Here is a 57671-nt window from a genome sequence, read left to right as displayed (position 1 = left end):
CCAGCATGATCAGCCGCGCCGCATCGCCGATGGCATGGGCGCCGGTCGAACAGGCGGTCACGACCGAATGGTTCGGGCCCTTGAAGCCGAAGCGGATCGACACCTGACCCGAGATCAGGTTGATCAGCGCGCCCGGGATGAAGAACGGCGACACCCGCCGCGGGCCCCGTTCGGCCAGCAGGAGCGAGGTCTGTTCGATGGACCCCAGACCGCCGATGCCGGACCCGATCATCACGCCGGTGCGCAGCAGGTCCTCTTCGGCCGTGGGCAGCCAGCCCGCATCCCTGCATGCCATCTCGGCCGCGGCCAGACCGTACAGGATGAAGTCGGCAACCTTGCGCCGTTCCTTCGGTTCCATCCAGTCGTCGGCGTTGAAGGTGCCGTCCGTGCCGTCGCCCAGGGGCACCTCGCACGCGTAAGTGGTGGTAAACCCGGTCGTGTCGAATCGAGTTATGGGACCGCCACCGGACTGGCCGGCCAGCAGACGTTCCCAGGTCTTTTCCACCCCGCTGGCGAGCGGTGTCACCAGCCCCAGCCCTGTCACGACAACTCTGCGCATGGCCTGCCCTCATGTTCTTGGCGTTTCAGCACCCGCTCTTACCCTGTGGGCGCGGGGGTGGGCAAGACCGCACCCTCGCCGCGCGTGCAAACCGCCGCCGGCCGGCACTTTCGTCTGCAGGATGTCACCGGTGGAACGGTCAGATGAACTCTGCGACACCGGCGCTGTCGACATGGGCCACGGCATGGGCGGCGGCCAGGTCGAAGGTGCCGCGGAGCAGCGGATCGCCCAGAAGCGCGGCCGCGATCCCCGGCACATAGGCCAGGCGCGACAGGTCATCCAGGCTGTTGACGATGCCATCGGCCTGGATCGGCGCCCAGGCGCCACGGGCCAGGTCGGCCACTTTGGCAATCCGCGCCTCGACGTCCTCGGTCGCCCCCAGCGCCGTCAGGGCTATACCGGCCAGCGGCACGGGGCGATAGAAGTCCATCAGTTCTTCCGGGGCGATGGCGCAGGTATAGGCCCGCCCATGCGTGACCACCTTCCCGTCGAAGAGGTCAAGCGCCACGACGATCTGGTCGGGATGCCACTTGGCCAGGGCCGCGACCAGCTCGGGTTCCCACACGGCCAGCGTGCCCACGATCACCCGGGCCGCGCCGCGGTCGATCCGGCGTTCGACCCGGGCACGGGACCGCAGTCCCCCGCCCACGTCGACCGGGATGCCGGCGCGGCGGATAATCTCGTCGATGACGGTATCGTCGGCATCTTCGCCTATGGCGGCGCCGCGGTCGGTCACCCGCAGCCGCTCCGCCCCTTCGGCGGCCCAGCGGCAGGCCATCTCGACCGGATCGACGGACCATGGCGTGGGTTCGACCGCGCTGCCGGCGGGACGCGACACGCAGCGGCCGCCCAGAAGTTCGATGACAGGAACGATCTGCATGGCTTCGCCCTCCACCGCCGGCCGGCGCAGCTTTGACGCAGCTTTTCAGACTGCCCGGCGACTCGGCATCGGGGACAAATCTAGCACAGCTTCACCGCACCGCCTATGACGGTGCGGTAAAGGCTATTTCTTCAGGTGCTTCCGCAGGCGGCTGGGCCCCGGCTTCTTGCGGTTCTTGTAGGGGTTCTTGTCCGCCTGGCTGCGCATCGTCAGCCGGATCGGTGTGCCGGGCATGTCGAACGCCTCGCGCAGACCGTTCACCAGATACCGCGAATAGGCATCCGGCAGCAGTTCCGGGGCCGAGCACATGGCGACAAAAGCAGGCGGCCGTGCCTTCACCTGGGTCATGTAGCGGATCTTGATCCGCCGCCCGCCCGGCGCGGGGGGCGGGTGCTGGGCCAGCATTTCCGCCAGCCAGCGGTTCAGCCGCGCGGTGGTGATGCGCGAATTCCAGACCTCGTGCGCCCGCATGATCGCGTTGTACAGGCGATCCATGCCCTGCCCCGTCTTGGCCGACACGGTCACCAGGGGCGCGCCCCGCAGCTGCGGCAGCAGACGTTCAAAGGATTCCTTCAGCGCCTTCAGCTTTTCCTGCTTCTCGTCCTCGACGTCCCACTTGTTGACGGCGACGACGACGGCCCGGCCTTCCCGTTCTGCCAGGTCGGCAATCCGCAGATCCTGACTTTCAAAGGGAATCGCGGCGTCCAGCAGGACCACGACGACCTCTGCAAAGCGCACCGCCCGCAGACCGTCGCCGACCGAAAGCTTCTCCAGCTTCTCCTGCACCTTCGCCTTCCGCCGCATGCCGGCGGTGTCGAAGATACGCATATGCGTGCCCTTCCACTCGGTCCGGACGGAAATGGCATCGCGGGTGATCCCGGCCTCGGGGCCTGTCAACAGGCGGTCCTCGCCCAGGATCTTGTTCACCAGCGTGGACTTGCCCGCGTTGGGCCGGCCGATGACGGCGATCTGCAGCGGGCGCGTGGCGGTGATCGGCCGGACCACCGGAGTATCGCTTTCCGCATCGAAGCTGCCGTCATCCTCGGGCAGGTCGACATCGGTCTCGGGCATGGCCTGCTCTGCCGCGGCGGCCAGTTCGTCGGCCACGGGCATCAGCAGCCTGTAAAGCTCCATCATGCCTTCGCCATGTTCGGCCGACAGGCGGACCGGTTCGCCCAGGCCCAGTTCCCAGGCCTCGATCACGCCGGCATCGGCGGCGGATCCTTCGGCCTTGTTCGCGGCCAGGATCACGTGGGCCGACCGTTTGCGCAGGATCTCGGCAAAGATCCGGTCGGCGGGCGTGACGCCCGCACGCGCGTCGATCAGGAACAGGCAGATGTCGGCCATGTCAACCGCACGCTCGGTCAGGCGGCGCATCCGCCCTTCCAGGCTTTCGTCGGTGGCCATTTCCAGCCCGGCGGTGTCGACGACGGTAAAGCGCAGGTCGGCCAGGCGCGCATCGCCCTCGCGCAGGTCGCGCGTGACGCCGGGCTGGTCGTCGACCAGCGCCAGCCGCTTGCCGACCAGGCGATTGAACAGCGTGGACTTGCCCACATTGGGCCGCCCCACGATGGCGAGGGTAAAGGACATCGGACGCTTTCCGGAGCTTCGGGATCAGGCGGGCTCCATACCGCATAAGATGCGCCACGGAAAGCACCCAAAACCATCGCCCCTTCCCACACCCGAAATGGTCCTCTTCGCGGAGCCGCCGTTGCGCTGCCGGAAAGGGCCGTCGAGGGGGGGAGCGTCAAGGGTGCGCAGCACCGCGCGGCCCGCGCGGCCTGCCCTTGATGCGCTCCCCCGGATGGCTCAGGCAGCAAAAGCGATGGCGGGTTCGTGAAGAGGACCCCTCTTCGTGGTGAGCAAGAGCCCCTCGACATCCGGCAATCCGAGCGGCAATCCGGGACCGGACCGCCCGACGCCCCCTTTCGCTTTACCGATAGGCGTGCAGCACGCCCTTGCGCGAGACGACATACATCGTCTGTCCCGCCACGACTGGCGCCGTGGCCGCCCCGCCCGGGATCTCGACCGTGCGGGTGATGGCGCCGCTGACCGGATCGACGAACCGGATCTGCCCGTCCGAGGACGAGGTGACGATCCGCCCGCCCGCCAGGATGGGCCCGTAATTTGCATAGATCTTGCCACGCCGGCGGGGCCGGTCCTTGACATAGCCCGGCAGTTCCGTGGCCCAGATCGGCGCCCCATCAGAGGCGTTCACCCGGATCAGCTGGTGACGGTCGGTCACCAGAAACAGCGATCCACCCACCGGCCAGACCGGTCCCAGCGCGCCTTCCTGCGCCGTCCACAGGCGGCTGCCGCTGGTGGCGTCGAAGGCCACCAGACGGCCGGAATGGTTGCCGGCGTAAACCTTGTTGCCATCCACCACCGGGCTGCCGGTCACGTCGGAAATCCGCGACACCGCGCGGCCCAGCCGCTGACCCGAAACCGAGGCCGACCAGCGCCGAAGCCCGCCCTGCCGGAACACGGCCACCAGGTCGCCCGATCCGAAGGCAAAGATCGCATAGCGTCCGGCGATGACCGGCGCGGGTCCGCCCAGGACATTCGCCACAGACGGCGCGCCCGCGAACTGCCAGGCGATCCGGCCCGTCTTCGTCTCGACCGCCCAGCCGGTGTCGTCCCCCGACACGAGATAGACCAGTCCGTCCGAAACCATCGGCGTTCCGTTGCCGGTACCGCCCAGCTTCTTTTGCCAGCGCGGCTGGCCCGACACGGCATCCAGCGCCGTCAGGTTGCCATAGCCGGAGGACACGTAGAGCGTCCCGTCGCTCAGGGCCAGGCCGCCGCCCGTGGCCGAGCCTTCGGATTCGCCCGCGGGAATCACGTCGCGGCTCCAGACCGTCTGCCCGGAGAGCGACGTCGCCGTCACCCGCGCGCCTGCATCCAGGGTGTAGATCATGCCGCCGCCCACGACCGGGGTCGCGGTGATCCGTTGCCGGCGGGTGTCGGCCTTGCCGATATTGGCCTGCCAGATCTGCTGCGGCGCTGCCCCCAGTGCCGCATTCGCCACGCGATTGACCGGCATGCCGAAGCTTTGCGCCCAGGACGCGTTCGTCACCTGACCGGGCAACGAGATCGGAAGGGCCTTGTTGGCGGCCTCGACCGCACCCATCTCGGGCGCCGGTGCGCCGCCACCGCCAACCACGGTACGGACGTCCTGCCGCTGTCCGGGAAGGATGACTTCCTTCTCCTCGCAGGCGGCCAGCACCATGAGCGCGGCGATCAGTCCCGCCATGGCGGTCCGCGAAAGCAAAGTCGGTCCTGTCATGTTCTGCCCGTTATCGTTCGCGTCTGCGCTGCGCCTGCGGCGATTTCCCGCCCCGTCGTCGCTGCCGGATTCCGTTTCGCGGTGGCGACCGACCCGTCAAGGCCCCTGCCATGCGGCTTGCCTGCGCCCCGTACCTCAAGCACCCGGCGTCAGCCCGCAAAGCCGGGCACGCCGTCCGGCGTCCCACCCAGGGCCACAATCACCTGCACGACGCGCTGTTGCAAGCGATCGGTAAGGTCCGCGTCCACCAGAATGGCCTGCAGGCGGTCGATTGCCACGTCGGGCTTGCCTTCGGCGATGTCCATCAGCGCCAGTTGTTCCTCGGCCAGAAGACGCAGCGGAGCGCCCGGCGTGGCCAGCGCCTCGAAACCGGCGCGCCGCTCGGCCGCATCCAGGCCCGATTCCGGCAGGATCAGCGCCTTGAACTGCGCGATCTGGCGATAGATCTCCGGCAGCGCACCAGAGGCTGCGACCGTGTCGAGCCCGGCCATCGCGGCGGCCGATGCCCCCGCCTCGGCCTCTGCCCCGGCCGCCATCATCCGCACGATGGCGGCGCCATCGGGATCCGAGGCCGCGAAATCGTCGGCCACCTGTGCCAGCGCGGTGGCGCGGCCGGCCGGCGTCTGTTCTTCCATCGCGGCCAGTGCCGCATCCCCCAGTGCCTGCGCAGAGGAAGCCGCCGCAGACTTGCGGTATTCGTTATAGGCAGCGGCAGCCACCAGCAGGACGACGGCCAGGATCGCGATCCAGCCATAGCGGCGCATCAGCGCGAACAGACGGTCGCGGCGAACCTCTTCGGTCACCTCGTCGATGAAACTGTCGGCGTCGCTCATCTGGGGCTGGGCCTCCCTGAATCTGGTCCCTGGCGCGCATCCGGAACCGGCCCGGTTCCGCGCATCTTCACAGGCAAGCCATTGACGATCCAAGTGCGGATCGGCCCAATGGCGCCCTGTTCCGGCCCTCATACTCTGCCATGCGGGCCAAGCCAAGGCGCCGAAATCGTCCCGTCCCGAATTGCTGCCGCGAAATGACCTTACGGCAATTGCAATCCGCACGGGAAATTTTCTTGATCTGAACTGTTCAGTTCAGCGTATTGGCCCCTATATGGCGACAAGAGCTTTCGGGCACGGCGGGCCTACCGCCGGTTGCGTCTGCCACGGACGATTTCAGAAGCCGGCAACAGGGTGATCTGACCATGCCTTCCGACGACGGGGCGATCCTGCTGCAGCGCAGCACCGACCGACCTCAACCCAGCGCACGCAAGGTCGCCCGGAAGGGCGGCGCGACGTCGCTGGAACCAACGGTTCGCCAACAGGCCCTGACGCCGCCCCGCCCCGGCCGATCCCCAGACATTTCGCCGCTACGCAGCATCGCGCGCGAGTCCGCTGTGGCATTTTGCACGTTTTCGTGGCAAGAACGTCCCGGGAACATGCGCCTGCCTGCCGTCACCGGGGCCATATGGGTCCGCGCCAGCCGAATGTCATCGGCCCGCGCCGACCTCTTGGCAATGCCGGGGCACCTCTTGGCAAAAGCGGCCGAACCGCACCAACGACATCTTCAGGACCATCGTATATGCGACTGATTCCCATCCTCACCGCCACTTTGGTGATGTTCGTGCTTTACGTGGGCGTGTTCCAGCGCGATGCGTTGATGGCCTTCGCCCGCGGAGAGCTGACCCTGGCCGAGGCCGCCGCCGACGCCAAGTCGGGTTCCGCGGGGGAAGATCCCGTACGGACAGCCGCCGTCGGGTCGCCGACCGTTACAGACGCGTCGCCAACCGCCACGGACGCGACACCGGCCGCGACTTCGCCCGCCGAGCCTTCGGGCCAGAATGCTGCAGGCACCCCCCGCGAAGGCGCGGTGGCCGTCGTCGCCCTGAAATCCCTTGCCCAGACCGTGGACAGCGCCGTTATCCTGCGCGGCCAGACCAAGGCCGCCCGCCAGGTCGAGGTCCGGGCCGAAATCGCGGCACCGGTGATTTCCGAACCCCTGCGCAAGGGCGCTTTCGTCAAGGCAGGCGACGTGCTGTGCCGGCTGGATCCGGGCTCTCGGGCCGAGGATCTGGTCCAGGCCAAGGCGGCCCTGACCCAGGCAATCAGTCAGGGACCCGAGGCGCTGGCCCGGATCGAGGAAGCCAAGGCACTGGCCGAACAGGCCGATATCGACCTGAACGCGGCCGAAAAGCTGTCGCAGGGCGGCTATGCCTCGACCAGCACGCTGGTGGCGCGGCGGGCGACGAAACGGTCGGCCGAAGCCCGGATCGCCGCGGCCGAAAGCGGCGTGGACGCCAACAAGGCCGCCATCGAGGCCGCGAAGGCCACGCTCGCCAAGGCCGAGCGCGAGATCGAGCGGCTGGAGATCGAGGCCCCCTTCGACGGGCTTCTGGAAACCGACGCGGCCGAACTGGGCAGCCTGCTGCAACCCGGATCGCTTTGCGCGACGGTGATCCAGCTGGATCCGATCAAGCTGGTGGGCTTCGTCCCCGAAACTGATATCGGCCGGGTCGAGATGGGCGCCCCTGCCCAGGCCCGCCTGATCAACGGCGACGTGGTCACCGGCCGGGTCAGCTTCATCGGCCGGTCGGCCGACCCGACGACCCGCACCTTCCTGACCGAGATCACGGTTCCCAACAAGGATCTGAAGATCCGCGACGGGCAGACCGCCGATATCGCGATTTCCGCGGCAGGCAGCCATGCCCACAAGCTGCCGCAATCAGCGCTGACGCTGAACAATGACGGCGCCCTGGGCGTCCGAACGGCCGAGGCCGACGGGCTGGCGGGCTTTCACAGGGTGAAGCTGATTCGCGACGAACCCGACGGCGTCTGGGTCACCGGTCTGCCGGACGAGATCGACGTGATCGTGGTGGGCCAGGACTTCGTGACCGCTGGTGTCCCCGTCACCGTAACCTATGACGACCAGATCCACGCCAACCACAAAGGCGGAGACCAGTCGGAGAGCAAGCCATGACCGGCATCGTCAGCTGGGCCGCGTCGCGGGCGCGGATGGTCATCGCCTTCATCGTACTGTCGATCGTGATCGGCGGCGCGGCCTATGTCAGCCTGCCGAAGGAGGGCGAGCCGGATATCGAGATCCCGGCGCTGTTCATCTCGGTCCAGTTTCCCGGCATCTCGGCCGAGGACAGTGAAAGCCTGCTCGTCAAACCGATGGAGACGGAGCTGGCCGACCTGGACGGGCTGGACAAGATGACCGCCACCGCGGCGGAAAACTATGCCGGCATCGCGCTGGAGTTCGAGTTCGGCTGGGACAAGACCGCCACCATGGCCGATGTCCGCGACGCAATGAACGCGGCCCAGGCCAAGTTCCCCGCCGGCGCGGAGCAGTACACGATCACCGAGATCAACTTTTCCGAATTCCCCATCGTCATCGTCAACCTGACCGGCCCGGTGCCGGAACGGACGATGACCCATGTCGCCAAGGACTTGCAGGACGAACTTGAATCTCTGGACGCCGTTCTGGAGGCGGGGCTGGCCGGCAACCGGGACGAGATGGTCGAGGTGGTGATCGATCCCCTGCGGCTGGAGGCCTACAATGTCACCGCGGCGGAACTGATCAACGTCGTCCAGAATAACAATCAGCTGATCGCCGCGGGCGAGGTCGAAAGCGACCAGGGCAAGTTTTCGGTCAAGATCCCGGCGTCGTTCAAGACTGCCAGCGACATCTACTCCCTGCCGGTAAAGACCAACGGCGACCGCGTCGTGACGCTGGGCGACCTGGCCGAGATCAACTTTACCTTCGAGGACCGGAAAGGCACCGCCCGTTTCAACGGCGAGAACACGGTCGCCCTGCAGGTGGTCAAACGCAAGGGCTACAACATCATCGACACGGTCGAGCTGATCAAGGCGACCATCGCCGAAGCCCGTACCGAATGGCCGCCCGAATTGCAGGCGGTGGTTGAGGTCGGCACCTCGAACGATCAAAGCCGGACGGTGGGATCGATGGTCAGCCAGCTGGAAGGGTCGGTGCTGACCGCCGTGGCGCTGGTGATGATCGTGATCCTGGGCGCGCTTGGGACACAGGCGGCGCTTCTGGTGGGATTCGCGATCCCGACCTCGTTCCTTCTGACCTTCGCGTTCCTGGCGGTGATGGGCGTGTCGATTTCCAACATCGTCATGTTCGGCCTGATCCTGGCGGTGGGCATGCTGGTCGACGGCGCCATCGTGGTCGTCGAATACGCGGACGCCAAGATCAAGGAAGGTGTCGGCCCCATGCACGCCTATGTCGAGGCGGCGCAGCGAATGTTCTGGCCCATCGTGTCGTCCACCGCGACGACGCTTTGCGCCTTCCTGCCGATGCTCTTCTGGCCCGGCGTCCCGGGCGAGTTCATGGGGATGCTGCCGGTCACGCTGATCTTCGTGCTGTCGGCCTCGCTGGTGGTGGCGCTGATCTACCTGCCGGTCATGGGCGGCGTGTCGGGCCGGCTGACGCGGGCCTTCGGCCGGGCCTCGGACGCGCTGCGCCATTCCCTGCCCTGGATCGTCCGTGCCGTTCTGGTGATCCCCTTCGCCTACGGCATCTTCATCGGCGCGATGCAGCTTCTGAACCCGTTCTACCTGCTGCCCGCGCCCGAAGGGCTGGACACCGCGTCGGGCCAGCCCGCGGGCGTGATCCTGGGGACGGTGGTCTTCCTGGCGTCGGCCTTCCTGACATCGATCTTCATGGGGTCGGTCAAGGTGGAACGGCAGGCGCGGAAGGTGCGCACGACGCACGGCTACACACCCTTCGGCTGGTTCATCAAGCTGATGGTCGGCAACCCGGTCATGCCGGTCTTGGCCGTGCTTATGGTGGCGTTTGGCGTCTATGTCACCTTCACCAGCTATCTGGAAAACCAGCTGGGCGTGGAATTCTTCGTCGAAAGCGAACCGGAACAGGCCACGGCCTATGTCCGGGCGCGGGGCAACCTGTCTCTGGCCGAAACCGACGCCATGGTGCGCGAGACCGAGGCCATCATTGCCGCCCACCCGGCCGTGATCAACGTCTTTGCCTTTGCGGGCGACGGCGGGCTGGACACCGACCGCTCCGGCAGCCAGACGCCCCCCGACACCGTGGGACAGGTCCAGTTCGAGATCATCCCGTGGGAAGACCGCCCGACCAGCAAGACCGACTATTTCGGTGGCCTCTTCACCAGCGAAGCGACGATCCCCGAATATGACGGCGATTTCGTGCTGGACGAATTGCGGGCGGATCTGGCGGACATCCACGGCTTCAAGGTCGAACTGAACCCGCTGGCGCAAGGTCCGGGCAGCGGCAAGCCGATCCACCTGCGCCTGAAGGGCAACGACTGGAACAACCTGACCGCAGCCACCAACCTCGCACGCGAGAAATTCGCCGAGACCCCGGGCCTGATCGATATCGAGGACAGCCTGCCCCTGCCCGGTATCGACTGGCAGATCAACGTCGACGTCGAAAAGGCCGGCCGCTTCGGCGCCGATGTGGCCATCGTGGGCGCCATGGTGCAGCTGGTGACCCGCGGCATCCTGCTGGACACGATGCGGGTCGACAGTTCGGACGAGGAAATCGACATCCGCGTCCGCCTGCCCGACCAGGACCGCGTGCTGTCGACGCTGGACACGCTGAAGGTCCGCACTGCCGACGGGCTGGTGCCGCTGTCGAACTTCATCACAAGGACGCCGGTCAAGAAGCTCGCCAAGATCAGCAGGATCGACCAGAAGCGGTTTTATGACGTGAAGGCCGACTTCATTCCCGGCCTGAACATCGTGCAGCTTGTGCCGCCGCCGACCGATGACGGCCCTGCCGGCCCCCCTCGGGACATCGGTTTCGGCAAGAAGCTGACGCCGGCAGAGGTCGCGAACGGCATCACCCCGACGGTCACAGGGCATGTGACGCTGAGCATCTTCCAGAAGGTCATGAACGCGATCGGCCTGTCGAACACGCCGGACACGATCTACTACCAGCTTGATCAGCTGGCGCCTTCCGTGGATCTGGCGCAGGTCCAGGAAGAGGCCAACGCAGGCGGGAAGTTGAGGATCGTTCCCGTGAACGCGAACGAACGGATCCAGGTGCTGACCAAGTGGCTGGAAGACAGTCCCCTGCCCGTGGGCATCGAATGGGAATGGACCGGCGACCAGGAGGAGCAGGAGGAAAGCGCCGCCTTTCTGGGCAAGGCCTTCGCGGGGGCGCTGGGGCTGATGTTCATCATCCTGCTGACCCAGTTCAACAGCTTCTACAACTCGGTGCTGGTGCTGCTGGCGGTGATCCTGTCGACACAGGGCGTGCTGATCGGGATGATGGTCATGCACCAGCCGTTCTCGATCATCATGACCGGGACCGGGATCGTGGCGCTGGCCGGGATCGTGGTGAACAACAACATCGTCCTGATCGACACGTACCAGGAATATTCCCAGTACATGCCGCGGATCGAAGCAATTATCCGCACCGCCGAGAGCCGCATCCGCCCGGTGCTGCTGACCACCATCACCACGATGGCGGGCCTGGCACCGATGATGTTCGGGCTGTCGCTCGACTTCATCAACGGCGGCTATTCCATCGACAGCCCGACGGCGCTGTGGTGGAAGCAGCTGGCGACCGCGGTGGTCTTCGGCCTGGGCGTGGCGACCGTACTGACGCTGATCGTCACGCCCTCGCTTCTGGCGCTGCGGGTCTGGGCCGGCACGATCCTGGCCTTCCTGGGCCGGCTTCTGGCGCGGATCACGCGCGGGGCCTCCAGCCGGATCGCCAATGACATGCGCCTCCGCCGCCGCGCTCGGAAGCTCGACGCGACCGAAATCGTCTGGGGCGAGGAAGTGACCGCCCCCGAACACGATCCGCGCCTGCGGCCGCTGGACACCAGCGACGACCGGAACCGCGGACATCATTCGCCGCTTCGTGCGGCCGAATAGGCCCCTTCTCCAGAGGGGCCGACCTTCAAGGCCAACCTCGGCCGGGTGCGTGCCGCAAGGCGCGCACCCGTTTGTCCGTTTGGGGCGCGCCCCGGACCAGCGCAAGGCCGGAACCGCGACGGGCCGGATGCGCCCGGACGCCAGCCGACAGGACCGACCCCCATCAGCAAAACCATGAGGCCGGCGCAGCGGCGTCACGACCGCAGCCCTTGCCCCTGTCCTTTGGGCGTCGCCGGTTTCCGACCGCTTCGTTCCTTCCGAAACGGGGCCTATCGCTGCCGGATCGCCACAGACCAGAGGCGCGACCTGAACCATGGTAAAGACCGAGGATCCCTGCCCGCCCGATCCGGTCGACCGACAGCCGGGGCGCAATCAGCAGGACTACGGTCCTTCAGGACGAAAGCTGCGCCGCAAAGGCCGCCGGCACAGGTGCCAACAGGAATCCCATGCCGGATCGCGGGACTGTGCGTCCACTTCGAAAAGGGCCCGATCCGGCCCGAAATCCTCTGGTTTCCCTTGTGCCGGGGACGCGACGCGCGGCCCGGTCAGGGCAGGTCAAGTCAGGCCGCCTCGTCCGCCTGCTGGCGCTGCCACAACATGGCATAGCGCCCCTCGCGGGCCAGCAGCGCCTCGTGCGTGCCCTGCTCGACGATCTCGCCCTGGTGCAGGACGACGATCCGGTCGGCCCCGGCCACCGTCGACAGGCGGTGCGCGATCACGATCACCGTGCGCCCCTGCCCGGCGCGGTCCAGCGCCTCCTGGATCTGGCGTTCGGTGGCTGTGTCCAGCGCGCTCGTCGCCTCGTCCAGGATCAGGACCGGCGGGTCCTTCAACAGGGTGCGGGCGATGCCCACGCGCTGCTTTTCACCGCCCGACAGTTTCAGCCCGCGTTCGCCCACCTGCGTGTCATAGCCTTCGGGCAACGACAGGATGAAGTCGTGGATCCGCGCGTCCCGGGCCACCCGTTCCACATCCTCCTGCGTGGCTGCATCCCGGCCATAGGCGATGTTGTAGCGGACCGTGTCGTTGAACAGGACCGTGTCCTGCGGGACCACACCGATGGCCCTGTGCAGGCTGTCCTGACGGACGCTGCGAATGTCCTGCCCGTCGATCTCGATCGCGCCGCCGGTGACGTCGTAGAAGCGGAACAGCAACCGCCCGATGGTCGACTTGCCCGACCCCGTGGCCCCCACGATGGCGACGGTCTGGCCCGCGGGTACGGTCAGGTCGATGCCCTTCAGGATCTCGCGTTCCCTGTCATAGCCGAAGCGGACATCGCGGAACCGGATCTGGCCCCCGGCGACCTTCAGGTCGGGCGCATCTTCGGGATCCACGATCTCGGCCGGCTGTTCCAGCAGGTCGAACATCTCTCCCATGTCGACCAGGGCCTGGCGGATCTCGCGATAGACGGTGCCCAGGAACCCCAGCGGCACGGTGATCTGGATCATGTAGGAATTGACCATGACGAAATCGCCCACGGTCAGGGTACCGTTCTGGACGCCGATGGCGGCCAGCACCATCATCGCGATCAGCCCGGCAGAGATGAAGACGGTCTGCCCGAAGTTCAGGAAGGACAGCGAGTACGAGGTCTTCAGCGCCGCCTGTTCATATCGCGCCATGGACACGTCATAGCGCGCGGCCTCGCGCTGTTCGGCGTTGAAATACTTGACAGTTTCGAAATTCAGCAGGCTGTCGATGGCCTTCTGGTTCGCTTCTGTGTCGCTGTCGTTCATCTGCCGCCGCAGCTTCACCCGCCATTCGGTGACGATGAAGGTGAAGGCCACGTAGAACGCGATCGTCACGGCGACGATGACCAGATACCAGACGTCGAACATCATGGTCAGGATGATGCCCACCAGCACGAGTTCGAGGATCAGCGGCCCGACGGAGAAGAGGACGAAGCGCAGCAGGAACTCCACGCCCTTCACGCCCCGTTCGATGATCCGGGACAGGCCCCCTGTCCGCCGCGTGATGTGATAACGCATCGACAGGCGGTGGATATGGTTGAAGGTCTCGTGCGCCAGGGCCCGCAGGGCGCGCTGGGTGACCGGGGCGAATACCGCGTCGCGCAGTTGGTTGAACCCCACGCTCATCAGCCGGGCCATGCCATAGGCCACGGTCAGCGCCACAGCGCTGAGGCCCAGCAGCGGCACCGCATCCCTGGCCAGTCCGTCGACGGCGCCCTTGTAGAAGAACGGGGTCGCAACCGTGATCCCCTTGGCCACGACCAGCAGGATCATCGCAATGACCACCCGGGGCTTCACCCAGGCAGGTTCGTCGGGCCACAGATACGGCACCACCCGACGCAGCACGTTCCAGCCGGACCGGCGTTCGGCACGGGCGGACAGTTCGGACGGCACGGGTTGCGCCGCGGGGCTGGCTGGGTTCGTCATGTCAGGCTGGCCTCATCCGGTCGGACAGGCTGTCCAGATAGGGCCGGTGCCGCCGAAAGACCAGCGTTCACGCGGCCGCAGGGGGGCCTGCACGGACGCACAATCCCGCCGTACGGCCTAGTCGGGAAGGTTGAAGACCTGACCGGGATAGATCAGGTCGGGGTCGCGGATCTGTTCGCGATTGGCACCGAAGACGCGAACGTAAAGGACCCCGTCGCCATAGCGGTTCCGCGAGATCGCCCAGAGCGTATCGCCCTTCTGAACCGTCACGAACCGCGCCAGCAGGTCGCCGCCGGACACGGACGGGTCCAGCCCCGGTTGCTGCAGACGCTCGGGCGGTTCGCGCTTGAACGGGGTTTCGACCCGGCTGGTGACCTTTCCGGCCTCGTCCAGTTCGTCCAGGCGCAGCGTATAGACCCCCGGCGTGATCCCGGGCAGGCGCCCGCCCCAGCGGCCCTGCGCATCCGCCGGCAGGTCGGCCACGGCGACATTGTCGAGGTAGACGCGGATCGTCGCCGCCCCGCGCGAACGGCCGGACAGCAGGACGTCGCCCTGCCGGGTGTATCCTATGGTCGACAGCTCGATCCGGTCCATGGCACGCGGCCGCGCAGGCGCGCCGGTCTGAAGAAGCTCGACCCCGTTGGGCCCGGCCCGCAGCACGGCAATGCCGGCAGCCTGTCCTGCGGCGGCCTGTCCCCCGCCCGGTCCCGCGGACGGGCGGCCGCCCTGATCGGGCGCCGTCAGCGGCTGGGCCGGGGCATCGGCCACGCCGGGCGACGGGACGGTGGTCGAGGATGCAGGCCTGTCTGCGATGACTTCGGCCACGGCCACCTGCACGGGCGCCGCGATGGCTGCGGGGGTATCTTCGGATTTAGGCTCCGGGGCGGCCTGCATCTGTACGGCGAGCTGGCCCGGGGCAGGCGTCGCCCCGGCCACGGCCTCGGCCTCGGGCCGCGCGCTGTCGCCGTCGGCCACGGGCCTTGCCGGGGCATTTCCGGGCATTGTCTGGGACACGACGTCCGCCGGTCGGGCCGGTATGTCCGCGGCAGAGCTGCCCGCACCGGGCGTTTTTGTGGCACCGGCCGGCGCAGGTTGCGGCACGGTTTCCGCCACAGCGACGGCGCTGGCGGTCCGGTCGGCGGCCGGCGGCTGGCCCGCCTGCCCCATCGACGGCGCGGCCGGGGCCGGTACTGTACCCGCATCGGCATCGGCGGTGACAACTGGGGCCAGGATGATCTGGTCCGGCGCCTCGGTCCGGCGGCCACCCAGTTCCGCAATCAGGGTCAGGACCCGCAACCGGGCGCTTGTGCCGACATCCGGAAAACCCGCGAACTTGCCATCGGCGCCGGTGGTCAGGCGGTCGATCTCGGCCCCGTCGATTTCAACGATGACGACGGACCCGGGCACGGCCCTGCCCGCGATCACCGTGGCACCGTCCGGTTCCACCCGGATCAGGTCGATCTGCGGGGCGGCCAGTGCGGACGCATCCGGCGCGGGCGCATCGGTGGCCACAAGGGGGGCGGCGATGGTTTCAGGCGCGGCGGACAGATCGTCTGACGCCGCCCCGTGGGTCGCCGGATCCCTGGCCGTCGTCGCCCCCTGGCCGTCCTGCGCAGCCACATCGGTAGCCGATTCGGTGGCGGTGGCGGCGGGATTTTCCCGGGTTTCGGCCGGCTTCGCCGGCGCTGCGGCCGTCGATACAGCGGCGGAACCGGGGTCCTGTGTGGGGGCCGATGCCACATCCTGCGCTGCAGGCGGAGGATTGCCGAACATCGTTTGTATATCATCGGCATAGTAATAGATGCCGGCCGACGCGGCCGCGGCCACGCCCAGCGCGCCGATCCATATGACTGCCTTGCTGCCAGCCGCCCCGGACCCTGCCGCCATCTTGCATCCCTGCTGCGTGCCACATCCCGTCGCACACTGTTGAGCCCCAACCCGGTTCCGGGTTAACAGGTCGCACCCCCCTTGCAAATGCAGAAAGGCCGAACGATGAGCGCCAAGTCCGTGTGTGTGTATTGCGGATCACGAGCGGGGGCTGACCCGGCTTACGCCCATGCCGCCGAAGAACTGGGCCGCGCCCTGGCCGATCAGGGCTGGCAGCTGGTCTATGGGGCTGGCGACGTCGGGCTGATGGGCATCGTCGCCCGCACCGCTCAGGCCGCCGGTGGCGAGACCTTCGGCGTCATCCCCACCCACCTTCTGAAGCGCGAGGTCGGCAAGACCGACCTGTCCCGTTTCGTCGTCACCGAGACGATGCACGAACGCAAGAAGGTCATGTTCATGAACAGCGATGCGGTGATCGTCCTGCCGGGCGGTGCCGGCACCCTGGACGAGTTCTTCGAGGTCCTGACCTGGGCGCAGCTGGGCCTGCACCAGAAGCCGGTCGTGGTGCTGGACATCGCGGGCTTCTGGGGGCCGCTGGACGGTTTGGTCCGCCACATCATCGATCAGGGCTTCGCGGACCCGTCGCTGGCCGATCTCTACGATACCGCCCCCGACCCCGCTGCGGCGATCGAGCGGCTGAAGATGGCCTTCGCCGCCTGATACGCGTTCGGGGCCCCGCAATCGAGGCCCCGACTGGCTGGTCCGCAACGGCCCCAGACCCGCCCGGATCCCGAGGCAAGGCCATCAGCGGCCCAAGACCGCGACCTACCGATGCGAGGGCCGGAAGGCACCTGCGCCGGACACGAATGCCGGCGGTCAGGCGGCCGGCATCGCGCAAGGACGCCGGAGCAGGCCATCGCGGTTTGCCACGGCACGGGCGGGTGCCGGTGCCGGTCAGTCCCCGGCGCCCCGCTCATGTTTCTTGTCGTGCCACGCCTTCCGGCGCTGCTCGTGCCGTTCGGCGGCCGCTTGCAGGCGGTCGGCATAGGCGTCGCGTTCGGCCGGCGTCATCTCGGTCACGCGGTCCAGCCAGACTTCCTGCAGCGCATGCTGCTGCCCCGCAACCCAGACGTTGTGCCGGGTCAGCACCCCTTCCAGCAGTTGACGGTCAAAGGGGTCGGCGCGGAGGCCCGCATCCAGTGTCCGGGCGGTATCCCGACGCGAGGGCGGCCGGCCGATGCCGTCTTCCTGCATCTCGCGCCGGATCTCGTCGCGCAGCGCGCGCTGCTCTTCCCGCGGCAGTTCGCGGTAAAGCACCATGCCCAGGGACGGCGGACCGCCGATGCCGTCCGCGCCGGGCGAACCGCCAAAGCGCAGCATGATCCCCAGAACCGATCCCAGCACGGCCAGGTTCAGCGCCAGCGACACCGCCAGTGCCACCCGGATCCAGCGCGGTGCCCGCGCCCGGCGTGCCGAAGGATCGGGCGACGGTTTCCCTGCAGCCTCTGCGTTGGGGTCCTGTCTGTCGGGGGCCGGAAGGCCCTGATCGTCCTCGGTCATCATCCGTCCTCTGTCTGCAGTGCCGCGATCAGGTCGGGTTCGAGCAGGTCGATATCCGCCTGCGCCAGATAGACCAGATCCACCGGGTCGGGCAGGCCCCGGGGCGGCGCGAAGCCCAGCCAGACGCCCAGCGCACAGGCCGCCGCCAGACCCGAAATCGCGGGCCACCCGCCGATCTGCGCACGGATGTTCAGGCCGGTAATCGACCCTGTCCCACCCGCCCGGCGCCGCAGCCCCGCGCCCCGCCTGGGGCGAAGATCGGCCGGATGCCGCACCGGTTGTGCCACCGGCTGGGTTTGTGGCCGAGTCTGCACCGGCAGTGGCAGTGGCACCGGCAGTGTCCGGGCCGCATCGGCCAGGACACGCGCCATCAGGTCGTCCGGCGCGGTCTCGATCCGCAGGCCGGCCAGCATCTCGTCCAGCTCCTGATCCGTCAGGTCACGATCTGTCATCGTCAAACCCCAATTCCGCGCGACGCCCGGCAAGAGCGGCCTTCAGTGCCCGCTTGCCCCGCGCCGTCAGGCTTTCTACCGCTTCCACGCCCACCCCAAGGATCTCTGCGATCTCGGGATTGGCAAGTCCTTCCATGTGCCGCAGCACCACCGCCTGCCGCTGCCGGTCCGGCAACGAGTCCAGCGCGGCCTCCAGCGCCTGCATTCGGGCCCGCGCCTGCAGCGTCTCCGGCGCCGTGGGCGCAGGGTCGACGGGTTCGGGCACCGTATCGATGCCGACCGTACCCCCGCGCGCCCGCCGCTTTCGGTCGATGCAGAGGTTCATCACCACGCGATAGAGCCAGGTAGACACCTGCGCCCGCCCCGGCTCCCACTCGGGCGCGATCCGCCACAGCTTCAGCATCGCTTCCTGCGCGACGTCCTCGGCCTCGGCCCGGTCCCCAAGGACCCGGACCGCCACCGAAAGCACCCGCGGCAGGTGACGGCCCGCCAGCAGCCGCGCGGCATCGCCCTGCCCAAGGGCCAACTGCGCCAGAAGCGCATCGTCCGAAGGCTGGCCGGCGGCCCGGGAAGATCCCCGGACCGCCTGTCCCGTCGCTATGCTGGCGCCATCGTTCATACGCACGCAGTCTAGGCTCCGTCAGGCCGCCCGTCAGTCCTGTTCCGGCGCCGGCATGGCCGGGGCCTGACTGCCGGGGGCATTGCGCTGCATCCGGTCGCCATGACCGCCATGCCCACGGTATCCACCGTGGCATCCGCCATCGGGTCCGTGCTGGGAGCCGCCCTTCTTCATGCGGTCCTGCATGTGCTCGGCCATCAGCACCTTGGCCACCTCGAACTCGACCTCGGTGATGCTGCCGTCATTGTCGCGATCCATCCGGTCGAAGATCATGCCGGTGCCACGGGGCCGGGGCAGTTCCGACAGCTGGACCAGGCCGTCGCCGTCCTTGTCCATCTTCTGGAACATCATCGCCGCCCGTTCGGCCGCGCGGGACATCGCCATCGCCTGCACTTCCTCCAGGCTCAGTGCGCCGTCGCCGTCGGTGTCGCCCTCGGCCGCCCGGTTAGGACCGATCAGGCGCAGCTCTTCATAGGTGATCACACCGTTGCCGTCGGTGTCGATCTCCTGAAAGGTCATCTTCATCATCATCGGTCCGGGGCCCATCCCCCGCGGACCGTGACCGGATCCGGGCTGCCCCCCCGGTCCGAATGCCAGGGCAGAGCCGGCGCTCAGCACGCCGACCGACAGCGCGAGCATTGCGGCGATCGGCTTGACATGGATCTTGTTGATCATCTGGTTCTTCCCTTCCTGCCCGGCCGGCCCCTTGCCGCCGGATCTGTGCTTAAAACGGGCAGGCGCCGACGTTCCGTCGAAAATTTTTGCAGGCTCGAAAGACGACAGTTTTGCGACATCCGGCCGCAAGGGCAATCGGCGCAGTTTTCACCGGGCGAGCTGAGGCAGATAATCGCAGCTCTTCCGTGCGCCCTGCACGGTGCATATGTCGAGCGTTTCGTACGCTACTTACCCCGGGATGCCTGCCATGACCCCGTCCGATACCCAGACCCTGCCTGCGCGTGCAACTTCGGTGCGCAAGGAAACCGACCGTCCGACCAAGCCCGCCATGCTGCGCGGCTGGCGGCGCAAGTGCCCGCGCTGCGGACAGGGACAGATCTTCAAGGGTTACCTTGCGGTCAACAGCGCCTGCCCGGTCTGCAAGCAGGACTTCACCCCCCAGCGGGCCGACGACGGCCCGGCCTATCTGACGATCCTGATCGTGGGTCACCTGATGGCGCCGGCGCTGCTGACCGTCTTCGTGGAGTTCCGTCCCGACCCGCTGGTGCTTTTCACCATCTTTGCAGTTGGCTCGGTCGGATTGTCCCTCTACCTTCTGCCCAGGCTGAAGGGGATGATGATCGGACTGCAATGGGCCCGCCGCATGGGGGGCTTCGGGGCAGAACCCGACCGTGCCCCGGAGGAATGGGAGGATCAATGACCACTGAAGCACCGACCGGCGCCGCGGCGCCGGACAAGACCGCCATCCGCAATGCGGCCACTGTCATCGTCCTGCGGGACCGGGCCACGAACCCGGCCGTCCTGATGGGCCAGCGCGGCGCCAAGGCCGCGTTCTTTCCCAACAAGTTCGTCTTTCCGGGCGGTGCGGTCGATGCGGCCGATGCCACCATACCGCTGGCGGCCCCGCTGCCGGGCCTCTGCACCACGCGGCTGGAACAGGACTGCCTGCCGGGCCTTGCAGGCCAACTGGCCGCCGCCGCCGTGCGCGAGCTGTGGGAGGAAACCGGCCTGATCCTGGGACGCCCCGGCACCTGGGACGGCGATGTGCCGGAAGACTGGATCCGCTACGCCGCCACCGGCCACCTGCCGGCGGGCGACATGCTGCAATTCGTGTTCCGCGCGATCACGCCCCCGGGCCGGCCGCGCCGCTTCGATGCGCGCTTCTTCCTGGTGGATGCCGACGACGTGCAGGGCGACCTGGACGACTTCACCCATGCCACGGATGAGCTTTCGCATCTCCAGTGGATCCCGCTGCCCGAGGCGCGCAGCTTCGACCTGCCCTTCATCACCGAGGTCGTCCTGGCCGAGGTCGAGGCCCGCGCCGCCGTAAAGGAACCGCCCGCCTCCGTCCCGTTCTTCAAGAACAACGAAGAGGCGAACCTGTTCCTGCGGATCTACGGCCATGAGCAGCCGATGGAGGACGGGCACCGCCCGGCCTCGATGCAGCGCCCCACACCGGCCTGAGGGCCGTTCGGCCTCTGTCAGGCCGATGAACCGATCGGATTGCCGCGTCCTGCAAGGGGCGCGGCATTTTCGTACCGCTCGCGTCGCACCGCAGGGCGCCCGCCCGTGGCGGGACGGGTCCTGCCGCAGGCAGGGCCCGGGGGTGGGTGGGCGGTCCGCCGCGGGCGGGCGACCGGGACGCGTTCAGATCCGCTCAGATCGCCAGGATCAGCAGCAGGATCGACAGGCCAAGCATGGCGATGCCCGACAGTTCCCGTTTCGTCACCGTTTCGCGGAAGAACAGGACAGAGGCGATCAGGCTGAAGACCAGCTCCACCTGCCCCACCGCCTTCACATAGGCGGCCGTCTGCAGGGTGAAGGCCAGGAACCAGCAGAAGGATCCCACAATGCTGGTCAGCCCGATCCACACCGCCGACCGCCGCGCGGCCCAGACCGCGGCCAGTTCCCTGCGATCCTTCCAGAACAGCCACAGCGCCATGGCCACCATCTGCGACAGGGTCACCGCCGACAGGGTCACCGCCGCCCGCACCACGGGCGCCGGATCGTCGATCTGCAGCGACGCGCCGCGATACCCGACAGAGGAGATCGCGAACAGAAGCCCCGCCCCCAGCCCCAGTGCGGCCGCGCGATTGGTCAGGTTCTGCCACCACTTGCCGCCGCCCTCGGGCGGCTTCGACAGAAGGAAGATCGCGATCACGCCCAGAATGATGGCAAAGAACCCCAGGGGGCTGACCACATCGCCCAGGACGAACAGGCCCATGATCGCGGTCAGCAGCACCTCGGCGTTCTTGAAGGTGATCCCCACCGCGAAATTGCGCTGCTTGAACAGCAGGACGACGAAGATCGTGGCAAAGATCTGCCCCGCCCCGCCCGCCAGCGCGAACAGCCAGAACCGCCCCGTAAGCGCCGGAACCGTGTGCCCGGTCCAGCCGAACCAGGCCACCAGCACCAGCAGCAGCAACGGCGCCGAATACAGGAACCGCGCAAAGGTCGCGCCCGCGGCCGACAGCCGCGCGGTGGACAACCATTTCTGAAGCATGAAGCGCAGCGTCTGGAAGAACGCCGCGCAGACAGAGACCAGAATCCAGAGAGACATGGCGTCTCTCTTGCGCCTCTTTTACCGGGACCGCCAGAGGGGATGCGGCACGGAATCCTTCGCCCGCACCAGATACCTGCGGAACACTTCGCCGTAAGAGCGATAGACGTAAGCCTCGTTCATGCCGCGATAGCGTTCGCCGCTACGCTCATAAAGCGCCGGCAGCTGATACCACGGCACCGCCGGATGCTGATGGTGGACGACATGCAGGTTGTTGTAGAGGAACAGCCACGCCAGCGGCCCCCTGTCTTCCACGATGGCCGTCCGCGCCCGGTGCTTTTCATGCGCGCGGTGTTCCAGATAGGTGCGGATCTTCATCAGACCCAGCCCCGCCCAGATCGCCAGCCCGTAGGCCCAGAACGGCATCGGCGACAGCGCCACCAGCCCCAGCACAAGGATCATCGCCGGGATGTGCAGCAGCCAGGCCTGGATCACCGTCCGGTCGCCGGCGCGGATCAGGCGCCAGTCGCCCTGCAGGAACATCGCCGTCCCTATCCAGGGCCCGATCACGATCCGGCCCAGCAGTGTATTGTTCCACTGGAACAGCACCTGTTTCCAGCGCGGCATCACCGCCCACTTGTCCGGATCCAGAAAGTTCGATTCCGGATCGTCATAGGGATCGGTCAGCAGCGGGTCGTTGTGATGCGCCAAATGCTGGTCGCGGTAACGGCGATAGGGAAAGACCACCGCCAGCGCCGCGGCCACCGTCAACTCGTTCGCAACCTCGGACCGGAACGGATGCCCGTGCAGCGCCTCGTGCGTCAGCGAGGAATGAAAGCCCAGCGCCACCGCCGTCACGATCACCGCCAGGACCGGTGCCACCGGCCAAAGCAGCCACAGCCCGGCCGCCCACACGGCGTAACAGCCCACCATCAGACCCAGCGTGCCCCATTCGACCCTGGCCCCTGCCAGCACCTTCGGCGCGGCAAGACGACCAAGACCTGCCGACGTTCCGCCCCCGGGCGATGCTGCACCTGCAATCGCTTGGGTTCGGCCGGTATCGAATCCGGGCACGACAACGGGTCCAGGCACCTCGGTCGAGGCCATGTCCATTCCACTTCATTGAAAGATCAGGGTTTCCTGCCCCGAACAGAAACATATTCACGACAGCGTGACCATTTGGTATATGGTGAACAAAACCCGCGATTGGTGACCAAAATCAACATATGCCGGATTTCATAGACAAACGACTGCGCGCGCAGCAATTTCGTGACCGTCTGGCCCGCGCCATGCGCGACGGCGAGGTCAGTCAAAGCGCCCTGGCGCGGGCTGCGGGCGTCGACCGATCGACGATTTCCCAGCTTCTGGCGCCCGATACCGCCCGCCTGCCCAATGCGCAGGTCGTGGCCGCCTGTGCCACGGCGCTTGGCGTATCCGCCGACTGGCTTCTGTCGCTCTCCGACCGGCCGGAAAGTGCCGCGCAGCTTCTGTCGACCTCTCTCAGCCTGACGGAAGCGCCCCGGGCGCTGGTCGACGAACGCATCTACGCCTGGCACCGCGAGGCCGAAGGCTACAAGATCCGGCATGTGCCGGCCGCCCTGCCCGACATGCTGAAGACACGCGCGCTGATCGAATGGGAATACAAGCCCCATCTGGGCCGTACGGCGGACCAGGCCATCGGCGCCTCGCAGGACCGGCTGGACTGGATGCGGCAGGCGCAATCGGATTACGAGATCGCGCTGCCGCTTTACGAAATCGACACCTTCGCCCGCGCCGAAGGCTATTATAGCGGCGTCAGCCGCGAGATCCGGCTGGAACAGCTGGACCGGCTGGAGCGTCTGTCGACGCAGCTTTATCCTCGACTGCGGCTGTCGCTCTTCGATGCGCGCAGGCTGTATTCCTCGCCCATCACGATCTTCGGACCTCTGCTGTCGGTGCTTTATCTCGGCAGCCACTACCTGGCCTTCCGTGACCGCGAGCGGATCGAGATCTTTACGGCCCATTTCGACCGGCTGGTGCGCGAGGCCGCCTATGGCGCCCGTGACGTGCCGCGATACCTTCGGGGGCTGCGGGAGCAGATCACCGGGGTGAACCTGCCGATCCGGCCCTGACCGGCCACGCCGCGGCCCGCTCCTCCGACGCCCGATCTTTGTGCAATCCTTGGCGAAATCGCCGTCCCTCCCCCCCGAACCGGCCCCGCCGCCGTCACGAAATGCCACGATCCGGCTGCGATCTTTCCCAATCCCGGCCTTGCGCTTGCGGAATGCGGCCATTTTTTTCAGCTTGGTTGAAAAGGGACGCGGCGCGGCTTTGATCCGCTTTCGGATGGAACGCCCAGGGGGATGGGACCGATGACAACCTACAATTTCGCAAGCCTTGCGACGCCGGCCGGATATATCGAAGACGTCTATCCGACCTTCGAGCAGATCAATGTCACCGTGCCCGACGATGTCGGACAGTTCGGCTTCAGCTACGCGGCTGATCAGGTCGGCACGACGTTTCCCGTGATCGGCTGGGAGTATATCGAGGACCTGGGATCCTATCCGATGACGCTGTCCTCGGACGACTGGAACAGCCAGCCGGTGCAGTGGCAACTTGCACAGTTCGGGCCCGGTTCCGAACAGGAAGGCACCGTCGTGGCCTTCACCCAGGCGGTCAACGGGACCGATGCCTGGAGCTTCATCCAGGTGGCGGGCGTCAAGGTTCTGACGGGCCAGTCCGCGGTGAATTTCGCCAATGACTGGCAACAATATTATGACCCGGCCAACAGCGAAGACATGTTCACGCCTGTGGACATGGACACGCTGGGCGATGTCTACGCGTTCTCGGACCTGACATACGTGTCCCACAGCGGCACCAGCACCTACAATCCGAATGCCTCTGGCTGGAACTATTTCGGCGGGCTCGGGCCCGAAATCGGGACCGGCGCCGAGGACGACGATTTCCTGGCAGGTGGCGGCGGCGACGATACGCTTTCGGGCAAAGGCGGATCGGATATCGTGCGCGGCGGTTCCGGCAATGACCTGGTATCCGGCGGATCGGGATCCGACACGGTTGCGGGAGGGTCCGGCGACGATCTGGTGAAGGGCCAGAAAGGCCATGACAAGGTCCTGGGCAAGACCGGCAACGATACGGTGCTGGGCGGCAAGGGCCACGACATCGCCCGCGGCGGTCAGGGTGACGATATCGTCCAGGGCGGCAAGGGCAAGGACACCGTGGTCGGTGGCAAGGGCCACGACGTGCTGTCGGGCGGACACGGGGCGGACGACTTCGTCTTCCGGGGCGTCTTCGGCATCGACCGGATCACCGACTTCCAGTCCGGCTCCGACACGCTGAGCTTCAAGCACATTGCAGCGCTGGACGGCCTGACGGTGGACCAGTTCATGGCCGATTACGTCTCGGTCGACGGGCTGAACACGGTGATCGATATCGAGGGCGCAGGCCAGGTCACGCTGCAGGGCTATACCGGCCTCTCGGCCTTGGCGGACGACATCGTCCTGGTCTAGGCCGCTTTTTTCCGGAACCGGACAGGCGTCCTGACGTCGTTCCCAGCCGTCGGCACGGCACGGGCACGACTCTGGCACGGCACCTGCGCGGCGCGCGTAGAGCGTTAACCAATGGCCGATTCCGCCCTTCATCCATCATTTCAGTCAATTTAACTGACGACCGGATCCATGAGCATTTCGTCCCGAATCCCTGTCGCCCCCGGCGACATCGCCGCCGTGCGGCAGTTCAACCTTTTCCATGCGCGTATTCTGGCTTCGCTGGCCGCCGACCGTCCACGTCACGACCGGCCGCCGGGCGGGAAGCAACAGGATGCGGCGGCACCCGGCCTTGCCGATCTGGCCCGTACCCTTCAGGTCGCGCCCGGGGAACTTGGCCGCATTCTGGCCGGGCTTCAGCGCGAGGGCCTGCTGGACAGCGCCTTTGCCGCCGGCCTTGCCGCGATGCAAGGGGACGGCTGGGATCGCCCGGGCCCCTCTTCCGCGGACAGCGTCGAGGCACTTCTGGCGCCGCTCTCATCCGCCGACCGGCGGCAGCTGGTGCAGGCCATGGCCCGGGTGCAGCGCCTGCTGGACAATGGGGTGCCGGCGTCGCGCGCCGTCCTGCGCGCGCCCAGCCCCGGCGACCTGAGCTGGATCATCCACCGCGACGCCAGCCTGCATGCGGCAGAGCACGGCTGGGACTGGACCTACGAGGCGCTGGTCGCCGATACCGTCGCGGGCTTCGTTTCGGATTTCGACCCCTCGCGCGACCGCGCCTGGGTGGCAGAGCTGGACGGCAGCGTCACGGGATCGGTGATGATCGTCCATGACGACGACCGGACCGCACGGCTGCGCCTTCTGTGGATCGACCCCGAAACGCCGGAGCAGGACCTGGGTCGCCGCCTGCTGGACGAGGCGGTGCAGTGTGCCCGGGCGGGCCGCAACCGCGCGGTGACGCTGTCGACGAACGAGATGCTTACGGCGGCCGGGGATCTCTACCGGGCCATCGGCTTTGTCCGGGACGGTCCGGCCGAAGGCCAGATGCGAGAGACGGACCTGATCGGCCAGACCTGGACCCTGACGCTTTAGCTTTCGGCCAGCCAGTCCGCGGCGGTGCCGGCGATGTAGGCGCCATAGGACCGGGGGCCGTCCGGCAGCAGCAGCGCCTGGTCCGCCATTTCGGCGGGCCGCGCCGGGCTGCCGGTGGCGCGCAGGTTGCGGTACATCAGCATCAGATCGAAATGCAGCCATTCGGGCATGTAGGGCTTCACGATCTCGCCCCATTCCTCGGCCGTGAGGTCGGGAAAGACCACAGTGCGGCCCAGCGCCTGCGACCAGAGCTCTGCCGCTTCCGGTCCCGTCTGTTCCTCGCCGCTGGACAGCAGCACCGCGCGGCCTTCGCAGGTGCCGTCCAGCAGCGCACGGGCAGCCGCGTCGGCGACGTCGCGCGTGTCGACCCGGTGCAGCGGCTTCAGCCCGCAGGGCACGGCATAGGCCCCGTTCATGATCGCGGCCTTTCCCATCGCGTCGTTCTGCATGAAATAGGTCGGCCGCAGGATCGTGTAGGGCACGCCACCGGCACGCACCGCCGCTTCGATCCCCAGCTTGGCGCCGGCATGGGGCACGATGGGCGTGCGCTGCGAGATGTCGTTGGACAGGTAGACCAGATGCCGGGGCTTCGCGTCCAGGATCACCGACAGGACGGTCAGCCCCTGGTGGCTTTCGATCGGGCTGTTGGCGATCAGCAGGAAAACCGCTTCGGCCCCTTCCAAAGCCGGGCGCAGGGTATCGGCCCGGTCCAGATCGGCAACGAAGCCTTCCACGCCGGCCGGCAATGCCGCGGCCTTTTCCGCATCGCGGGTGATAACGCGGACCTTTTTGCCCGCCGCCACCAGTTGCGGGACCAGCGCCCGGCCGATCTGGCCGGTGCCTCCGAAGACGACGATGGTCATGTACGTGTTCCTTTCAAGGGTATGGCAAGGTCTTAGACCCGTCGCCCGGCAAGGCCAACTGCGGCTTTGCCGATACCCCCGGCCCCGGCGTGCGGCAGGGCCGCGCGAAGGCAAGACGGTAGGCAATCAATCCGCAGGACTGGCGCAACGCCGCGGCCCTCCATTCATCTGGCGCGGGACAGTCGGTCGCTCCCCGGCCCGCAGCCGGGCGGTCAGGCCGCCTGTGAAGAGCTTCCCCGACTAGGCGCGCGGCACCTTCACCATCAAGACCAGCCCCCCGGCCGCAATCAGGGCGACACCGGCCAACGTCGGCAGGGTCGGCACCTCTGCGAAGACGAAGATCCCGATGGCGGCGGCGCCGACCAGTTCCAGATAGACCAGCGGCGCAAGGGTGGACGCATCGGCCCAGCGAAAGGCGGCAATCGACATCAGGTGGCAGAGAGCCGAGAACAGCCCCAGCCCCGCAAACAGGATCAGCGTATCGGCAGCCGGCACCTGGGCCGTCACGACGGCCTGCGGGGCCAGAAGAAGGCTGCCCAGCACGCATTGAAAGGCCAGCGTCTTCACGGGATCGGTGTTCTGCGACGCGGTGCGCGTCGACACGAGGTAGAAGGCAAAGAGGCACCCGGCCGCGAAGGCCAGGATCACCCCCGGCTCCACCGTACCGCCCGGGCGCAGGATCACCGCCGCGCCCAGCACGCCCAGGCCCAGGCTGATGCCCTTGCGGGTGGTCATGCGCTCGCCCAGCAGCAGGACCGACAGGACCACAGCCACGATGGGTCCGACGAAGAAGGCCCCCACCGCCATGGCCAGCGGAATGGTGGAAATCGCGATGAAATAAAGCGTCATCGCCCCCACCAGGAAGGTCGTGCGCAGGATATGGGCCTTCAGGTTTTCGGTCGGGAAGATATGGCGGCCGAAGCGCAGGACGGCCAGCGGCAACACGATGCCCGATGCCACCGCATAGCGCGCCCATGCGATGAAAAGCGGCGAATAATCGGCGCTGAGATACTTGGCAAAGCCATCGACGACGGGAATGCCCAGCATGGCCGCGACCATCAGGGCCACGCCCCGGGCGTCGGTGCTGGATATGGCGGGGGCGGCAGGGTTCGTCATCGAAGGGACCATCGTCCCGGGCACGCGCTTTGTCAAACCGGTGTCGCATTTGTCCCATGAAGCCGCCGCGGCAGGGATTGCCGTCGCTGCCGGCCCCGCGCAAGAGTACGACCAGAAAACAGTTACGGAGCTGCGCGCCATGCCCCTTTCCATGAACCGGGACGTCTTCATCACCTGTGCCGTGACCGGATCCGGCGGGTCCCAGGACCGCAGCCCGCATGTGCCGCGCTCGCCTGAACAGATCGCCGACAGCGCCATAGCGGCGGCCAAGGCCGGGGCGGCGGTGGTCCATTGCCATGTCCGCGATCCCGAAACCGGTGCGCCGTCGCGGGACCCCAAGCTCTATCGCGAGCTGACCGACCGGATCCGCGCATCCGATGTCGACGTGGTGCTGAACCTGACCGCCGGCATGGGCGGCGACCTGATCCTGGGCGGCACCGACAATCCGCTGCCGCCGGGCCCGGGCACCGACATGGCCGGCGCCACCGAACGCATGGCCCATGTCACCGAATGCCGGCCCGAGATCTGCACGCTGGACTGCGGCACGATGAACTTTGCCGAAGCCGATTACGTGATGACCAACACGCCCGGCATGTTGCAGGAGATGGGCCGCCAGATGACCGCCCTGGGCGTGAAGCCCGAGATCGAGGCCTTCGATACCGGCCACCTGTGGTACGCGCGCCAACTGGTCGCCGACGGTATCCTGGAAGACCCCGCGCTGGTCCAGCTGTGCATGGGCGTGCCCTGGGGCGCGCCGGACGACCTGAACACCTTCATGGCGATGGTCAACAACGTGCCCGCAGGCTGGACCTTTTCCGCCTTCGCTCTGGGGCGGAACCAGATGGCCTATGTCGCGGCATCGGTCCTTGCGGGCGGGAACGTCCGGGTGGGGCTGGAAGACAACCTGTGGCTGGACAAGGGCGTCCTGGCCGAGAACTGGCAGCTGGTCGACCGTGCCAAGACCATCATCGAAAACATGGGCGCCCGCGTCATCGGCCCGGAAGAGGTCCGCAAGAAGCTGGGCCTGACCAGGCGGGCCCCGGTGTGACGGGCTGGACCCGGCGGACGGTCCTGGGCGGCGCCCTGTCGGCGCTGGCCGGCTGCGTCGTGCCGGATCAGCCCCCGGTCCCGGGGGAAGGCATCGACGCGTCCCGCTTTGGCGGTATCTGGTATCAGGCGGCAACGGTCAGCACCGAACCGCAACCGGCGGTCCGGCCGCAGATCGACAAGCTTTTCGAGACGAAGGCGCTTGGCGGCAGGGAGCGCAGCACCGGCAACGGCACGATCATCGGAGATGACTGGCAGGAACTCTTCGAGGCCGCGAATACAGGCAAGCTCTACTTTGCCGGTCCGGTTCCGAAGCAATGGGTGCTGTGGGTGGACAGCGGCTATCGCACCGCCCTGATCGGGCAGCTGGACGGGAACCGCGCGCGGATCGTCAGCCGCACGCAGGAGGTTCCGGAAAAGGACCTGATCGCCGCGCGGTCGGTGGCGAACTACTTTGGCTATGACATGACGAAACTGGACGGGGCAACGCAATGACGCGAACGGCAGCAATAATCGGCGGGGGCGTCATCGGCGGCGGCTGGGTGGCGCGGTTCCTTCAGGCGGGGTGGGACGTGCGGATCTTCGATCCGGATCCCGAGGCCGGCCGCAAGATCGGCGCCGTGCTGGACAATGCCCGCCGCGCCGTGCCGGGCCTGACCAGTTTTCCCATGCCGGAAGAAGGCCGGATGACCTTTCATCCGACCGTGGCAGAGGCCGTCGAAGGCGCCGCCTGGATCCAGGAAAGCGTGCCGGAACGGCTGGCCCTGAAACAGGCCGTTCTGGAACAGGTCGAGGCCGCGGCCGCGGCCGATGCCATCGTCGGTTCGTCGACCTCGGGCTTCAAGCCGTCGGAGTTGCAGGCGGGCCGCGCCCGACCCGGGCAGATCGTGGTGACGCACCCGTTCAACCCGGTCTATCTGCTGCCCCTGGTGGAACTGGTCACGACGGACGCCAATCCGGGCCCGGTGATCGAGGACGCCAAGGCGATCCTGTCCAGCCTGACCATGTACCCCCTTCATCTGAAGAAGGAAATCGACGCCCATGTCGCCGACCGCTTGCTGGAGGCCGTCTGGCGCGAGGCGCTGTGGCTGGTCAGCGACGGCATCGCCACGACAGAGGAGATCGACGAGGCGATCCGCATGGGCTTTGGCCTTCGCTGGGCGCAGATGGGCCTCTTCGAGACCTACCGGATTGCCGGGGGAGAGGCCGGCATGCGCCATTTCCTGTCCCAGTTCGGCCCGGCGCTGGAATGGCCCTGGACGAAACTGATGGACGTCCCCGAATTCAACGACGACCTGGTCGACCGCATCGCCGGCCAGTCGGATGCGCAGTCCGGCCATCATTCCATCCGGGAACTGGAACGGATCCGGGATGCGAACCTGGTGTCGATCCTGCGCGGCCTGAAACACTGGAACTGGGGGGCCGGCAAGCTGCTGGCCGACCGTGACGCGCAGCGGAAGCGCGAGACCGAGCCGGGCCGCACCGTGGCAGAGCTGGAAGACCTGTCCCAACCGCTGCTGACCGTGTCCCGGGCGGTGCCGCTCGACTGGACCGATTTCAACGGCCACATGACCGAACCCCGCTATCAGGAGGCCTTTGCGGCAGGCACGTTCAGCTTCATGAACAAGCTGGGCGTGGACGACGACTATATCGCCGGCGGAAAGAGCTTTTTCACAGCCGAAAGCCACCTGCGCCACCTGGGAGAGGTCCATGCCGGAGACCGGATCGAGATCCGGACCCAGATGTTGCTGGGCGAAGGGCGCAAGCTGCACCTGTTCCACAAGATGAAGGTGAACGGCAAGACGGTGGCCACGGGCGAACATTTCATGCTGCATGTCGACCTTGCGACCCGGCAGCCCTGCGCGACCGAAGGCGCGCTGGCGGAAAACCTGGCCCGGATGAGCGCGGCGCACGGACCCTTGCCCTATCCCAAGGGCGCCGGACTGGCGATCCGTCACCCGGACCGGGCGCCGTAGCAGACATTCCGAGCCGGATCGCCGCCGCGGCGGGACGTCGAACGTCCGGGAACGAAGCGCGGCGGCCGGCCCGCGGCACGGCCGCAAGGCGCCCTTCCGGGACGGGCCCGACGCTGTCCGGCGTACCGCCGGGCGGGACGATGGGTCGAAGGACCCGACTAACGATGATGCCCCTTCCGCCAGTCCGCAGGCGTCCGTCCATAGGCTTCGCGGAACACCCGCCCGAAATGCGAGGCATCGCCGAACCCTGCACGATAGCCGATCTCTGCCACCGGCAAGTGCGCCAGCGCCGGATCCTGCAGCAGTCGCGCCGCCCGTTGTAACCGGTGCCGGCGCAGGCAGGATCCGAACGTATCCCCCTGCCGGGCGAACAAGTTGTGCAGATGCCCGACCGAAAGCCCGGCCTCGGCCGCGCAAGTCGCCGCCGTGAACCCGTTGTCGGCGCATCCCGCCGCCACGATCCGCTGCAACCGCCGGTGCTGCGCCGCCTGGCGATCCTCGGGCGCGGTCTCCTCGGTCGTCCGCGCGGCCAGCACCGCCAGCGACAGCACCACGTCATACAGATCCCGTGCCTCGGTCCCTGCCCCGCTGTCTGCGGACATCGCCAGGGCACGCATGGCTTCGCCCAGGGCCGCGCCGACACGGCCATGGGCCGTCAGCCGTTTCGGCACCCCGTTGCAGACCCCGTCCGTCCGCGGATCGAAGGTCGCCTTGGGCACCAGAAGCGATGCCACTTTCAGATCGTCGCAATCCCCGTGGTCCAGCAGGAACGGTTCCGCCCCGTCGAAGATGCCGACATCCCCGGCCCGCAGGGTCATCTCGTGCCTTCCTTGCGCGATCTGGCAGGCCCCTCCCAGTTGCAGGTTCACATAATAGCACGGCACCGGCGAGACCGCGATTTCCGCCCGGCCCCGATGAACCTCGTGCGGGCGCGAGGTGACCAGGTTCAGCACGCCGCTGCCCAGCCGGTGCGACGCGATGGAGGCCCGGAAAGCCCCGCGCCGGTCCCGCGCCAGTTCCGGGCGCAGCGGCATGAAGGCAGCACAGATCCCTTCGCGATAGAACTCGAACGCCTCGCCCTGGCGCACGTCGCTGGTCTGCCAGACCTGCGGCGCAGCCCGAGTTTCAGCACAGGAATTGTGAGAGATGGCCATTCGCAGCGCTCCTTCCGCCGCTATGATCGGTGGAGAAGACTAGAGTGGAGGAAACCCCGATGTCTACATATGTCCTGGTCCACGGCGCCTGGCACACAGGAGAGCTGTTCGAGGATGTCGCCGCCCCGATCCGCGCCGCAGGTCACGTGGTCCATTGCCCGACCGTGGCGGGCAACGCGCCGGGCGACGACCGCCGGCAGGGGCTGGCCCCTGCCGTCGCGTCCATCGTGACCTACCTGGAAGACAACGACCTGTCGGACGTGATCCTGCTGGGCCACAGTTATGGCGGTATGGTGATCACCGGCGTGGCCGACCGCGTGCCGGGCCGGATCCGGCGGCTGATCTACTGGAACGCCTTCGTGCCGAGCGACGGCGAATGCCTGAACGACATGGTGCCGCCGCATTACGTGGACCTGTTCGACCAGGTCGCGGCCGCCAGCGACGACAACAGCGTGATGCTGCCCTACCCGATCTGGCGCGAGGCCTTTATCAACGACGCCCCCGCGGACCTGGCACAATCCGCCTTCGACCGGCTGAACCCCCACCCCTACGCGACCTTCACCGACAAGATCGCCCTGTCGAAGAACCCGGCCGAGTTCGAATGCGCCAAGTCCTACATCAACTGCACCGAAGACACGGCCCTGCCGCAAAGCCTGGGCTGGCATCCGCGCCTGTCGGAAAAGCTGGGCCTGTTCCGTCTGGTCCAGATCCCCGGCAGCCACGAGATCTGCTTCAGCGATCCCGCCGCACTGGCGGACGCGATCATGATCGCCGGCCGGGACTGATCCCGTCACCGGGCGGCAGTGCCCCTGCCGTCCGGGGCGTTCCAGCCCCGACCGCGGACAAAGAATTGAGAACATAATAGGAACATGCCATCCTGTTCCCATGACGACTCAGCTCTTCTCCCCCGGTCGAGGCCGGCCCGAGGACCGGCGTCCCGGCCTGCACCTCGCCCCCGGCCGGGACGCACCGTTCCTGGCGGCCTCGCGCGTGCACGAGGCCTGCGGCCCCGCCCGGCGCACCTTCGCGGCCTGGGTCGCGGGGCGGCTGAACGGGCCGGTGATCTGGATCGTGCCCGCCTGGTCGCCGGACCGGCTGCATTCCGAAGGCCTGGCCGATTTCGCCCAGCCCGGCCGGTTCCTGTTCGTGGCGCCGCAACGGGGCGAGGATCTGCTGTGGTGCGCGGAAGAGGCGCTGCGGTCCGGCGCCGCCCCCCTTGTCGTGGTCGACCTCCCGGCGCCGCCGGCCCTGACCCCGGTCCGCCGCCTGCACCTGGCCGCCGAAACCGGGGCCGAGACACTGGCCGCCAGCCGCCGCGCGGCACCGCAGAGCGTCCGCGAGTCGATGCAGCCCCCCGAGGCCTCCGACCTCCCCGGCCCGCTGGGCCTTCTGCTGACCCCGGGCGACGGCGGCGCGCAGGGGATCGAAACCCGCTGGCACATGGCCCCGACCCATGACGGGACCGCGGCGGAGACTTGGCATGAAACCTGGCACCTCGCCCGCCGCCGCGCCCGGGCCCTGCCGCCGACGGGCTGGACGGCTGCGCGAACGGACAGGCAGGCTATTGACGTCAGCCCTTTCCGCCAGTTCTCGTGAGCATCTCCCCGACCAGAGACAGCCAGATCGTCCCGAACCGCGCCTTCCAAGGCGACAAGGCGGCCAGGGCCAGGTTCACCAGGCGGATTGGCTCAGTTGGGGGGGCAGAACACCACGCGGCAAAGATCGGGTGCGAGGCCATTCTGATCTGAAGCCGGAGAAAAAAGGGCAGCGCCCAATCCTGGGTGGGCGCAGACGAAATCCGAGCTGATGCATGGCGCGGTAGTCCCTCTCACCCTGAGTTCGGGGCGGGACGTCACCAATGCGCCCTCCCGGGGGGGAGGGTCGGGCGCGGCCCGGGGTGCGCCCCCGGGCGAAACGACAAGTTGATGTTGACCTTGTTCCGCTTCACTGCCGGGCAGACCGATCACCTGGGCATCCATTGCGCCGCGCCGCCGCAGGTCAGCTTCGAGCCCAAACCACCAAAAGCTGCGTCACGCGTCAATGTCGACACCATATTGAAAGCGGAAATTCGTCAATCCATTCAAAGGTACCTAGCTATAGTGCCCGAGTAGCGGGTTGGGTTGCGCGCCCACAGCAATACATTTTGACACTCTTCCTCTGTTGCCTCTGACACGAGGTCTAAGAAGGTTTTGTCGACAACTTGCCTTGGCCTTGAAGCCAATCCAACCGCCAGCCTTTTTGCGACGACGCTTTCATGCAACAAAAGTTGCCTCAAGATAGCGCGTGAAATGGGACGGTAGTTGTAGAAGTCCTTCCCCAAAAATCTGGGGAAATCCTCGAATACTGTGCCGGGGCATAGTCGCGCCGCAGCGTTGATACCAACATTCAACTCCGCCCGCTCGCAGTGTTGAACAAATCGCATAGCCCCCCGCTGCACAAATGGATCTGGGTCGTCCAAAAGACAGAATACCTTGCCAAGCGGTTCAGCATCGAAGCGGGTTGCACAATCGAGTAAGATAATGATCGCATCCGAGCGGATTTGCGGTCTTTCGCTCTCAAGCAAAGGCACTATTTCTTCAAGCAAGGGGCGCACCTTAGGACCAAGCTCGTATGCAAGGTGCGAGCCAAGGCCTTGAATCTCAATATTTTTAGAGGTTAGTAGAGGCTTCAGGTGTTCAATCGGAAAGCCGTTGTGGAAAGCCGAGTTCAGCTCTTGGCTGTAGTCATCCTCGCTGCCAGACACGACAAGCTGGATCATTTCTTCGGGGGTCATATTTTCTCGGCGTCTACGATGCCGCATCCATTATATGAGCATTCTCGCTACCACCTACAAAAGCCTCCGTCAACGTTGGGGACTGCCCCTTCCAACATGGTCAGTGATTGGCTGGAATTCCTGCTTTTATCCAAAACCCGCCATTCGACGCAGCAATGCGAACGGCAGCTTGGTCCCGCATAGCGGACCTTGGCAGACTTCGGCGAGATAGAATTCCGGCGAATTGCAGCTTCGAGCACCCCCGCCGCTGGCTGGTTCACAGCCAGGATCCGGTCCGGACTGTTGCGCGCCATCGCTCATGCGACCGATGAAGGGACCATCGCCCGCTCTGGCGCACCGCCCGGCCTTCGCGTATGCCCGCCTCACCCCGATCCCACTGACACAGCCACAGGACGCCCCCAATGACCGACCCCAAGCGCATCGTCCTTTCCAGCGACCACGCCGCCATCGACCTGCGGCAGGCCATCGCCAGGCATATCGCCGAACGCGGCTGGACCGCCGTCGATATCGGCCCGACCACGACCGAGAGCACGCATTACCCCAAACATGGCGAGGCCGCGGCCCGCATGGTGGCCTCCGGCGACTGCGCGCTCGGCATCATCCTCTGCGGCACCGGCCAGGGCATCATGATGGCCGCGAACAAGGTCCCCGGCATCCGCTGCGGCGTCTGTTCCGAAGCGTTTTCCGCCCGGATGATCCGCCAGCACAACGACGCCAACATGCTGTCGATCGGCGCCCGGGTCGTGGGCGAAGGCCTGGCGCTGGATATCGTCGATGCCTTCCTCGATGCGGAATTCGAAGGCGGCCGCCATGCCACCCGCGTCGACATGATCACCGCGCTGGAAGGCTGATCGGAACGACGCTCGCCAATGGCCCGCGCGGCCGGCGTCAGCCGGACGCGCCCCCCCCGGGCGACGCGCGCAAGGCGCGGCGCAATCCCAGCGTCAGATATCGGCCGTCACCCCCCGGCTGCCACCCTCTGGCAGTCAGCCGTCCGTCCCGGCAAGGTCCCATTTCACCACGATATTCGACGACCGCCACAGCGGCCCCGGATCGGTGAAGCCGCCGATCTCCGTGCCGCCCATCGCCTGGTAGAACCGCCGCGCGGCGACGTTCTCGCGCACCACGGCCAGGGCCGCGTCCCGGCAACCCAGCCTCCGCAGCCAGTCCAGCGCCGCGACCAGAAGCCTGGCGCCCAGACCGGCACCCCGCGCCGTCCCCCGCACATAGAGATGCTTGATCTCCGCCGCGCTCTCCAGCGCCGGATGGCCCGCCGGACCGAAGCTTGCGACGCCGGCCAACTCTGCCCCCGACCGCGCGATCAGCACCCCTGTCAGGGCATCGTCCGCGTCCAGAACCTGCGTCCAGTACGGCAGACGCCGGGCCTCGTCCAGAAGGGTGTGGGCCTCGGCCGGGGCCAGGTCTCGATACGTCTCGCGCCAGACCTCGACATGCAGCCGGGCCAGGGCCGCCGCATCCGCCGGGGTGCCCGGGCCGATCACGACCTTCAACACCTCATCTACCATCTTCGTCCCTCCGGAACGGCAAGGGGCGCGGCCGGCGTCAGCCGGCCGCGCCCCGGGCGACGCGCTTGCGCGGCGCAACCCTTTTGAATTCAGTCCTTCCGCTGGCCGGCAAACTGCGCCTGCCAGCCTTCGCGGTCCTCGTCAGAAATCTTGGCGAACAGCACATCCGGCACCGTAAAGCCATGGCCCACCGGCAGGGCATTCAGGGCCTCGGCCACATCCGTCGGCCAGCCCGCGTCCTCGCAGCCCATCGCTTCCAGCATCCGGGCCCCGGTGTCGGGAATGAACGGCGCGCTGAGGACCGCGTAGAGCCGGATCAGGTTCAGCCCCGTCCGGACCTGCATCGCCGCCATCTCGGGGTCGGTCTTGAAGGTCGTCCAGGGGGCCGCTGATTGCGCGTATTCGTTGCCCGCGACCCAGATCGCGCGCAGTTCGGCCGCGGCCTTGCGGACCTCCATCGCTTCCATGAAGCCCTCGTAGGCCTGAAGCCGCGTCTGCAGCTCTGCCGCCAACGCCGCCTCGCGCTCGCCCGGGGCGCCGCCCTCGGGCAGCGCCTCGCCGAACTTGGACCGGCAGAACTTGGTGATCCGGCTGACGAAATTGCCCAGCACATCCGCCAGGTCCTTGTTGACCGAGACCTGGAAGTTCTCCCACGTGAACTCGCTGTCGGAACTTTCCGGTGCGTGGCTCAGCAGCCACCAGCGCCAATAGTCCGACGGCAGGATCGCCAGAGCCTGGTCCATGAACACGCCCCGCCCCTGCGAGGTGGAAAACTGCCCGCCGTCATAGTTCAGGTAGTTGAACGACTTCAGGTGATCGACCAGCTTCCAGGGCTCGCCCGAGCCCAGGATCGTGACCGGGAAGCCCAGCGTGTGGAAGGGCACGTTGTCCTTGCCCATGAACTGGACATAGCGGACGTCGTCCGCGCCCTTGTCGGTCCGCCACCAGCGTTCCCAGGCATCGTCGCCCAGGCCCTGTGCTTCGGCCCATTCCAGGGAACAGGCGATGTATTCGATGGGCGCATCGAACCAGACATAAAAGACCTTGCCTTCCATCCCCGGCCAGGGCGCGTCGCCCTTCATCACCGGCACGCCCCAGCTCAGGTCGCGGGTGATGCCCCGGTCCTGCAGCCCGTCGCCGTCATGCAGCCATTTCTTGGCAATGGACGTGGTCAACACCGGCCAGTCGGTCTTCGACGTGATCCATGCGTCCAGGTCGTCCTTCATCGCCGACTGGCGCAAATACAGGTGCTTGGAATCCCGCAGTTCCAGGTCCGTGGCACCCGACACGGCGCTTCGCGGATCGATCAGGTCGGTCGGGTCCAATTGCTTGGTGCAGTTCTCGCACTGGTCGCCGCGGGCGCGGTCGTAGCCGCAGTTGGGGCACGTCCCTTCGATATAGCGGTCGGGCAGGAAGCGTCCGTCTGTCGGCGAATAGAACTGGCGTTCCGTCACCTCGCGGATCAGGCCCGCCTCGTCCAGCTTGCCGGCGAAATGCTGCGTCAGTTTGTGGTTCTGGGGCGAAGACGAGCGACCGAAATGGTCGAAGCTCAGCCCGAAGCCCCGGGCCAGGCCCGCTTGCACCTCGTGCATTTCGGCACAGTACTGTTCGACCGGCTTGCCCGCCTTGGCCGCGGCCAGTTCGGCCGGCGTGCCATGTTCATCGGTCGCGCAGAGGAACAGGACCTCGTGCCCGCGCATCCGCATGTACCGGGCAAAGAGGTCTGCCGGCAGCTGCGAGCCGACCAGGTTGCCCAGGTGCTTGATCCCGTTGATGTAAGGGATCGCGGATGTGATTAATATGCGTGCCATGAGGACCATCCCGCGAAGATTGCGCGCGGGTCATAGCGCAAGCCCCCGGGCGCGTCACCCCCCGATGCTGTCCTCTTCCGCCTCGCCCCTGCCCGGCTTGCGGCCGCCGGACCGCATCGTGCGCCGGTCGGCCAGCAGCCGGCCGATCAGGAAGGTGGTCCGCGGGGTGTAGATGTAGCGTGTCCGCGTCGGCGCAGAAGGCCGCGCGCGCATCCTGAGGACCGAGAACAGGATCAGCACCACGTGCCCCGCGCCAAGGAAGATGAACAGCGCCGCCGGCCCGAACCGTTCGATCAGCAGCGCGCCCAGCAGCGGGCTGGCGATGGCGCCCACGGCATAGAAGAACATCAGCGCCGCCGACAGTTCGGCCCGTTCGTGATCCTCGGCAAAGTCGTGGGCGTGGGCGGTGGCGATGGAATAGATCGGGAAGGTCGACAGCCCGAAGAACATGGCCGAGATCATGACCCCCACCTGGCCCGTGTCCTGGAAGATCATCATCGCGGCAGAGGCCACGACCGACAGGACCGAAAAGCCGATCAGCACCCAGCGCCGGTCGTATTTGTCGGCCGCCCAGCCCGCGGGGTACTGCGCCAGCGCACCGCCCAGGACCCAGGCCGCCAGGAACAGGCCGACATCCTCGGCCCTCAGGCCCACCTCGGTCCCGTAGAGGGGGCCAACCATCCGGAAGCCAGCTGCCGTCAGGCCCGATACGATCACCCCCGCCACGGCCAGGGGCGACCGCCCCCAGGCCAGGTTGGGCCGCAGGCGCGAGGCCTGGGTCGTGGCCGGTTGCGGCAGCCGGGTCAGTGCCAGCGGCAGAAGCGCCGCGCAGCACAGAAGCGCCAGCAGGTTGTAGGAGACATAGACCGCAGGCTCCAGCACGCCGATCATCAGCTGCGCCACGATCGAGGCGCCCATGTCGACCACGCGATAGGTGCCGGTGGCGCGGCCCCGCGTCTCGTTCGTGACCGAGGTGTTCAGCCAGGCCTCGATCACGGTATAGCAGCCCGCCACACACATGCCCGACGCCACCCGCAACAGGGCCCAGGCCGTGGGATCCTGGGTCAGCGTATGGGCCAGAAGTCCCATGGCCCCGGTGGCGGTGAAGACGGAATAGGCGCGCGAATGGCCCACGGTCCCCATCAGCCGCGGCGCCCACCAGCAGCCGACGAAGAAGCCCACGAAATGGGCCGATCCCAGAAGACCGATCTGCGACGAGGTGAAGCCCAGCGCCATCCCGGACAGCACGTCCAGCGGCGCGACACCGCCCGACGACAGCTGCAGCATGGCAACGGAAATATAGAGGGCGGCAAGAGTGATCAGAAGGCGCATGAGACCGAGGTAGAGAATGGGCCGGCCGCGAAAGCGCGCCGCTTTTCGACCTTGCAGGTCGCTTTTGGCCGGACCGTTGAAAGCGGCATGGAAAGCGCGCGCCGTTGACGCAGGGTATCGGGACGCCGGGTATAGGGGCGCAGGTAATGGGCCGTCATTGAACCGGCACGGGTCAGCCTGGGACCAGCGTCGCCATGACGTCCAGCTGGATCTTGTCGCCGACCAGTTCGGAAAAGCCGCTGGCGCCGAAGGCCGACCGGGAAAGATCGCCGATCAGTTGCATTGCCATCTGGTCGCCTTTCGTCGCGGGGCCGACCTTGACGCCGAAGGTCACGGGCCGCGTGATGCCGCGCATGGTCAGGTCGCCGTCGATCTCTCCGCCACCTGCCAGAATGCCCGACGGGCCCGGCCGGACCCGGGTCGAAACGAAGTGGATCGTGGGAAACTGGTCGACGTTCAGCACGCTGAACGAACGCATCGCCTCGGCCACGAAGGGCAGACGCGTCGAGGCCCGTGCCGCATCGACGGTGACGTCGACGGTCGAATACTGTGGATCGCCCCGGTCGATGTCGATCTCGGCCGTCCGGATCGGCATCTTGCCGGTGCGCCGGATCCCGGCCAGCTTGAACGAGAAGGCGACCGAGCTGGCCTCGGGCAGCAGACGGAACTTCAAGAGACCCGCCTCTGCCCCGCGCGGTGCCATCGCCGCGGCCAGTGGCAGGGCGGAGAGTCCGAACAGGAACGCGCGGCGGTCGGTGGTGTTCATACAGCTCGGGTCCGTGGTCGTGCCGGTGCCGGTGGTGGTGCGCAGCGTCATACACGCAACTGTGCGTTGGGGCGCCTTCCGATTTGGTGCGCATGCGAATTTCCCGCGCAGGATGGCCTTCCTGCAACGGATTTACCTGACGGCAATACCGGAAATAGTTTAGGAAACCGTTGCCCGCCCGACGTCCCGCCCGACGGTACGGCCCGCGCCGGGGCACGTGTCGTTTCCGTCCGCAAGCCTTGCGCGACAGTCCCCAAGCTGCCAGCGTGGCGGCGTTTCCAGACCGAAAGCGCCCCGCCATGACCGCGTCACCCGTTTCCCTGCCGCTGCTGTTCCAGCCTTTGACCCTGCGCGACACGACCTTTCCCAACCGCGCGACCGTGGCACCGATGTGCCAGTACGCGGCAACCGACGGGTTCGCCGGCGACTGGCACCTGGTCCACCTGGGCGGACTGGCCAAGGGCGGGTTCGGCGCAGTGATGACCGAGGCCGCGGCGGTGCTGCCGGAAGGCCGGATCACCCATGGCGATATCGGCCTGTGGTCCGATGCCCATGCCGAGGCGCTGCGCCCGGCCATCGACTTCATCCGCTCCTGCGGGGCGCTGGCGGGGATCCAGCTGGCCCATGCCGGGCGCAAGGCGTCCATGCAGCGGCCCTGGTTCGGCAATGGCGCGCTGGGGGCCGAGGATCGCGCCCGCGGCGACATGCCGTGGGAGATCAAGGGCGCCAGCGCCATGCCCGTGTCCGACGGCTGGCTGGTGCCGAAGGAGATGGACCGGACCGACATCGCCCTGCTGGTCCAGGCCTTCGCCGATGCCGCAACGCGTGCCGACCGGCTGGGTTGCGACTTCGTCGAGATCCACGGCGCCCACGGCTATCTGCTTCAGACCTTCCTGTCGCCCCTGTCGAACGACAGGACCGATGCATATGGCGGCGACCTGAAGGGCCGGATGCGGCTGGCGCTGGAAGTGGCCGAGGCCGTGCGCGGCGTCTGGCCCGCCGGCAAGCCGCTGTTCTTCCGCATCTCTTCCATCGACGGGTTCGAAGGCGGGTGGGAGATTTCGGATAGCGTCATCCTTGCGGGCGAGCTGAAGGCGCTGGGCGTCGACGTGATCGACTGTTCATCGGGCGGAAACCAGGGCCGGACGCGGATCACCGACGGGCGGATGCTGGGATTGGGCTTCCAGCTGGACTATTCGGCCGAGATCCGGACCAAGGTCGATATCGCCACACAGGGCGTCGGCATGATCCTGGACGGCCCCCAGGCCGAAGCGGCGCTGGAGGCCGGACAGGCCGACCTGATCGCCATCGGCCGGCAAGCGCTTTACGATCCGTTCTGGCTGAGGCACCAGGCCTACGAGATGGGCGTGAACGATTTCGGCACCTGGCCCGACCAGTACGGCTGGTGGCTGGACCGGCGCGAACGCAGCATCCAGGCGATCCGGGAGAGCAGGATCTAGAGGGCACCCCCGCGCTTTCCATGGCCTCGGCAGGGCGCTACACTGCCGTCATGCGACCGGGGTATCGACGTCCCCCGGCCGCATCCAAGAACCGGCAAACCGGACGAGGTAGGCCATGGGCACGCAACAGGGCATAACGGCGACGGGCACGGCACCGGACCTGACATTGGGCCTGACACGGGCCCTGACACTGGGCCTAGAAATGGGCCGCTCGCCCGCATGGGTCCGGATCGCCGCGACCATCGCGACCGGATTGGCCCTGACCGGATGCGATGCCGCAAGCCCGGCACCCGACCGCCCCCATGACGCCCCCTTGCCCGGGGGCGATACCGAGGCCCCCGAAGACTTTCACGTGACCGAGGCCGGCATCTGGGATGGCCGCCCGTCGCTGGGCGGGGCTTGGGTGGCGCATCCTTCCGTCACCGCCCCCGGCCGCGCCATCATCCGCAACACCGAAAACGGCGCCACGACCACCGGCGCCCTGCTGCGGCGCACCAGTGGGACGGGCCTCCAGATCTCATCCGACGCGGCCTCGGACCTCGGCATGCCCCCGGGCGACCCGGCGGTGCTGGACGTGACCGCCCTGCGCGCGCCGGCACAGCCGGTCGACATCCCCGGACCGCCCGAAATACCCGGTATCCCGGACCTGACGGACGACCAGCTGGACGGCCTCGTGGACGAGACCGAGCCGACCCGCGCCAGGACCGACCTGATGTCCCTTGCTGCTGCCCCATTGCCATTCGCGCAGAGGTGAAGGACACAAAAGCCTGCAGCCCGCTATCGTTCTGTCGCCCGACCTTGTATCCCAACGACCGAAGCCTCATTGAGGAGCCCATGTCCCGATTGTTCTCTCCCGCAGCCCTTCTTCCGGCCCTTCTCGCGTCCCTGATCCTGTGGGCCGGTGCGGCGCTTGCCTATGACACGCCGGCACGGTCGGCCTTCGTGCTGGACCACAATACCGGCACCGTGCTTCTGGCCAAAAATGCCGACGCGCCGCTGCCACCGGCTTCGATGTCGAAGCTGATGACGATCTATCTGGCGCTGGAAGCGATCAAGACCGGGCGCCTGTCGCTGGAGGAAACGCTGCCCGTCTCCAGCCACGCGATGTCCTATGGCGGATCGACAATGTTCCTGGACACGACCGACCGGGTGAAGGTCGACGATCTGCTGAAGGGGATCATCGTGCTGTCGGGCAACGACGCGTCCGCCGTGATCGCCGAGGCGCTGAGCCCGGACGGGTCCGAGGCCGGCTTTGCCCGGATGATGACCCAGCGGGCCAAGGACCTGGGGATGACGAATTCGCACTTTGCCAATTCCAATGGCTGGCCGGACCCGGCGCAGTACATGTCGGCGCGGGATCTTGGGATCCTCGCCAACCACCTGATCACGGATTTCCCGGATTTCTATCCCTATTTCGCGATCAAGGAATACGATTTCGACGGCCGCGCACCCGCCAATGTCCACAACCGCAACCCGCTGCTGGCGCTGGGCGGCGGCGCCGACGGGCTGAAGACCGGGCACACGTCCGAAGCCGGCTACGGTCTGGTGGGATCGGCCGAACGCGACGGGCGGCGGGTGATCTTCGTGCTGACCGGGATGGACAGCGAGGCGCAGCGGCGAGAGGAGGCGGCGGCGATCCTCGACTGGTCGTTTCGCGGCTTTGCCTCCAAGACCCTTGCCCAGGCCGGTGAAACGATCGGCACCGCGGACGTCTGGCTCGGCCGGCGGCGATCGGTAGACCTGGTCGTCGACAAACCGCTGGTGGCGCTGATGCCCTACCCGGTTCCGGACAAGCTGGACGCCGAGATCCGTTATGACGGACCGGTCCAGGCGCCGATCGCCAAGGGACAGGTTCTGGGCGAACTGGTCGTGCCGCTGGGCGCGCAGATGGAGCCGCTGGTGGTCCCGCTGGTCGCCGCCGCCGACGTGCCCAAGGCCGGCTTCGTGTCGAAGCTGGCGATTTCGGCCAGGAAGCTGCTGGCCAAGGTCGGCCTGCCGCTGCAGGGCGCCACGTGACGTCACCCGGGCTTTTCGTATCGTTCGAAGGGATCGACGGGTCGGGCAAGTCGACCCAGGCCCGTCACCTTGCCAAGACGCTGGAGGCCGAGGGTCGTCCGGTTCTGCTGACGCGCGAGCCCGGCGGATCGCCCGGCGCCGAGGAGATCCGCAATCTTGTCCTGAACGGCGATCCGGATCGCTGGTCGGCCGAAACGGAAATCCTGCTGTTCACCGCCGCGCGCCGCGACCACATGGAACGCACCATCGGCCCCGCGCTGGCGGCGGGCCAGGTCGTGATCTGCGACCGCTTCGCGGACTCGACCCGCGTCTATCAGGGCCTGTCCCGCGGCGACCTGCGCGACAAGGTCGATGCGCTGCATGACCTGATGATCGGGCGCGAACCCGACCTGACCGTCCTGATCGACATGGACCCTGTCACGGGCCTGTCCCGCGCGCTGGGGCGGCACGGCCGCGATACCCGCTTCGAAGGCTTCGGGCTGGACCTTCAGGAACGGATGCGTGCGGGCTTCCTGCAGCTGGCTGCCTCTCACCCTGGCCGCTTTCGCGTCGTCGACGGCGACGGTCCGGTCGAAACGGTGGCCCGGGCCGTCCGCGCCGTCATCGGCACGGCCCTGACATGAAGGCCCCGGCATGAGCGACGATACCGATACCGGCCCAGACCGCGTTCCGGGCGCGCCCCATCCGCGGGAAACGCTTCGTCTTTTTGGACAGGACGCGGCCGAAGCGGCGTTCCTGGATGCGTTCCAGTCCGGCCGGATGCACCATGCCTGGCTGATCACGGGCCCGAAGGGCATTGGCAAGGCGACGCTGGCCTGGCGCATCGCCCGCTTCCTGGTCGCCACGCCCCCGGCCCAGGATGACGGCCTGTTCGCTGCGCCGCCCCCGCCGCAAAGCCTGGACATTCCGCCCGAAAATCCGGTCGCGCGGCGGATGCTGGCGGGCGCGGAACCGGGCGTGACCTCGATCACCAGAACGCTGTCCGACACCGGCCGGCTGCGTGACCGGATCGTGGTGGACGACGTGCGGAAACTGTCGCGCTTCTTCGGGCTCAGTTCCGCGGATGGCGGGCACCGGGTCGTGATCGTCGATGCAGCGGACGAGATGAACGACAGCGCCGCCAACGCGCTTCTGAAGATGCTGGAGGAACCGCCGAAACGGTCGACCCTGCTCTTGATCGCGCACCAGCCCTCGCGCCTGTTGCCCACGATCCGATCGCGCTGCCGGACGCTGCGGCTCAAACCTTTGTCGCCCGACAACCTTGCCGCAGCCCTGGAACAGGCGAGCGCCGAGATGCCGCGCGACCCGGGGGCCCTGGCCGCCCTGGCCGGCGGGTCCGCCGGCACCGCGCTGGACCTTCTGGCGGGCGGCGGGCTGGAGCTTTACGCGCGGCTGATGGAGGTTCTGGGCTCCCTCCCCTCGCTCGACCGACAACGCGCTCTGGCGCTGGCAGAAATGGCCGCGGCGCGGGATGCGGGGGCAAAGTTCGACCTGCTGCTGGACCTTCTGGACATCGCCATGGCGCGGCTGGCCCGCACCGGGGCCATGGGCGAACCCCCGCGCCCCGAGGCCAGCCCGGGAGAGGCGCAATTGTTGGCAAAGCTCGCGCCATCGCCCGCAAAAGGGCAAAGCTGGGCCGCTGCGGCTGCGGCGATTTCGGCCCGGGCCCGCCATGGAAGGGCGGTCAATCTTGACCCTGCGGCCCTAGTCCTAGATACGGTCTTCCAGTTACAGCAGACGGCTGCCGAGTAAACGATCCGCAAAGCGAAATGTCCCAGTCACCGATTTCCCAAACAGACACATCTGCCGGGACCCCGGTGCCCCAGATCACCGACAGCCACTGCCACCTGGATTTCCCGGATTTCGACGGCGAACTGGGCGATGTGGTGGCCCGTGCCCTGGATGCGGGCGTCACGCGCATGGTCACGATCTGCACCAAGCTGGACCGCGAACCCAAGGTCCGCGCCATTGCCGAGGCCCACGACCCGGTCTTCTATGCCGCCGGCATCCACCCGATGAGCGCGCATGAACAGCCGCTGACCACGGTCGACACGCTGGTGGGCCTGAACGCGCACCCGAAATTCGTGGGCATCGGCGAGACGGGCCTTGATTACCATTACACCGCCGAAAGCGCCGAGATTCAGAAGGTCTCGCTGCGCACCCACATCACGGCGGCGCGGGAAACCGGGCTGCCGCTGATCATCCATTCCCGCGACGCGGACGAAGACATGGCGGCGATCCTGGCCGACGAATACCGCAACGGCGGCGCCTACAACTGCGTCATGCACTGCTTCAGCTCGGGCCCCGAACTGGCGCGGGCAGCGCTGGACCTGGGCTTTTACCTGTCCATGTCGGGCATCGCGGCCTTCCCGCGTTCCAAGGAGGTGCGCGAGATCTTTGCCTCGGCCCCCGTCGACCGGATCCTTGTCGAAACCGACAGCCCCTATCTTGCGCCGCCGCCCCATCGCGGCAAGCGGAACGAACCGGCCTATACCGCCCTGACCGCCAAGGTGGGCGCCGAGACCTTCGGCATGGACTATCCCGCCTTCGCCGCCCAGACGCAGGAAAATTTCGACCGCCTCTTCTCGAAGGTCGCAGCCTACGGGGCCGCGGCATGAGCGACCGGTTGCGCTTTACCATCCTGGGCTGCGGGTCCTCTGGCGGGGTGCCCCGGCTGGGCGGCGTCTGGGGCGACTGCGATCCGGAGAACCCAAAGAACGTCCGCAGCCGCTGTGCCATGCTGGTCGAACGGATCGGCGCAAATGGCACGACCACCGTCCTGATCGACACTGGCCCGGACATGCGGCACCAGCTTCTGGCCACGGGCACGGGCCGGCTGGACGGCGTCGTCTATACCCATGCCCATGCCGATCATGTCCACGGCATCGACGATCTGCGGATGATCGTCTTCAACATGCGCAAGCGTCTGCCCGTCTGGGCCGATGGCGATACCCAGAACGACCTGCTGTCACGCTTCGGCTATGCCTTCGTGCAGCCCGAAGGATCCCCCTATCCGCCGATCCTGAACCTGCACACGATCAAGGGCCCGTTCGAGATCGACGGCCCCGGCGGCCCGATTCCGCTGCGTCCCTTCAAGGTGGGCCATGGCAGCATCGACGCCCTGGGCTTCCGCATCGGCGGGCTGGCCTATCTGCCGGACGCGGTCGAAATCTATGACCCGGCCTGGGACGAGCTTCGGGACCTGGACGTCTGGATCGTCGACGCCCTGCGCCGCACGCCGCATCCGACCCACGCGCATCTGGACATGGCGCTGGAATGGATCGCGCGGGCACAGCCGCGCCGGGCGATCCTGACCAACATGCATATCGACATGGACTACGAGGCGGTGATCCGCGACACGCCCGATCATGTCACGGCGGCCTTTGACGGAATGGTCATCGATGCCGACATCTAAGATCTGCGGCCCATGCAGGCCCTGATCGACGTCATCCTGCCGGTCTTCGTCGTGATCGGCCTTGGCTATGCGGTCGCCCGCAGCCGGTTCCTGAGCGAAACCCATATCGACGGGATCATGAAGTTCACGCAGGGCTTCGGTATCCCCTGCCTGCTGTTCCTTGCGATCTCGAACCTCGACCTGTCGACCAGTTTCAACCCCGCGCTGCTGTTCAGCTTCTATACCGGGGCGACCATCTGTTTCTTCGTGGGCCTGATCGGCGCCCGGGTGCTGTTCAACCGCCCGTGGGAAGACAGCGTCGCCATCGGGTTCTGCTGTCTCTTCTCGAACTCGGTCCTTCTGGGCCTGCCGATCACGGAACGCGCCTTCGGGCCGGACAACCTGGTCGGCAACTATGCCATCATCGCCTTCCATTCGCCCTTCTGCTACGGCGTCGGCATCACTGCGATGGAAATCGTGCGCAACCGCGGCAAGGGCGGGCCGGGCATGGTGCTGGGCATCCTGAAGGCGATGTTTTCCAACACGCTGATCATCGGGATCGTGCTGGGCTTTGCGGCAAACCTGACGGGCCTGCATCTGCCCGTAGCCTTCACCGACGGCCTGCAACTGGTGGCCTCTGCCGCCCTGCCCGGCGCGCTCTTCGCGCTGGGGGGCATCCTTGTCCGCTACAAGCTGGAAGGCGACCTGCGGACGGTCGCCTTCATCTGCTTCTGTTCGCTGATGCTGCACCCCGCGCTGGTCTACCTGCTTGGGTCGCTGACGCATCTGCCGCAGGACCTGTTCCGGTCCGGCGTGCTGAATGCCGGCATGGCGCCGGGCTTCAACGCCTACCTGTTCGCCGCGATGTATGCCCGCGGCCAACGTGTGGCCGCGTCCTCTGTCCTGATCGCCACCGGCGCCACCATCTTCACCGCCTGGTTCTGGATCGCCATACTGGGTGGCTGAGCCCGCGCGCGGTCTTGCGGCAGCGGCCACCGGGCGTCAGGCGACGATTCCGTAGCCCCCGTCGATCATGTGAACGCCACCGGTGATGTTGGCAGCCTCCGGGCTTGCCAGGAACACGGCATAGGCGCCGCAATCCTCGATGGTGGCAAGGTGATGGGTGGGTGCCCGTGCCGCCGCGGCGTCGAGCAGTTCGTCGAAGGCTGCAAGCCCCGAGGCCGCGCGTGTTCGAAGTGGCCCGGGCGACAGCGCGTTGACCCGGATGCCCTTGGGGCCCAGCTCTGCCGCGGTGTACCGCACCGCCGCTTCCAGCGCGGCCTTCACCGGGCCCATCATGTTGTAGCCCAGTTCGACCCGGGCCGCGCCCTGGAAGGACACGGTCATGCAGGACCCCCCGTCACGCATCAGGGGTTCCGACCGCCGGATCAGCCGCAGGAAGGAATGGACAGAGATATCCATGGCCTGCGCGAACCCCTCGGCAGAACAGTCCACCACCCGGCCGTGCAGGTCGTCCCTGGGCGCGAAGGCGATGGAATGCAAAAGCGTGTCGAGCCGCCCGAAGCGGGACGCGATCTGGTCGAACAGCGCCTCCTCCTGCCCGGGGCTGCGGACGTCGAAGGGGGCGATGATCTCGGCCTCCAGTTCCTCGGCCAGCGGGCGCACATGGGGTTCCGCCTTCTCGTTCAGATAGGTGACTGCCAGCCGCGCCCCCTGCACCTTCAGCGCCTTGGCGCACCCATAGGCAATGGACTGCTGGTTGGCGATGCCCACGACAAGCGCGGTCTTTCCGGTCAGGTCGAACACAAGAGGAACCTCCAAATCGCGGCGTCGATTGCCGCGATTGCAGCATAGGCCTGTAACGGTGCGGCAAAGAAGGGGCGTCAATTCGGCAACCGGCCCGAAATGCCGCATCTGCCCGCAATCCCGGCATCCATGGCTCCCTTGGGGTGCGTGCCCTGCCCGCACCGCTGGCGGTCATGGTGCGGGCAGAGCACGCAGCCTACCTACGGCCGCAGCACCCGGCTTTCGGTCACGATCATGTCCAGGGGCTGGTCCGTGGGTTCCAGTGGCAGGGTCTCAGCCTCCTGGGCATCGAAGGCAAAGCCGATGGCCAGCGCGGGGCCCCCAGCTCGCAGCGCCTCCAGCGTGCGGTCATAGAAGCCGCCGCCATAGCCCAGCCGATTGCCCGTGGCGTCGAAGGCCACCAGCGGCACGATCAGGACCTCCGGAACGATCCAGTCGTCCACGGCCGGGACCTGCGCACCGAAAGGGCCGTCGACCAACGCTCCGTCGGCGGACCAGCGGCTGAAACGCAAGGGCCGCCCGTTGCCTTTGATCACGGGCACGGCGACCGGGCCTGCATGGGCCGCCATCGCCGGGCGCGGATCGATTTCGGACCGGATCGGCAGGTAGCCGGCCAGCGGGCGATCGGCGAACTCTGACAGCACCTGCGACAACAGCGCCGACACAGCACCTGTCTGTGCCTCGAACGCCGCCTTCCGCCGGGCGAAGGCCGCCTTGCGGGCGGCCGCCTTCGCCTCGCCCAGGGTCACAGCAGCACCACCGAGGCCAGGCCCAGGAACGAGAAGAAGCCGACCAGATCCGTCGTCGTCGTCACGAAGGTGCCCGAGGCCACGGCCGGGTCGGCACCGAACCGTTCCAGCAGGACCGGCACCACGGTTCCCGCCAGCCCCGCCACGATCATGTTTATGATCAGGGCCGAGGCGATGACCACCCCCAGCATCGGCCGGCCGAAAAGAAGCGCACCGACAAGGCCCAGCACGGTCGCGAAGACCAGGCCGTTCAGAAGACCCACCAGCGCCTCGCGCCGGATGACGCGCAGCACGTTCGATCCGGTCAGGTCCTTCGTCGCCAGCGCACGCACCGCCACGGTCAGCGTCTGGGTCCCGGCATTGCCCCCCATGGACGCCACGATCGGCATCAGCACGGCCAGCGCCACCATGGCACCGATCGCCTCTTCGAAGATCGAGATCACGGCCGCTGCCAGCATCGCCGAACATAGGTTCACCGCCAGCCAGGGCACGCGGGTCTTCGACGTTTCCAGCACCCCTTCCGACAGGGACCCGTCGCCGCCGACACCGGCCAGGCGCAGGATGTCCTCCTCGTGCTCCTCGTCCAGGACGGCCATGGCGTCGTCGATGGTGATCACGCCCACCAGCCGCCCTTCGGCGTCCACCACGGGGGCCGAGATCAGGTGATACTGGTTGAAGGCATAGGCGACCTCGCCCTCGTATTCCGTGACGGGGATCGTCTGGAACATCTCCTCGGCAATGTCGGCCAGCTTCACGTCGCGCCGCGCGCTCATGATCCGGCCCAGAGTGACATTGGCCACCGGGTGCATCCGGGGGTCGACCAGCACGACGTGATAGAACTGGTCCGGCAGCTCTTCGGACGCGCGCATGAAGTCTATTGCCTGGCCAACGGTCCAGTGGTCCGGGGCCATCACCACCTCGCGCTGCATCAGGCGGCCGGCGGAATATTCGGGATAGGACAGCGACTGCTGCACCGCGATCCGGTCGCTGTCTTCCAGCGCGTCCAGAATGGCGGCCTGATCGCTTTCCGACAGGTCCTCGACCAGGTCGACGACATCGTCGCTGTCCAGCTCGCGCACGGCCTCGGCCAGGACGGTCGGCGTCAGAAGGCCGATCACCTCTTCCCGGATCCCCTCGTCCAGTTCCGACAGGATGTCGCCGTCGAACTCGTCGCCCAGAAGCTCGATCAGCCGCGCGCGTTCGCCGGGCGTGGTCTGTTCCAGGAAGTCGGCAATATCGGCGGCGTGCAGCGGCTCCAAGAGCTCCAGCAGCTTCGGCCGGTCCCCGTTGTCGACCGCCAGCAGAATCGCCGCCGTGCGCCGGGGGTCCAGCGCATAGCCGCTTTCGCCCAGGTATTCGTCGGTTTCGGGGTCCGGAGTATCCGTCATCGCCTGCCCTTTCGTTCCTGGATCCGTCTGTGTGCCTGCCCGCGCCGGAATTGCCGGCACCCTAGGGAAAACAGCATATGCAAAACAATGACAATCGGTGCGTTTACCGGTCGCGGGCTACGGCCTATCGTGCGCGGGTTCCAGAGAAAAGGTAGTGCGCACGTGAACGAGACAACCATCATCAGCGGCCGGGTGCTGTCCTTTTCGGGTTCCCCCTTCGCGATGCCGGTCGAGGCGGCGGTACAGCTGGACGAGGCCGTGGCGGTGACCGGCGGCCGGATCGCCGCCCTGGGCGCGCTGGATGCGCTGACGGCGCGCTTTCCCGGTGCGGCGCAGGTCGATCACGGGCAGAAGCTGGTGATGGCAGGCTTCATCGACGCGCATGCCCATTATCCCCAGACCGGGATCATCGCCAGTTGGGGCAAGCGGCTGATCGACTGGCTGAACAGCTATACCTTCCCGGAAGAAATGCGGTTCGGCGACCCGGCCTATGCCGCCGGCATCGCCGCGCTCCACCTGGACCTGACGGCAAGGAACGGCACGACCACGATCTGCACCTTCTGCACGATCCATCCCGAAAGCGTCGACGCCTATTTCGCCGAGGCACAGGCCCGCGGCCAGCGTGTCGTCGCAGGCAAGACCTGCATGGACCGCAATGCGCCGGACGGCCTGCGGGACACGGCGCAGTCGGCCTATGACGACAGCCTGGCCCTGCTGGAACGCTGGCATGGGCTGGACCGTCTGGTCTATGCCGTGACGCCGCGCTTTTCGCCCACCTCCACGCCGGAACAGCTGGAAGCGCTCGGCGCCCTCTGGGCCGCCCATCCCGACTGCCCGATGCAGACGCATCTGAGCGAGCAGACGGACGAGATCGAATGGGTCAGGGGCCTTTACCCCAAGGCCCGGGATTACCTCGATACCTATGAACAGTTCGGGCTGCTGCGACCCGGCGGGCTCTTTGGTCACGCGATCCACCTGGAAGACCGCGAACGCGACCGGTTGCGAGAGGTCGGCGCAGCCGTGGTCCATTGTCCCACCTCGAATACCTTCATCGGTTCGGGCCTGTTCGACATGGCCGGGCTGAAGGCCGCAGGCCAGACCGTGGGCCTGGCCACCGATACTGGCGGCGGCTCGTCCTTCTCGATGCTCAGGACAATGGCCGCGGCTTATGAGGTCGGTCAGCTCCGCGGCACGCCGCTTCATGCGGCGCAACTCCTGTGGCTGGCGACGGTGGGCTCTGCCGAGGCGCTGCGCCTGGGCGGCACCATCGGCAACCTGGCCGAAGGGGCCGAAGCCGACATCGTCGTCCTGGACCTCGCCTCCACCCCCGCCATCGCGCAACGCTCGGACCGCGCACAGGACCTTTGGGAAGCCGTCTTCCCGACGATCATGATGGGCGACGACCGCGCAATCAGCGAAGTCTGGATCGGCGGGCGCCGGCAGGTCTTCGAAGGGTGACTTCCGGTCAGGTCACGGTGCGTGGGGACCATGCACCCTACCGCCGCAGCGGCGCCCTGCGCCTCAAGGCACCGGGCGTACCCAGACCTGTCCCGCCCCCCTGTTCTTCTCTTTCGCAAATACTCCCGCCGGAGGCGGTCCGCCCTCTCCCTCCCGTCGGAACGGATCCGCACAGGCACAAGATCCAAGCCGCACAGGGCGGGGTTCACACCGCCGTCCCCGGTTGCCAATCCCGGTCTTCGGGCGTGGAAGTCAGGCTGATCCTCGGGGTGGCGCCTTGCACCTGCCGTTCCCGGTGCAACGGCCAGGCCATTGTCACCGCTCCGAACGGCGGGGCAGGACGGCGGGACAAACCCCGCTCTACCCCCGCAGCCGGTTGACCGCGGCCCGCTGGCGGGACGCGACCTGGACCGGATCCACCGTGATCAGCCGGCCATTCTCGACCACGCGGCGGCCTTCGACCAGAAGGTCGCGTACCTTCGCAGGCCCCGCCAGCAGGATCGCCGCCGGGTCCCAGCTGCCTGCGCATTCGATGCCCGACACGTCCCAGATCGCGATGTCCGCGCGTTTGCCCACCGCCAGCCGGCCGCATTCCCGCCGGCCCAGCACGTCGGCCCCACCCCGCGTCGCGATCTCCAGCGCGACCCGCGCGCTCATCGCATCGGCCCCGCCCGCCACGCGCTGCAACAACATCGCCTGCCGTGCCTCGGCGACCATGTTGCCGCTGTCGTTGGACGCCGAACCGTCGACCCCCAGCCCCACCGGCACGCCCGCCTTGCGCATCGCCACCACCGGCGCGATGCCCGATCCCAGCCGGCAGTTCGAACAGGGGCAATGCGCCACGCCGGTCGACGTGCGTCCGAACAGGTTGATCTCGCTCTGGTCCAGCTTCACGCAATGCGCATGCCAGACATCGGGACCGGTCCAGCCCAGGTCCTCGGCGTATTGCCCGGGTCGACAGCCGAAATTGGCCAGCGAATAGGCCACGTCCTCGTCGTTCTCGGCCAGGTGGGTGTGCAGCATCACGCCCTTGTCGCGCGCCAGCAGCGCCGCATCCCGCATCAGCTCCCGGCTGACGGAAAACGGCGAACAGGGGGCCAGGCCCACGCGGACCATCGACGCATCCGACGCATCGTGGAATGTATCGACCACGCGGATGCAGTCCTCCAGGATCGCCTTCTCGTCCTCGACCAGGCTGTCGGGCGGCAGGCCGCCCAGGCTTTTCCCGATGCTCATCGCGCCCCTTGTCGGCTGGAAGCGCAGCCCGATCTCGGACGCGGCGGCGATCGTGTCGTCCAGCCGCGCTCCGTTCGGAAAGACATAGCAATGGTCGGATGTCAGCGTGCACCCGGTCAGCGCCAGTTCCGCCAGCCCGGTCAGGGTCGAGATATAGTGCTCCTCCGGCCCGTACCGCGCCCAGATCGGATAAAGCGTCTGCAACCAGCCGAACAGCAACGCATCCTGCCCGCCGGGCACCGCACGCGTCAGCGACTGGTACAGATGGTGGTGCGTGTTCACGAGGCCCGGCGTCACCACGCAGCCCGAGGCATCGATGGTCTCGCCCTGCCAGCCCGGATCCCGGGCCACATCGCGCGACAGGCCCGGGCCTATGGCTGCAATAGCCCCGTCGCGGACCAGGATATCCGCGCCGTCGAGTTCATGACGCTCGTCATCCATCGTCAGGATGGTCTGCGCCCCGCGAATGAAACAGTCCGTCATCCCCGATCCCCCGTGTCGATCCCGGTATCGACGGCCCGCCCCAAAGGCCGTCCTGTCAGGCCATCGCCCGCCCGGCCCACTGTAACGGGATCGGCTGCAGCCCGGCGCTCACGTTAACGCTGCAGCGCAGCACGTCAATGGGATGTGCGGTCCTGCAGCAGCTCCAGCGCGGCCCGGTGCAGCTCGACATTGGCCGCCGCGACGACCTGTCCGCCATTGCCGGCCGGCCCGCCCTGCCAGTCGGTAACGATGCCGCCCGCCGCCTGGATGACGCCCATGGGCCCCAGGACGTCATAGGCATAAAGCCCCGCCTCGATCACCAGGTCGATCTGGCCGGCCGCCAGAAGCGCATAGGCATAACAGTCCATACCGTAACGGACGAGCCTGACCCGATCTGCCACACGGCGGAAAGCCTGGCCCTCGGCCTTGGTTCCGACTTCGGGGAAGGTGGTGAAAAGGATCGCATCCTCCAGCCGTGCGGTCGGCCGGGTGGACAAAGCGGCTCGCCCAAGGGGGCCGTGGACTTCGGGCGGCACGTCGATGCCGCCGAAGAACCGCTCGCCGATATAGGGCTGGTCGACCATGCCCAGGATCGGTTCAGGCACGGCACCGGCCCTGGCCAGCGCGATCAGGACGCCCCAGGTGGGCGTACCGCTCAGGAAGCCGCGCGTGCCATCGATCGGGTCCAGCACCCAGATCCGGCCGCTGGTGCCTTCCGTCTGGCCCATCTCCTCGCCCCAGACGCCGTCGTCGGGGCGCAGCTCTGCCAGAAGCGCGCGCATCGCGACCTCGGAGGCGCGGTCGGCCTCGGTGACCGGGTCGAAGCCTTGAGTCGCCTTGTTGTCGGCCACAAGCGTGCCTGCCCGGAACCAGGGCAGGATCGCGGAACGCGCAGCGTCCGCCAGCCGGTGCGCGACAGCAAGATCGTCCGGGTCGTTCTGGCCCGTCGTTGCCGTCTGATCATCTGTGGGTTCGGTGGTATCGCTCATGCAGGCACATAAGCTGTGGGGCCTGATCTGGGCAAGTCCCCGTTCGCGCATCCTGCGGCGCCGGAATCGTTCCTGGCGTCGCCTGGACCTGCGGGCCGGCGGGGCGCTGCCCGGCCGGCTCGGCTCCTGCGGCCCCCCCAGAGGCCGACAGTACGCCCGAGCTTAGGCGACGTCGCTGAGGACGCGGGCCAGTTCGAACAGGCGGCGACGCTGATTTTCCGGAATCGCGTAATAGGACCGGACCAGATCCAGCGCTTCCTTGTCGCCCATCAGATCGGCGGGCACGCCACCGGCTTCGGCCGACTGCTTGGCCTCTTCCTCAAGACCTTCGAAGAAGAAGCTGACCGGAACGTCCAGGGCATCAGCGATGTCCCAGAGCCGCGATGCACTGATCCGGTTTGCGCCCGTTTCGTACTTCTGAATCTGCTGGAACTTGATACCGACCTGTTCAGCCAGCTGCTGCTGGGTCATGCCGATCAACCAGCGGCGGTGTCGGACACGTTTCCCGACGTGAATGTCGACGGGGTGGGCCATCGTTTTTCTCCTGATTTGTATTACCTAGAATCTCTGTCCCACTCACACCGGCGAGTCTTTACTTTGTCTTGGCTTCGCACTGACGGCGTGTCCTGATTTCAAGCAAGACCGACGGATCGGGACCATCAGACGATATTCAGCCATCTGAAGCCAATTCTTGTCTAGCGGTTATAAAGAATAAGGTTTCCAAAGGCGAATGCAAGCGGGTTGTGTCGCGTCATATCTTGTCGACGCGAGGTTGAAAACCAAACATTTGTTCACTTGTCCACGCCTTATTTGGTTAAGCTGCACACAAAATACAACAAATAAATGTCATGACGGATCGTGTGTTCGGCGCAGTTTCGCCAAATGCATTCAACTGTCGATACATTTCAAAATTCCGAATGTGTAAGCCTCTTTCAGGCCGCCTGTACGGGACAGCGGCAGACCGCACGGTCCCTGGCCGATCCCGCCCCGCATGGGCCGGTCCCGAAGGTCGTCCGCCACCGGTTTTGCCACCCTTCCGGCTGGGGCATATTGCGTCGCAGTACAAATCCGCAATACCGGGTTAGGGTTGTCGGATACATGGCGCCACGCACCGGACCACCCCGCCGGGTGGCGGCCGGGACGTACAGGCGCCCTGCCCGGAACATCACACGAGGAGCACGATGCGCGCCTACCAGATTGCAGAACGCGGAGCGACACCCGGAATTGTTGAGGTCCCGGACCCCAAACCCGGTCCGGGCGAGGTCCTGATCCGCCTGCGGGCGACCGGTCTGAACTTTGCCGACACGCTGATGATCCGGGGCACCTACCAGGACATTCCCGAACCTCCGTTCACACTGGGCATGGAGGCCGCGGGCGAGGTTCTTGAAGTCGCCCCGGACGTTGCAGACCTGGTCCCCGGCGACCGGGTCTGCGTCTTTGCCGGACAGGGCGGACTGGCCGAAATGGGGGCCTTCCCCGCCGACCGGGTAGTAAAGATCCCTGACGAAATGAGCTTCGAACATGCGGCTGCATTCCAGATCGCTTATGGAACGTCGCATGTCGCCCTGAAGGGGCTTGCCCGCCTTGCCCCGGGAGAGACGCTGCTGGTCACCGGCGCGGCGGGCGGTGTCGGTCTGACGGCCGTGGAAATCGGTGCAAAACTGGGTGCCCGCGTCGTGGCGCAGGCCCGCGGCGCCCAGAAACTGGACATCGCGCGCGCCGCTGGTGCCGAATCCGTGATCGACGGTGATGACGATCTTCGCGAAAAAATGAAGGCCCTGGGCGGTGCGGATGTCGTCTACGAGACGATCGGCGGCGACATCTTCCGGGCGGCCTTCCGGTCGACCAATCCCGGCGGCCGCCTGATCCCCATCGGCTTTGCCGGGGGAGAGGTGCCGCAGATCCCCGCAAACCATCTGATGGTCAAGAACCTGACGGTCATCGGCTTCTATATCGGCGGCTACATGAAGGTCCGCCCGCAGGTGATCCGCGACAGCCTGACAGAGCTGATGGACTGGTATGTCGCGGGCCGCCTGTCGCCCCATGTCAGTTCGGTCCTGCCGCTGGACGAGGTGGCGACGGGCCTTGACCTGCTGCGCACGCGGCAGGCGACCGGCAAGGTGGTCATCGTTCCGGGCTGACCGTCATCCCGCCCTGGCCACGG

The 57671-nt window shown here is 67.1% G+C and carries 51 protein-coding genes (1 of these 51 only partly in view); 24 read left to right on the top strand and 27 right to left on the bottom strand.

What is annotated here, in order from left to right:
- The 5 genes from fabF to FQK05_RS14060 all read right to left on the bottom strand — a co-directional run.
- Positions 1-559, bottom strand: the 5' portion of a protein-coding gene (fabF, locus tag FQK05_RS14080; RefSeq protein WP_158967890.1) for a beta-ketoacyl-ACP synthase II. Its footprint begins 701 nt before the window's first position; 559 of the gene's 1260 nt are visible here — the first part of the coding sequence; it begins with the start codon at positions 557-559; its stop codon lies off the left edge, out of view.
- A 139-nt stretch (positions 560-698) separates the two neighbouring features.
- On the bottom strand, positions 699-1439 hold the full coding sequence (locus FQK05_RS14075) for a HisA/HisF-related TIM barrel protein (protein WP_158967888.1): 741 nt from the start codon (positions 1437-1439) through the stop codon (positions 699-701).
- Between the two features lie 123 nt (positions 1440-1562).
- The gene (gene der / locus FQK05_RS14070) at positions 1563-3029 is read right to left on the bottom strand and encodes a ribosome biogenesis GTPase Der (RefSeq protein ID WP_158967886.1); all 1467 of its coding nucleotides are present in this window, start codon (positions 3027-3029) and stop codon (positions 1563-1565) included.
- Positions 3030-3372: 343 nt separating this feature from the next.
- Positions 3373-4692: a PQQ-like beta-propeller repeat protein gene (locus FQK05_RS14065; protein ID WP_233270511.1), complete on the bottom strand. Its 1320-nt coding sequence runs from the start codon at positions 4690-4692 to the stop codon at positions 3373-3375.
- A 182-nt stretch (positions 4693-4874) separates the two neighbouring features.
- Complete coding sequence (locus tag FQK05_RS14060; protein ID WP_158967882.1) at positions 4875-5558, bottom strand: hypothetical protein; 684 nt, start codon at positions 5556-5558, stop codon at positions 4875-4877.
- A gap of 739 nt (positions 5559-6297) precedes the next feature.
- On the opposite strand from FQK05_RS14060, the gene FQK05_RS14055 reads away from it, so the two are divergent.
- Both FQK05_RS14055 and FQK05_RS14050 read left to right on the top strand, forming a co-directional pair.
- Complete coding sequence (locus tag FQK05_RS14055) at positions 6298-7692, top strand: efflux RND transporter periplasmic adaptor subunit (protein ID WP_158967880.1); 1395 nt, start codon at positions 6298-6300, stop codon at positions 7690-7692.
- Entirely contained in the window at positions 7689-11603 is a 3915-nt protein-coding gene (locus FQK05_RS14050; protein ID WP_158967878.1) for an efflux RND transporter permease subunit, read from the top strand. Before FQK05_RS14055 ends, FQK05_RS14050 begins: the two co-directional genes overlap by 4 nt.
- Positions 11604-12163: 560 nt before the next feature.
- Here FQK05_RS14050 and FQK05_RS14045 read toward each other — a convergent pair.
- Both FQK05_RS14045 and FQK05_RS14040 read right to left on the bottom strand, forming a co-directional pair.
- Complete coding sequence (locus FQK05_RS14045) at positions 12164-13996, bottom strand: ABCB family ABC transporter ATP-binding protein/permease (RefSeq protein ID WP_158967876.1); 1833 nt, start codon at positions 13994-13996, stop codon at positions 12164-12166.
- A 117-nt stretch (positions 13997-14113) separates the two neighbouring features.
- Complete coding sequence (locus FQK05_RS14040; RefSeq protein ID WP_158967874.1) at positions 14114-15883, bottom strand: LysM peptidoglycan-binding domain-containing protein; 1770 nt, start codon at positions 15881-15883, stop codon at positions 14114-14116.
- Positions 15884-15988: 105 nt separating this feature from the next.
- Here FQK05_RS14040 and FQK05_RS14035 point away from each other — a divergent pair, with 105 nt between their 5' ends.
- Positions 15989-16543 carry an LOG family protein gene (locus tag FQK05_RS14035; protein ID WP_158967872.1) on the top strand — a complete coding sequence of 185 codons (555 nt, stop codon included), beginning with the start codon at positions 15989-15991 and terminating at the stop codon, positions 16541-16543.
- A 234-nt stretch (positions 16544-16777) separates the two neighbouring features.
- Here the strand turns inward: FQK05_RS14035 and FQK05_RS14030 are convergent, their stop codons facing one another.
- Genes FQK05_RS14030 through FQK05_RS14015 form a run of 4 tightly spaced genes read right to left on the bottom strand, consistent with a single transcriptional unit; the run spans position 16778 to position 19129 of the window.
- A complete protein-coding gene (locus FQK05_RS14030) occupies positions 16778-17383 on the bottom strand; it encodes a periplasmic heavy metal sensor (protein WP_158967870.1) in 606 nt (201 codons plus the stop codon).
- Positions 17383-17835, bottom strand: coding sequence for a hypothetical protein (locus FQK05_RS14025; RefSeq protein ID WP_158967868.1), 453 nt, complete (start codon positions 17833-17835; stop codon positions 17383-17385). The genes FQK05_RS14030 and FQK05_RS14025 overlap by 1 nt, the downstream gene beginning before the upstream one ends.
- Entirely contained in the window at positions 17822-18454 is a 633-nt protein-coding gene (locus tag FQK05_RS14020; protein WP_158968481.1) for an RNA polymerase sigma factor, read from the bottom strand. The genes FQK05_RS14025 and FQK05_RS14020 overlap by 14 nt, the downstream gene beginning before the upstream one ends.
- Positions 18455-18487: 33 nt before the next feature.
- Complete coding sequence (locus FQK05_RS14015) at positions 18488-19129, bottom strand: EF-hand domain-containing protein (protein ID WP_158967866.1); 642 nt, start codon at positions 19127-19129, stop codon at positions 18488-18490.
- Between the two features lie 247 nt (positions 19130-19376).
- Between FQK05_RS14015 and FQK05_RS14010 the strand changes: the two genes are divergently transcribed.
- Positions 19377-19829, top strand: coding sequence for a DUF983 domain-containing protein (locus FQK05_RS14010; RefSeq protein ID WP_158967864.1), 453 nt, complete (start codon positions 19377-19379; stop codon positions 19827-19829).
- Positions 19826-20593 carry an NUDIX hydrolase gene (locus tag FQK05_RS14005; RefSeq protein ID WP_158967862.1) on the top strand — a complete coding sequence of 256 codons (768 nt, stop codon included), beginning with the start codon at positions 19826-19828 and terminating at the stop codon, positions 20591-20593. The genes FQK05_RS14010 and FQK05_RS14005 overlap by 4 nt, the downstream gene beginning before the upstream one ends.
- Before the next feature lie 193 nt (positions 20594-20786).
- Here the strand turns inward: FQK05_RS14005 and FQK05_RS14000 are convergent, their stop codons facing one another.
- Positions 20787-21689, bottom strand: coding sequence for a DMT family transporter (locus tag FQK05_RS14000; RefSeq protein WP_158967860.1), 903 nt, complete (start codon positions 21687-21689; stop codon positions 20787-20789).
- 21 nt (positions 21690-21710) lie between these two features.
- Positions 21711-22742, bottom strand: a complete 1032-nt coding sequence (locus FQK05_RS13995) for a fatty acid desaturase (RefSeq protein WP_233270510.1) — start codon at positions 22740-22742, stop codon at positions 21711-21713.
- A gap of 113 nt (positions 22743-22855) precedes the next feature.
- On the opposite strand from FQK05_RS13995, the gene FQK05_RS13990 reads away from it, so the two are divergent.
- The 3 genes from FQK05_RS13990 (at position 22856) to FQK05_RS13980 (ending at position 26203) form a co-directional block, all read left to right on the top strand.
- Positions 22856-23740 carry a helix-turn-helix domain-containing protein gene (locus FQK05_RS13990; RefSeq protein WP_158967859.1) on the top strand — a complete coding sequence of 295 codons (885 nt, stop codon included), beginning with the start codon at positions 22856-22858 and terminating at the stop codon, positions 23738-23740.
- Between the two features lie 240 nt (positions 23741-23980).
- Complete coding sequence (locus FQK05_RS13985; RefSeq protein ID WP_158967857.1) at positions 23981-25135, top strand: calcium-binding protein; 1155 nt, start codon at positions 23981-23983, stop codon at positions 25133-25135.
- A gap of 168 nt (positions 25136-25303) precedes the next feature.
- A complete protein-coding gene (locus FQK05_RS13980; protein ID WP_158967855.1) occupies positions 25304-26203 on the top strand; it encodes a GNAT family N-acetyltransferase in 900 nt (299 codons plus the stop codon).
- Here the strand turns inward: FQK05_RS13980 and FQK05_RS13975 are convergent.
- Positions 26200-27066, bottom strand: a complete 867-nt coding sequence (locus FQK05_RS13975; RefSeq protein WP_158967853.1) for an SDR family oxidoreductase — start codon at positions 27064-27066, stop codon at positions 26200-26202. The two genes, FQK05_RS13980 and FQK05_RS13975, sit on opposite strands and share 4 nt — an antisense overlap.
- Positions 27067-27306: 240 nt before the next feature.
- On the bottom strand, positions 27307-28182 hold the full coding sequence (locus FQK05_RS13970; RefSeq protein ID WP_158967851.1) for a DMT family transporter: 876 nt from the start codon (positions 28180-28182) through the stop codon (positions 27307-27309).
- 139 nt (positions 28183-28321) lie between these two features.
- On the opposite strand from FQK05_RS13970, the gene FQK05_RS13965 reads away from it, so the two are divergent.
- Genes FQK05_RS13965 through FQK05_RS13955 form a run of 3 tightly spaced genes read left to right on the top strand, consistent with a single transcriptional unit; the run spans position 28322 to position 31205 of the window.
- Positions 28322-29230 carry a BKACE family enzyme gene (locus tag FQK05_RS13965; RefSeq protein WP_158967849.1) on the top strand — a complete coding sequence of 303 codons (909 nt, stop codon included), beginning with the start codon at positions 28322-28324 and terminating at the stop codon, positions 29228-29230.
- The gene (locus tag FQK05_RS13960) at positions 29227-29724 is read left to right on the top strand and encodes a lipocalin family protein (RefSeq protein WP_158967847.1); all 498 of its coding nucleotides are present in this window, start codon (positions 29227-29229) and stop codon (positions 29722-29724) included. The genes FQK05_RS13965 and FQK05_RS13960 overlap by 4 nt, the downstream gene beginning before the upstream one ends.
- Positions 29721-31205, top strand: a complete 1485-nt coding sequence (locus FQK05_RS13955; protein WP_158967845.1) for a carnitine 3-dehydrogenase — start codon at positions 29721-29723, stop codon at positions 31203-31205. The genes FQK05_RS13960 and FQK05_RS13955 overlap by 4 nt, the downstream gene beginning before the upstream one ends.
- 158 nt (positions 31206-31363) lie before the next feature.
- Here FQK05_RS13955 and FQK05_RS13950 read toward each other — a convergent pair whose 3' ends face one another.
- Entirely contained in the window at positions 31364-32359 is a 996-nt protein-coding gene (locus FQK05_RS13950) for a helix-turn-helix domain-containing protein (RefSeq protein ID WP_158967843.1), read from the bottom strand.
- Positions 32360-32418: 59 nt separating this feature from the next.
- On the opposite strand from FQK05_RS13950, the gene FQK05_RS13945 reads away from it, so the two are divergent.
- Positions 32419-33144: an alpha/beta fold hydrolase gene (locus FQK05_RS13945; protein WP_158967841.1), complete on the top strand. Its 726-nt coding sequence runs from the start codon at positions 32419-32421 to the stop codon at positions 33142-33144.
- Positions 33145-33244: 100 nt separating this feature from the next.
- Positions 33245-33955 carry an ImuA family protein gene (locus tag FQK05_RS13940; RefSeq protein WP_158967839.1) on the top strand — a complete coding sequence of 237 codons (711 nt, stop codon included), beginning with the start codon at positions 33245-33247 and terminating at the stop codon, positions 33953-33955.
- Positions 33956-34439: 484 nt separating this feature from the next.
- On the opposite strand, the gene FQK05_RS13935 is transcribed toward FQK05_RS13940, so the two are convergent.
- Complete coding sequence (locus tag FQK05_RS13935) at positions 34440-35132, bottom strand: hypothetical protein (RefSeq protein ID WP_233270509.1); 693 nt, start codon at positions 35130-35132, stop codon at positions 34440-34442.
- Between the two features lie 401 nt (positions 35133-35533).
- Between FQK05_RS13935 and rpiB the strand changes: the two genes are divergently transcribed.
- A complete protein-coding gene (rpiB, locus tag FQK05_RS13930; RefSeq protein WP_158967835.1) occupies positions 35534-35983 on the top strand; it encodes a ribose 5-phosphate isomerase B in 450 nt (149 codons plus the stop codon).
- Positions 35984-36118: 135 nt separating this feature from the next.
- Here rpiB and FQK05_RS13925 read toward each other — a convergent pair whose 3' ends face one another.
- From FQK05_RS13925 to FQK05_RS13910, 4 genes are all read right to left on the bottom strand, one after another.
- The gene (locus tag FQK05_RS13925; protein ID WP_158967833.1) at positions 36119-36658 is read right to left on the bottom strand and encodes a GNAT family N-acetyltransferase; all 540 of its coding nucleotides are present in this window, start codon (positions 36656-36658) and stop codon (positions 36119-36121) included.
- 89 nt (positions 36659-36747) lie between these two features.
- Positions 36748-38469: a methionine--tRNA ligase gene (gene metG, locus FQK05_RS13920; RefSeq protein ID WP_158967831.1), complete on the bottom strand. Its 1722-nt coding sequence runs from the start codon at positions 38467-38469 to the stop codon at positions 36748-36750.
- A 54-nt stretch (positions 38470-38523) separates the two neighbouring features.
- Positions 38524-39801, bottom strand: a complete 1278-nt coding sequence (locus FQK05_RS13915; RefSeq protein ID WP_158967829.1) for an MFS transporter — start codon at positions 39799-39801, stop codon at positions 38524-38526.
- Positions 39802-39973: 172 nt separating this feature from the next.
- Entirely contained in the window at positions 39974-40567 is a 594-nt protein-coding gene (locus FQK05_RS13910; RefSeq protein WP_233270508.1) for a YceI family protein, read from the bottom strand.
- 299 nt (positions 40568-40866) lie between these two features.
- Between FQK05_RS13910 and FQK05_RS13905 the strand changes: the two genes are divergently transcribed.
- The 8 genes from FQK05_RS13905 to FQK05_RS13870 all read left to right on the top strand — a co-directional run bounded on the left by FQK05_RS13905 (position 40867) and on the right by FQK05_RS13870 (position 48403).
- Positions 40867-42027: an NADH:flavin oxidoreductase/NADH oxidase gene (locus FQK05_RS13905; RefSeq protein WP_158967825.1), complete on the top strand. Its 1161-nt coding sequence runs from the start codon at positions 40867-40869 to the stop codon at positions 42025-42027.
- 115 nt (positions 42028-42142) lie between these two features.
- Positions 42143-42781 (top strand): hypothetical protein, encoded by a 639-nt coding sequence (locus FQK05_RS26410; RefSeq protein ID WP_158967823.1) that lies wholly within the window; start codon positions 42143-42145, stop codon positions 42779-42781.
- An 80-nt stretch (positions 42782-42861) separates the two neighbouring features.
- Entirely contained in the window at positions 42862-44043 is a 1182-nt protein-coding gene (locus FQK05_RS13895) for a D-alanyl-D-alanine carboxypeptidase family protein (protein WP_158967821.1), read from the top strand.
- Entirely contained in the window at positions 44040-44666 is a 627-nt protein-coding gene (tmk, locus tag FQK05_RS13890) for a dTMP kinase (protein ID WP_158967820.1), read from the top strand. The genes FQK05_RS13895 and tmk overlap by 4 nt, the downstream gene beginning before the upstream one ends.
- 10 nt (positions 44667-44676) lie before the next feature.
- Entirely contained in the window at positions 44677-45795 is a 1119-nt protein-coding gene (locus FQK05_RS13885; protein WP_158967818.1) for a DNA polymerase III subunit delta', read from the top strand.
- Between the two features lie 17 nt (positions 45796-45812).
- Positions 45813-46661, top strand: coding sequence for a TatD family hydrolase (locus tag FQK05_RS13880; protein ID WP_158967816.1), 849 nt, complete (start codon positions 45813-45815; stop codon positions 46659-46661).
- Positions 46658-47458, top strand: a complete 801-nt coding sequence (locus FQK05_RS13875; RefSeq protein ID WP_158967814.1) for an MBL fold metallo-hydrolase — start codon at positions 46658-46660, stop codon at positions 47456-47458. The genes FQK05_RS13880 and FQK05_RS13875 overlap by 4 nt, the downstream gene beginning before the upstream one ends.
- Before the next feature lie 12 nt (positions 47459-47470).
- Positions 47471-48403, top strand: a complete 933-nt coding sequence (locus tag FQK05_RS13870) for an AEC family transporter (protein WP_158967812.1) — start codon at positions 47471-47473, stop codon at positions 48401-48403.
- A 36-nt stretch (positions 48404-48439) separates the two neighbouring features.
- Here FQK05_RS13870 and fabI read toward each other — a convergent pair whose 3' ends face one another.
- The 3 genes from fabI to mgtE form a co-directional block, all read right to left on the bottom strand.
- Positions 48440-49204, bottom strand: coding sequence for an enoyl-ACP reductase FabI (fabI, locus tag FQK05_RS13865; RefSeq protein ID WP_158967810.1), 765 nt, complete (start codon positions 49202-49204; stop codon positions 48440-48442).
- A gap of 200 nt (positions 49205-49404) precedes the next feature.
- Positions 49405-49953, bottom strand: coding sequence for a 5-formyltetrahydrofolate cyclo-ligase (locus FQK05_RS13860; RefSeq protein WP_158967808.1), 549 nt, complete (start codon positions 49951-49953; stop codon positions 49405-49407).
- Positions 49950-51341: a magnesium transporter gene (gene mgtE / locus FQK05_RS13855; protein WP_158967806.1), complete on the bottom strand. Its 1392-nt coding sequence runs from the start codon at positions 51339-51341 to the stop codon at positions 49950-49952. Before mgtE ends, FQK05_RS13860 begins: the two co-directional genes overlap by 4 nt.
- Before the next feature lie 162 nt (positions 51342-51503).
- Here mgtE and guaD point away from each other — a divergent pair, with 162 nt between their 5' ends.
- Entirely contained in the window at positions 51504-52799 is a 1296-nt protein-coding gene (gene guaD / locus FQK05_RS13850) for a guanine deaminase (RefSeq protein WP_233270507.1), read from the top strand.
- A 360-nt stretch (positions 52800-53159) separates the two neighbouring features.
- Here guaD and FQK05_RS13845 read toward each other — a convergent pair whose 3' ends face one another.
- The 3 genes from FQK05_RS13845 to FQK05_RS13835 form a co-directional block, all read right to left on the bottom strand.
- Positions 53160-54518, bottom strand: coding sequence for an 8-oxoguanine deaminase (locus tag FQK05_RS13845; RefSeq protein WP_158967802.1), 1359 nt, complete (start codon positions 54516-54518; stop codon positions 53160-53162).
- 134 nt (positions 54519-54652) lie between these two features.
- Entirely contained in the window at positions 54653-55507 is an 855-nt protein-coding gene (locus FQK05_RS13840; RefSeq protein ID WP_158967800.1) for an inositol monophosphatase family protein, read from the bottom strand.
- A 162-nt stretch (positions 55508-55669) separates the two neighbouring features.
- On the bottom strand, positions 55670-56041 hold the full coding sequence (locus tag FQK05_RS13835; RefSeq protein WP_158967798.1) for a helix-turn-helix domain-containing protein: 372 nt from the start codon (positions 56039-56041) through the stop codon (positions 55670-55672).
- 647 nt (positions 56042-56688) lie between these two features.
- Between FQK05_RS13835 and FQK05_RS13830 the strand changes: the two genes are divergently transcribed.
- Positions 56689-57648 (top strand): NADPH:quinone oxidoreductase family protein, encoded by a 960-nt coding sequence (locus FQK05_RS13830; RefSeq protein WP_158967796.1) that lies wholly within the window; start codon positions 56689-56691, stop codon positions 57646-57648.
- Positions 57649-57671: the final 23 nt, after the last annotated feature.

The organism is Chachezhania sediminis, assembly GCF_009765275.1.
GTDB classification, from domain to species: domain Bacteria; phylum Pseudomonadota; class Alphaproteobacteria; order Rhodobacterales; family Rhodobacteraceae; genus Chachezhania; species Chachezhania sediminis.
The sequence above is the reverse complement of the archived record's forward strand: the minus strand, read 5'-3'. Positions and strand labels throughout refer to the sequence as shown.

Bases quoted from the DNA above. Each gene is read 5' to 3' on its own strand.
- FQK05_RS13990 (WP_158967859.1), top strand. From the start codon at position 22,856: ATGCCGGATTTCATAGACAAACGACTGCGCGCGCAGCAATTTCGTGAC.
- FQK05_RS13875 (WP_158967814.1), top strand. From the start codon at position 46,658: ATGAGCGACCGGTTGCGCTTTACCATCCTGGGCTGCGGGTCCTCTGGC.
- FQK05_RS13955 (WP_158967845.1), top strand. From the start codon at position 29,721: ATGACGCGAACGGCAGCAATAATCGGCGGGGGCGTCATCGGCGGCGGC.
- FQK05_RS13915 (WP_158967829.1), bottom strand. From the start codon at position 39,801: ATGCGCCTTCTGATCACTCTTGCCGCCCTCTATATTTCCGTTGCCATG.
- FQK05_RS13925 (WP_158967833.1), bottom strand. From the start codon at position 36,658: ATGGTAGATGAGGTGTTGAAGGTCGTGATCGGCCCGGGCACCCCGGCG.
- FQK05_RS14005 (WP_158967862.1), top strand. From the start codon at position 19,826: ATGACCACTGAAGCACCGACCGGCGCCGCGGCGCCGGACAAGACCGCC.
- FQK05_RS14020 (WP_158968481.1), bottom strand. From the start codon at position 18,454: ATGAACGATGGCGCCAGCATAGCGACGGGACAGGCGGTCCGGGGATCT.
- rpiB (WP_158967835.1), top strand. From the start codon at position 35,534: ATGACCGACCCCAAGCGCATCGTCCTTTCCAGCGACCACGCCGCCATC.
- FQK05_RS13830 (WP_158967796.1), top strand. From the start codon at position 56,689: ATGCGCGCCTACCAGATTGCAGAACGCGGAGCGACACCCGGAATTGTT.
- FQK05_RS13940 (WP_158967839.1), top strand. From the start codon at position 33,245: ATGACGACTCAGCTCTTCTCCCCCGGTCGAGGCCGGCCCGAGGACCGG.
- FQK05_RS14015 (WP_158967866.1), bottom strand. From the start codon at position 19,129: ATGATCAACAAGATCCATGTCAAGCCGATCGCCGCAATGCTCGCGCTG.
- mgtE (WP_158967806.1), bottom strand. From the start codon at position 51,341: ATGACGGATACTCCGGACCCCGAAACCGACGAATACCTGGGCGAAAGC.
- FQK05_RS13950 (WP_158967843.1), bottom strand. From the start codon at position 32,359: ATGGCCATCTCTCACAATTCCTGTGCTGAAACTCGGGCTGCGCCGCAG.
- FQK05_RS14035 (WP_158967872.1), top strand. From the start codon at position 15,989: ATGAGCGCCAAGTCCGTGTGTGTGTATTGCGGATCACGAGCGGGGGCT.
- FQK05_RS14025 (WP_158967868.1), bottom strand. From the start codon at position 17,835: ATGACAGATCGTGACCTGACGGATCAGGAGCTGGACGAGATGCTGGCC.
- FQK05_RS13980 (WP_158967855.1), top strand. From the start codon at position 25,304: ATGAGCATTTCGTCCCGAATCCCTGTCGCCCCCGGCGACATCGCCGCC.
- FQK05_RS13995 (WP_233270510.1), bottom strand. From the start codon at position 22,742: ATGGACATGGCCTCGACCGAGGTGCCTGGACCCGTTGTCGTGCCCGGA.
- FQK05_RS14000 (WP_158967860.1), bottom strand. From the start codon at position 21,689: ATGTCTCTCTGGATTCTGGTCTCTGTCTGCGCGGCGTTCTTCCAGACG.
- FQK05_RS13885 (WP_158967818.1), top strand. From the start codon at position 44,677: ATGAGCGACGATACCGATACCGGCCCAGACCGCGTTCCGGGCGCGCCC.
- FQK05_RS13975 (WP_158967853.1), bottom strand. From the start codon at position 27,066: ATGACCATCGTCGTCTTCGGAGGCACCGGCCAGATCGGCCGGGCGCTG.
- FQK05_RS14065 (WP_233270511.1), bottom strand. From the start codon at position 4,692: ATGGCGGGACTGATCGCCGCGCTCATGGTGCTGGCCGCCTGCGAGGAG.
- FQK05_RS14030 (WP_158967870.1), bottom strand. From the start codon at position 17,383: ATGACCGAGGACGATCAGGGCCTTCCGGCCCCCGACAGACAGGACCCC.
- metG (WP_158967831.1), bottom strand. From the start codon at position 38,469: ATGGCACGCATATTAATCACATCCGCGATCCCTTACATCAACGGGATC.
- FQK05_RS14010 (WP_158967864.1), top strand. From the start codon at position 19,377: ATGACCCCGTCCGATACCCAGACCCTGCCTGCGCGTGCAACTTCGGTG.
- FQK05_RS13905 (WP_158967825.1), top strand. From the start codon at position 40,867: ATGACCGCGTCACCCGTTTCCCTGCCGCTGCTGTTCCAGCCTTTGACC.
- FQK05_RS26410 (WP_158967823.1), top strand. From the start codon at position 42,143: ATGGGCACGCAACAGGGCATAACGGCGACGGGCACGGCACCGGACCTG.
- FQK05_RS14060 (WP_158967882.1), bottom strand. From the start codon at position 5,558: ATGAGCGACGCCGACAGTTTCATCGACGAGGTGACCGAAGAGGTTCGC.
- FQK05_RS13835 (WP_158967798.1), bottom strand. From the start codon at position 56,041: ATGGCCCACCCCGTCGACATTCACGTCGGGAAACGTGTCCGACACCGC.
- FQK05_RS14055 (WP_158967880.1), top strand. From the start codon at position 6,298: ATGCGACTGATTCCCATCCTCACCGCCACTTTGGTGATGTTCGTGCTT.
- FQK05_RS13845 (WP_158967802.1), bottom strand. From the start codon at position 54,518: ATGACGGACTGTTTCATTCGCGGGGCGCAGACCATCCTGACGATGGAT.
- FQK05_RS14045 (WP_158967876.1), bottom strand. From the start codon at position 13,996: ATGACGAACCCAGCCAGCCCCGCGGCGCAACCCGTGCCGTCCGAACTG.
- FQK05_RS13935 (WP_233270509.1), bottom strand. From the start codon at position 35,132: ATGACCCCCGAAGAAATGATCCAGCTTGTCGTGTCTGGCAGCGAGGAT.
- der (WP_158967886.1), bottom strand. From the start codon at position 3,029: ATGTCCTTTACCCTCGCCATCGTGGGGCGGCCCAATGTGGGCAAGTCC.
- FQK05_RS13970 (WP_158967851.1), bottom strand. From the start codon at position 28,182: ATGACGAACCCTGCCGCCCCCGCCATATCCAGCACCGACGCCCGGGGC.
- FQK05_RS13840 (WP_158967800.1), bottom strand. From the start codon at position 55,507: ATGAGCGATACCACCGAACCCACAGATGATCAGACGGCAACGACGGGC.
- FQK05_RS13870 (WP_158967812.1), top strand. From the start codon at position 47,471: ATGCAGGCCCTGATCGACGTCATCCTGCCGGTCTTCGTCGTGATCGGC.
- FQK05_RS13985 (WP_158967857.1), top strand. From the start codon at position 23,981: ATGACAACCTACAATTTCGCAAGCCTTGCGACGCCGGCCGGATATATC.
- FQK05_RS14050 (WP_158967878.1), top strand. From the start codon at position 7,689: ATGACCGGCATCGTCAGCTGGGCCGCGTCGCGGGCGCGGATGGTCATC.
- FQK05_RS13965 (WP_158967849.1), top strand. From the start codon at position 28,322: ATGCCCCTTTCCATGAACCGGGACGTCTTCATCACCTGTGCCGTGACC.
- FQK05_RS13945 (WP_158967841.1), top strand. From the start codon at position 32,419: ATGTCTACATATGTCCTGGTCCACGGCGCCTGGCACACAGGAGAGCTG.
- FQK05_RS13880 (WP_158967816.1), top strand. From the start codon at position 45,813: ATGTCCCAGTCACCGATTTCCCAAACAGACACATCTGCCGGGACCCCG.
- FQK05_RS14040 (WP_158967874.1), bottom strand. From the start codon at position 15,883: ATGGCGGCAGGGTCCGGGGCGGCTGGCAGCAAGGCAGTCATATGGATC.
- FQK05_RS13895 (WP_158967821.1), top strand. From the start codon at position 42,862: ATGTCCCGATTGTTCTCTCCCGCAGCCCTTCTTCCGGCCCTTCTCGCG.
- FQK05_RS13910 (WP_233270508.1), bottom strand. From the start codon at position 40,567: ATGAACACCACCGACCGCCGCGCGTTCCTGTTCGGACTCTCCGCCCTG.
- FQK05_RS14075 (WP_158967888.1), bottom strand. From the start codon at position 1,439: ATGCAGATCGTTCCTGTCATCGAACTTCTGGGCGGCCGCTGCGTGTCG.